Here is a 55,180-nt window from a genome sequence, read left to right as displayed (position 1 = left end):
AAATTACTTGGGGATAAGAAAAAGGTTGGCGAGAGCCAACCTTATTTGATATAGAGTTCTTGATTTTTTAGGACAATTTCACGAACACTTGCGAATTTCTTGAGTTTTTTAAGTTCTTCAGGATGGGTTACGAGAGTGATAACATAGCCCTCTTTACCCATGCGACCTGTACGGCCAGAGCGGTGAGTGTAAGTTTCGATATCTCTAGGAACATCAAAGTTTACGACACATTCTAGGCTATCGATATCAATTCCACGAGCCAGAAGGTCAGTTGCAAGGAGCAGGGTTAGCTGCTTGTCTTTAAACTTTTCTAAGATGACTTTTCGAAATTTAACATTGACATCGCTAGCGAGGGAAACGGCCAAGACATCGCGATACTGTAGCTTTTCTTCTGCACTTCCAAGGTCAGATAAGCCATTAAAGAAAACTAGTCCGCGGAAATCCTCTACATGAGCCAATTTTCGTAGCATATCCACTCGGTGACGTTGGTCTACCTGCATGTAGAAGTGTTGGATGTTGTCCAGTTTTTGATCTGAGAGATCAATGGTGCGCGTGTTTGGTGCAATCTTTTCTTGGTCAAACTTGGTCGTCGCACTCATGTAGATGAGTTGGTGGTCACGAGGTGCGTAGTGGGTGATTTTCTCAACAAAGTGAATCTGAGAATCATCGAGCAATTGGTCAAATTCATCCAGGATGATGGTTTCCACATTCATCATCTTGATTTTTTTCAATTTAATCAACTCAAAGATACGGCCAGGTGTTCCAATCAGAATTTCTGGTCCTTTTTTGAGGCGTTCAATCTGGCGTTTCTGACTTGAACCTGACAAGAAGAGCTGAGCAGTTAAGCCGATGGCTTCAGCCCACGTTTTACACACGTCAAAAATCTGTCCAGCTAATTCTGTATTTGGTGCTAGGATCAAGAGCTGCTGGGCTTTTTTCTTTTGTAGTCTGAGAAGACTTGGCAAGAGGTAAGCGAGGGTCTTACCAGTTCCTGTTGGGCTTGCTCCTAGAAGATTTTCTCCTGCAAGAATGGGCTCAAATAGTTGGGTTTGAATGGGCGTGAATTCTTGGAAGCCGAGCTGGTCGCTCAATTTCTGCCATTCAGTCGGTAGTTTGGTTTTCATTTTTCTGCCTCAAATCTAATGCCAGCAGTCTGGCGCATGGTATAGAGTAGCTCATGAATAGAACTTGCATCATCCAGCCAAGTCTGGTAGAGCGTCTGGTCTGGTTGCTGGATCATCTGTGCAAATGCAGCAACTTCCTCAGTCATTGTATGGGGAGCTTGTTGGATAGGGAGCTGGACTTGATTTCCTTGGTGGTTAGTAAAAATAGCTGAGCGGACATGCTCAATCGTGTTGAGGGTCAAGGTTCCATCTGCTGTGTAAATCTCACAAGGAAGAGTGGAAGTGATATTTTTCCCAGCTTTGATATGAACTTGAAAGTTAGGGTAGAAGAGGATACCGTCTCCATTTAGGTCAATGCTATTGTCAAGCTGTTGAGCTTGATAAGTCGCGTCTTGAGCCTTTCCAAAGAGGCGAACGGCAGCGTAGAGAGGATAAATCCCCAAGTCCATAAGGGTTCCACCAGCAAAACGATCTGAAAAGACATTTGGCGTCTGTCCAGCCAATAAGTCCGGCATCTTGGATGAATACTTAGCATAATTGAAATCAGCTCCCAACACTTGCTTGTCTGCCAAAAAATTCTTGATAGTGGTAAAAGCTTCCTCGTGGTAATTACGAGCAGCTTCAAAGATAAAACAGTGATTTTTCTCAGCTGTTTGCCTTAAATCTAGCCATTCTTGTGGCTGAGTGACAGCTGGCTTTTCAAGAATGACGTGCTTACCAGCAGACAAGGCAGCCTTGGCTTGAACAAAATGCAAGGAGTTTGGACTAGCAATATAGACTACATCAAAGGAAGACTTAAAGAAGTCTTCTAATTGATCAAAGAGTTGGACATTTTGATAGCGGGAAGCAAAGGTTGCGGCAGTTTCTCGTTTTCTAGAATAGACTGCGACCAGTTGGTATTCTCCGCTAGCATGGGCTGCTTCTATGAAATGATGGCTGATAGCACCTGTTCCGATGACACCTAATTTTAGCATAAATACTCCTTTTCCGATTTTAAAACCTTCCTTCATTATAACACAGAAAAGAAGGACTATCCAACAGATGGTAAAAATTTTCAAATGGACTACGCATTTCTTGGAGAAAGTGGTACAATATTTAGATAAGTAGATGGAATGAGAAGAGGGAGAAAATGAGATTATTACCAATAAGAAAAATATCACGTCAGTCTAAGAGGCTAGCGCTTTTTTTGACATTTTGCGCAGGATATGTAGATGCCTATACCTTTATCGTGCGAGGAAATACCCTTGTGGCAGGACAGACTGGGAATGTGGTTTTTCTATCAGTAGGACTCATTCAACACAATGTGTCAGATGCCAGTGCTAAAGTAATGACCTTGCTAGCTTTTATGATGGGGGTCCTTTTATTAACTATTTATAAGGAAAAATTGAGAATTGTTAAAAAGCCAATTTTGTCCGTAATTCCACTTGCAGTCCTGTCCCTAATTATTGGCTTTGTGCCGCAAACTGTAGAGAATATCTATCTCGTACCGCCATTGGCCTTCTGTATGGGACTGGTGACAACTGCTTTTGGAGAAGTATCAGGGATTGCCTATAATAATGCTTTTATGACTGGGAATATCAAACGAACCATGTTGGCTTTTGGAGATTATTTTCGGACCAAGCATACGCCTTTCCTACGAGAGGGCTTGATTTTTGTTAGCTTGCTTAGCAGTTTTGTCTTCGGGGTTGTTTTTTCAGCTTATTTGACGATTTATTGTCAGGAAAAGACAATTCTAGGTATTCCTCTTATGATGGGTATCTTTTACTTTAGCATGCTTTTTGCTTCTTGGAGAAAAAAAGAAGAGAAAAAACTTAATTTTAATTGATTTTACTTGTAAGAAAAAAGAAGATATGCTATAATCGAAGAGTTGACTATGCACAGTCCTGTGCAACCGCACGAACATCGTTGCTCATCGTATACAAAATTTAAACTTTGTTATACTTAGAGCCTTTCTTTTAAGTGGTTCGTCCCACGATGCTAGGCGAGTCTTCACAAAAATACGGGGAAACCCTAAAAATCATAGGAGGTGCATAATGAGCACATACGCAATTATCAAAACTGGCGGAAAACAAGTTAAAGTTGAAGTTGGTCAAGCAGTTTACGTTGAAAAATTGAACGTTGAAGCTGGTCAAGAAGTTACTTTTAACGAAGTTGTTCTTGTTGGTGGTGAAAACACTGTTGTCGGAACTCCACTTGTTGCTGGAGCTACTGTAGTTGGAACTGTTGAAAAACAAGGAAAACAAAAGAAAGTTGTTACTTACAAGTACAAACCTAAAAAAGGTAGCCACCGTAAACAAGGTCACCGTCAACCATATACAAAAGTTGTCATCAACGCGATCAACGCTTAATTTTAAGGAGAACACATGATACAAGCAGTCTTTGAGAGAGCCGAAGATGGCGAGCTGAGGAGTGCGGAAATTACTGGACACGCCGAAAGTGGCGAATACGGCTTAGATGTCGTGTGTGCATCGGTTTCTACGCTTGCCATTAACTTTATCAATTCCATTGAGAAATTTGCAGGCTATGAACCAATCTTAGAATTAAACGAAGATGAAGGTGGCTATCTAAAGGTTGAAATACCAGCGGATCTTCCTTCACACCAGAGAGAAATGACCCAGTTATTCTTCGAATCATTTTTCTTAGGTATGGCAAACTTATCGGAGAACTCTTCTGAGTTCGTCCAAACCAGAGTTATCACAGAAAACTAACACGGAGGAAAACATTATGTTAAAAATGACTCTTAACAACTTGCAACTTTTCGCCCACAAAAAAGGTGGAGGTTCTACATCAAACGGACGTGATTCACAAGCGAAACGTCTTGGAGCTAAAGCAGCTGACGGACAAACTGTAACAGGTGGATCAATCCTTTACCGTCAACGTGGTACACATATCTATCCAGGTGTAAACGTTGGACGTGGTGGAGACGATACTTTGTTCGCCAAAGTTGAAGGCGTAGTACGCTTTGAACGTAAAGGACGCGATAAAAAACAAGTTTCTGTTTACCCAATCGCAAAATAAAAAGGTTCAGTGAACCTTTTTATCCCGAGCCTTGAAATGAAAAGGCGAGGAAGCTAGAACTGGCATAAAATAAGGCTTTCCAAGTTTTCGGAGAGCCTATTTTTTTGTTTTGATACCCATTTTGAATTTAATAGAGAATAGTTAGATTTAAACTTGCGATGGGTACTTTTTTCTTTTTTGGAAAAATTCTGAAATATGGTATAATGAACAGATAGAGAAGTTGGGGGTAAAAGATGAACATTCAACAATTACGCTATGTTGTGGCCATTGCCAATAGTGGTACTTTCCGTGAAGCTGCTGAAAAGATGTATGTTAGTCAGCCAAGTCTGTCTATTTCTGTGCGCGATTTGGAAAAAGAGCTGGGTTTTAAGATTTTCCGTCGGACCAGCTCAGGGACTTTCTTGACCCGTCGTGGGATGGAATTTTATGAAAAAGCGCAAGAATTAGTCAAAGGATTTGATATTTTTCAAAATCAGTATGCCAATCCTGAAGAAGAAAAAGATGAATTTTCCATTGCCAGTCAACACTATGACTTCTTGCCACCAACCATTACGGCCTTTTCAGAACGTTATCCTGATTATAAGAACTTTCGTATTTTTGAGTCTACTACAGTTCAAATCTTAGATGAAGTGGCCCAAGGACACAGTGAGATTGGGATTATCTACCTCAACAACCAAAATAAAAAGGGAATTATGCAACGGGTTGAAAAGCTTGGTTTAGAAGTTATTGAACTAATTCCTTTCCAGACTCACATTTATCTTCGTGAAGGGCATCCTTTAGCACAGAAAGAGGAATTGGTCATGGAGGACCTAGCGGATTTACCAACAGTTCGTTTCACCCAGGAAAAGGATGAGTATCTATACTATTCAGAGAACTTTGTCGACACCAGCGCGAGCTCACAGATGTTCAATGTGACCGACCGTGCTACTTTGAATGGTATTTTGGAGCGGACGGATGCCTATGCGACAGGTTCAGGATTTTTAGATAGTGACAGTGTCAATGGAATCACAGTCATTCGTCTCAAGGATAATCTAGATAACCGCATGGTCTACGTCAAACGTGAGGAAGTGGAGCTTAGCCAAGCTGGGACTCTCTTCGTAGAAGTCATGCAAGAATATTTTGATCAAAAGAGGAAATCATGAAAAAAAGAGGAATAGTAGCAGTCATTATACTGCTTTTGATTGGGTTGGATCAGTTGGTCAAAAATTATGTTGTCCAGCAGATTCCACTGGGTGAAGTGCGTTCGTGGATCCCCAATCTCGTTAGCTTGACCTACCTGCAAAATCGTGGGGCAGCCTTTTCGATGCTGCAAGATCAGCAGTGGTTATTTGCTGTCATTACACTGGTCGTCATGGTAGGAGCCATTTGGTATCTACATAAACATATGGAGGATTCTCTCTGGATGGTTTTTGGACTGACTTTGATAATCGCGGGAGGTCTGGGCAACTTTATCGACAGAATGAGTCAAGGTTTTGTGGTGGATATGTTTCACCTAGACTTTATCAACTTTGCGATTTTCAATGTTGCTGACGGTTATTTGACAGTTGGTGTCATTGTTCTATTGATTGCAATGCTTAAAGAGGAAGTAAATGGAAATAAAAATTGAAACTGGTGGGCAACGTTTAGACAAGGCTCTGTCTGACCTGACAGAATTGTCACGCAGTCTCGCTAATGAACAAATCAAGGCTGGACAAGTCTTGGTTAATGGGCAAGCCAAGAAAGCAAAATACACTGTCCAAGAGGGGGATATCGTCACCTACCATGTGCCAGAACCAGAGGTTTTAGAGTATGTGGCTGAGAATCTGCCGCTCGAGATTATCTACCAAGATGAGGATGTAGCCGTTGTTAATAAACCTCAAGGCATGGTGGCCCATCCGAGCGCCGGTCATACAAGTGGAACCTTGGTCAATGCCCTCATGTACCATATCAAGGACTTGTCAGGTATCAATGGTGTTCTTCGACCAGGTATCGTTCACCGCATTGACAAGGACACGTCTGGTCTCCTTATGATTGCTAAGAATGATGAGGCCCACTTAGCACTCGCTCAAGAACTCAAGGATAAGAAGTCTCTCCGCAAATATTGGGCGATTGTTCATGGCAATCTTCCCAATGATCGTGGTGTGATTGAAGCTCCGATTGGTCGGAGTGAAAAAGACCGTAAGAAACAGGCTGTGACTGCTAAAGGGAAGCCGGCAGTGACACGTTTCCACGTTTTGGAACGTTTTGGTGATTATAGCTTAGTGGAGTTGCAACTGGAAACAGGACGTACCCACCAAATTCGTGTTCATATGGCTTATATTGGCCATCCAGTCGCTGGTGATGAAGTCTATGGTCCTCGTAAAACCCTGAAAGGACATGGACAATTTCTCCATGCCAAGACTCTAGGTTTTACTCATCCGAGAACAGGTGAAACCTTGGAATTTACAGCAGATATTCCAGAGATATTTAAGGAAACGCTGGAAAGATTGCGTAAAACTGAGAATAGATAAAAGAGTTGAGATGACTGTCTCAACCTTTTTCATTTCAAGTCTTTTCTATTTTAAAGCATTCATGTTATAATGGATAAATATGAAGAATCGGAGTGAGAATATGAAGTACAAACGAATCGTCTTTAAGGTGGGGACCTCCTCCTTGACAAATGAAGACGGGAGTTTATCAAGGAGTAAAGTAAAGGCAATTACCCAGCAATTGGCTATGCTGCATGAGGCGGGACATGAGTTGATTTTAGTGTCATCTGGAGCAGTTGCCGCTGGATTTGGAGCTTTGGGTTTTAAAAAACGTCCGACCAAGATTGCAGATAAACAAGCTTCAGCTGCAGTTGGTCAGGGACTTTTGTTGGAGGAATACACAACCAACCTCCTCATGCGTCAAATCGTTTCTGCACAAATCTTACTGACACAGGACGACTTTGTGGATAAGCGCCGTTATAAAAATGCCCATCAGGCTTTGTCAGTTCTACTTAGCCGTGGTGCAATTCCCATCATCAACGAGAATGACAGTGTCGTCATTGACGAACTCAAGGTGGGTGATAATGACACTCTGAGTGCCCAGGTAGCGGCGATGGTTCAAGCAGACCTTTTAGTTCTCTTGACTGATGTGGACGGTCTCTATACTGGAAATCCCAACTCAGATCCAACAGCTAAACGCTTGGACAAAATTGAGACTATCAATCGTGAGATTATTGATATGGCTGGTGGGGCAGGTTCGTCAAACGGTACTGGGGGTATGCTGACAAAAATCAAAGCTGCAACTATTGCGACGGAGTCAGGTGTGCCAGTCTATATTTGCTCCTCCTTGAAATCGGATGCACTGATTGAGGCAGCGGAAGAGACTAAGGATGGTTCCTTCTTTGTTGCGCAAGAGAAGGGACTTCGTACCCAGAAACAATGGCTGGCCTTCTATGCTCAAAGTCAGGGAACGATTTGGGTAGATGGTGGAGCTGCAGAGGCACTTTCAAAAAACGGGAAAAGTCTCCTTTTATCGGGTGTGGTAGAAGTGGAAGGAAACTTCTCCTACCACGATATTGTCACAGTAGCAGATAAAGAAACAGGTCAATCTCTTGGAAAGGGACGTGTCCAATTTGGCGTCTCAGCCCTAGAAGATATGCTCCGTTCTCAAAAAGCTAAGGGAGTCTTGATTCACCGTGATGACTGGATTTCCATCACTCCTGAAATCCAGCTGCTCTTTACAGAATTTTAGAGGTGAACGATGGTAAGTACACAAGAACAATTTGAACAGGTACAGGCTGTTAAAAAGTCAATCAATACTGCCAGCGAAGCAGTGAAAAACCAAGCCTTGCTAGCTATGGCTGATCATTTATTGGCGGCTACTGAGGAGATTTTAGTGGCAAATGCCCTCGATATGGCAGTGGCCAAGGGGAAAATCTCAGATGTTATGCTAGACCGTCTTTATTTGGATGAGGGACGTATAGAAGCGATGGCAAGAGGGATTCGTGAAGTGGTTGCTTTACCAGATCCTATTGGTGAAGTTTTAGAAACCAATCATCTTGAAAATGGCTTGGTTATTACTAAGAAGCGTGTGGCCATGGGGGTTATTGGGATTATCTATGAAAGCCGTCCAAATGTGACGTCTGACGCGGCTGCTTTGGCTCTTAAAAGTGGCAATGCGGTCGTTCTTCGTAGTGGTAAGGACGCCTATCAAACAGCTCATGCTATTGTCACAGCTTTAAAGAAGGGCTTGGAGACGACTACCATTCATCCAGAGGTGATTCAACAGGTGGAAGATACTAGCCGTGAAAGTAGCTATGCCATGATGAAGGCCAAGGGTTATCTAGACCTTCTCATTCCTCGTGGAGGCGCTGGCTTGATCAATGCTGTGGTTGAAAATGCTATCGTACCTGTTATCGAGACAGGAACTGGGATTGTCCATGTCTATGTAGATAAGGATGCTGATGAAGACAAGGCTCTAGCTATCATCAACAATGCTAAAACTAGTCGCCCTTCTGTCTGCAATGCCATGGAGGTTTTGCTGGTTCATGAAGACAAGGCAGCAAGCTTCCTTCCTCGCTTGGAACAAGTTCTGGTTGCAGAGCGTAAGGAAGCTGGACTGGAACCAATTCAATTTCGTTTGGATAGCACAGCAAGTCAGTTTGTTTCAGGTCGAGCAGCTGAGGCACAAGACTTTGACACCGAGTTTTTAGACTATATCCTAGCGGTTAAGGTTGTGAGCAGTTTAGAAGAAGCGGTTGCGCATATTGAAGATCACAGTACCCATCATTCGGATGCCATTGTGACGGAAAATGCTGAAGCTGCAGTTTACTTTACAGATCAAGTGGACTCAGCAGCGGTTTATGTCAATGCCTCGACTCGTTTCACTGATGGTGGGCAATTTGGTCTTGGATGTGAGATGGGGATTTCTACTCAGAAACTACATGCGCGTGGTCCAATGGGCTTGAAAGAGTTGACTAGCTACAAGTATGTGGTTACTGGTGACGGACAGATAAGGGAGTAAGAGATGAAGATTGGATTTATCGGTTTGGGGAATATGGGTTCTAGCTTGGCGAAAGCTGTCTTGCAGGCCAAAACGGGTGCTCAGATTCTCCTTGCCAATCGTAGTCAAGCGAAAGTAGATGCTTTCATTGCCAACTTTGGTGGTCAGGCTTCCAGCAATGACGAAATCTTCGCAGAAGCAGATGTGATTTTTCTAGGAGTTAAGCCTGCTCAGTTCTCAGACTTGCTTTCTCAATACCAGACCATCCTTGAAAAGAGAGAGAGTCTTCTTTTGATTTCCATGGCGGCTGGATTGACTTTGGAAAAACTGGCAAGTCTTCTGTCAAGTCAACACCGAATTATTCGCATCATGCCCAATACACCAGTGGCTATCGGCCAAGGAGTGATTAGTTACGCTTTATCAGAAAACTGTTGTGCTGAGGACAGGGAGCTCTTTTGTCAGCTTTTAGCCAAGGCTGGTCTCTTGGTTGAGCTGGGGGATGGCTTAATCGATGCTGCGACAGGTCTTGCAGGTTGTGGACCAGCCTTTGTCTACCTTTTTATCGAGGCTTTAGCAGATGCGGGTGTGCAGACAGGATTGCCCCGAGAAAGGGCCTTGAAAATGGCAGCCCAAACAGTAGTCGGCGCTGGGCAAATGGTTCTCGAAAGCCAGCAACATCCTGGAGTTTTGAAAGACCAAGTTTGTAGTCCAGGTGGTTCGACTATCGCTGGTGTAGCAAGTCTGGAAGAACATGCCTTTAGAGGTACAGTCATGGACGCAGTTCATCAAGCCTACAAACGAACGCAAGAACTAGGTGAATAAGAGGTGGCTTTGTCTACCTCTTTTATGGTCGATTGAAGGGAGAAGACACAAAAAGATTGTCACAAAAACCTATTTTTTTGATAGAATAGAAGTAGTAAAAAAGAAATGAGTTAGACATGTCAAAAGGATTTTTAGTCTCTCTTGAGGGACCAGAGGGAGCAGGCAAGACCAGTGTTTTAGAGGCTCTGCTCCCAATTTTAGAGGAAAAAGGAGTAGAGGTGCTGACGACCCGTGAGCCAGGTGGAGTCTTGATTGGAGAGAAAATTCGGGAAGTGATTTTGGACCCAAGTCATACTCAGATGGATCCTAAAACGGAACTCCTTCTCTATATTGCCAGTCGTAGACAGCACTTGGTGGAAAAAGTTCTCCCTGCTCTTGAAGCTGGCAAGTTGGTCATTATGGACCGTTTCATCGATAGTTCCCTTGCTTATCAGGGATTTGGTCGTGGCTTGGATATTGATGCCATTGATTGGCTCAATCACTTTGTGACAGATGGCCTCAAACCTGATTTGACACTCTATTTTGACATCGAGGTGGAAGAGGGGCTGGCTCGCATTGCTGCTAATAGTGATCGCGAGGTCAATCGTTTGGACTTGGAAGGCTTAGACTTGCACAAGAAAGTTCGTCAAGGTTATCTTTCTCTTCTGGACAAAGAAGGAAATCGCATTGTCAAGATTGATGCGAGTCTTCCTTTGGAGCAAGTTGTGGAAACGACCAAGGCTGTCTTGTTTGACAGAATGGGCTTGGCTAAATGAAACAAGAACAACTAAAGGCCTGGCAACCAGACCAGTTTGACCGCTTTGTCCGTATCTTAGAACAAGACCAGCTCAATCACGCCTATCTCTTTTCAGGTTTCTTTGGAAGCTTGGAAATGGCGCAGTTTTTGGCTAAGAGCCTCTTTTGTACGGATAAAGTAGGCGTTTTGCCGTGTGAGAAATGCCGAAACTGCAAGCTGATTGAGATGGAAGAATTTCCCGATGTTACTTTGATTAAGCCAGTCAATCAGGTCATTAAGACAGAACGCATTCGGGAATTGGTGGGCCAGTTTTCTCAAGCAGGGATTGAAAGTCAGCAACAGGTTTTTATTATTGAGCAGGCGGAGAAAATGCATCCTAACGCGGCTAATTCTCTGCTCAAGGTCATCGAAGAACCCCAGAGTGAGGTTTACATTTTCTTCTTGACCAGCGATGAGGAAAAGATGTTGCCAACTATCCGAAGTCGGACCCAAATTTTTCACTTTAAAAAGCAAGAAGAAAAGCTCATCTATCAATTAGAGCAAGCAGGTCTGGTTAAGAAAAAAGCGACTCTTTTAGCCCAGTTTTGTCAATCACGAGCTGAAGCTGAAAAGTTGGCCAATCAGGCAAGTTTTTGGATCTTGGTCGATGAGAGTGAACGCCTGCTGACCTGTTTATTAGCTAAGAAAAAAGAAAGTTATCTCCAAGTTGCGAAATTAGCCAGCTTGGCAGATGACAAGGAAAAACAAGATCAGGTCTTGCGAATCCTCGAAGTCCTCTGTGGGCAGGATCTCTTGCAAGCAAGGATTCGACAGATTTTACAAGATTTGCTAGAAGCTAGAAAAATGTGGCAGGCTAATGTCAGCTTTCAAAATGCCATGGAATATCTGGTCTTGAAAGAAATATAAACTCAAAAAAGGATAAAGAAAGGAAAGGGCTGTTTTATGGACAAAAAAGAATTATTTGACGCGCTAGACGATTTTTCCCAACAGTTATTGGTGACCTTGGCCGATGTGGAAGCTATCAAGAAAAATCTCAAGAGCCTGGTAGAGGAAAATACAGCTCTTCGCTTGGAAAATAGTAAGTTGCGCGAACGCTTAGGCGAGGTGGAAGCAGATACTCCCGTCAAGGCTAAGCATGTTCGTGAAAGCGTCCGTCGGATCTATAAAGACGGGTTTCACGTTTGTAATGATTTTTATGGACAACGCCGAGAACAGGACGAGGAATGTATGTTCTGTGACGAGTTGTTGTACAGGGAGTAGGCATGCAGATTCAAAAAAGTTTTAAGGGACAATCTCCCTATGGCAAGCTTTACCTAGTAGCAACGCCGATTGGCAATCTAGATGATATGACCTTTCGTGCCATACAGACCTTGAAAGAGGTGGACTGGATTGCTGCTGAGGACACGCGCAATACTGGTTTTTTGCTCAAGCATTTTGATATTTCTACTAAGCAGATCAGTTTTCATGAGCACAATGCCAAGGAAAAGATTCCTGATTTGATTGAGTTCTTGAAAGCGGGGCAAAGTATTGCTCAGGTATCCGATGCGGGTCTGCCTAGTATCTCAGATCCTGGGCATGATTTGGTCAAGGCAGCTATTGAGGAAGAAATCGCAGTTGTTACCGTTCCAGGTGCCTCTGCAGGGATTTCTGCTTTGATTGCCAGTGGTTTGTCGCCACAACCACATATTTTTTACGGTTTCTTACCGAGAAAATCAGGCCAGCAAAAGCAATTTTTCGACTTAAAAAAAGATTACCCAGAAACTCAGATTTTCTATGAATCACCCCACCGTGTAGCGGATACGTTAGAAAATATGCTAGAAGTCTACGGTGACCGCTCGGTAGTCTTGGTCAGGGAATTGACTAAAATCTATGAAGAATACCAACGAGGTAACATTTCTGAGTTATTAGAAAGCATAGCTGAAACTCCACTCAAGGGCGAATGCCTTCTCATCGTTGAAGGTGCCAGTCAGGATGTGGAGGAAAAGGACGAGGAGGACTTGTTTTCAGAAATCCAAGCTCGTATCCAGCATGGCATGAAGAAAAATCAAGCCATTAAGGAAGTTGCGAAACTCTACCAGTGGAATAAAAGCCAGCTCTACGCTGCCTACCACGAATGGGAAGAAAATCAAGAAAATGACTAAACAGGGAAGTTTGCCTTCTTCCCTTTTTTTGTTATACTAGTAGAAGAAAAATTAGAAAGATTTGTGGGTGTCAAACAGTCTAGTAGCTTGTTTTGATATGAACTTAGGTTCCACCCAAAGAGGTATTAGTGTCATGTCTCAATCTTATATCAATGTTATCGGAGCAGGTTTGGCAGGGTCTGAAGCAGCTTACCAAATCGCAGAACGTGGTATTCCAGTTAAACTCTATGAAATGCGTGGTGTCAAATCAACTCCTCAGCACAAAACAGACAATTTTGCTGAGTTGGTTTGTTCCAATTCCTTGCGTGGGGATGCTTTGACAAATGCCGTTGGACTCCTTAAGGAAGAAATGCGTCGCTTGGGTTCTGTTATCTTGGAATCAGCAGAAGCTACACGTGTTCCTGCGGGCGGAGCCCTTGCGGTGGACCGCGAAGGGTTCTCACAGATGGTGACTGAGAAAGTGGCCAACCACCCCTTGATTGAGGTGGTTCGTGATGAAATTACAGAATTGCCGACGGATGTTATTACGGTTGTAGCGACTGGTCCTTTGACCAGCGATGCCCTAGCTGAGAAGATTCATGCCCTTAATGATGGGGATGGATTCTATTTCTATGACGCGGCGGCGCCGATTATTGACGTTAACACCATCGATATGAGCAAGGTCTATCTCAAGTCTCGTTATGACAAGGGAGAAGCAGCCTACCTCAATGCCCCTATGACCAAGCAAGAATTTATGGATTTCCATGAAGCCTTGGTCAATGCGGAAGAAGCACCGCTCAATTCGTTTGAAAAAGAAAAGTACTTTGAAGGTTGTATGCCTATCGAAGTCATGGCTAAACGTGGCATTAAAACCATGCTTTATGGTCCTATGAAACCAGTTGGTCTGGAGTATCCAGACGATTATACAGGCCCTCGTGACGGGGAGTTCAAAACACCGTATGCAGTTGTCCAGCTTCGTCAGGACAATGCGGCTGGTAGCCTCTACAATATCGTCGGTTTCCAGACCCACCTCAAATGGGGAGAACAAAAGCGTGTCTTCCAAATGATTCCAGGTCTTGAAAATGCTGAGTTTGTCCGTTATGGGGTCATGCACCGCAATTCTTACATGGATTCGCCAAATCTTCTTGAGCAAACCTATCGTTCTAAGAAACAACCCAACCTCTTCTTTGCTGGTCAGATGACGGGTGTGGAAGGCTATGTTGAGTCAGCAGCGTCAGGCTTAGTTGCAGGTATTAACGCGGCTCGACTCTTCAAGGGTGAAAGTGAAGCTATCTTCCCAGAGACCACAGCGATCGGAAGTCTAGCTCATTACATCACTCACGCTGATAGCAAACATTTCCAACCAATGAATGTCAATTTTGGGATTATCAAGGAATTGGATGGCGAGCGTATACGTGATAAGAAGGCTCGTTATGAAAAAATTGCAGAGCGTGCTCTTACCGACTTAGAGGAATTTTTAACGGTCTAATTTTTTTCAAAGAATTGCCCATGATACTATAAAAATCTTAGAAATTGTGATAAAATAGGTAAGATAAAAAAAGGAGAGTAAAAATGGCGAATCCCAAGTATAAACGTATTTTAATCAAGTTATCAGGTGAAGCCCTTGCCGGTGAACGTGGCGTAGGGATTGATATCCAGACAGTTCAAACAATCGCAAAAGAGATTCAAGAAGTTCATAGCTTAGGTATCGAAATTGCCCTTGTTATTGGTGGAGGAAATCTCTGGCGTGGGGAACCTGCTGCAGAAGCAGGAATGGACCGTGTTCAGGCAGATTACACTGGAATGCTTGGGACCGTGATGAATGCTCTTGTGATGGCAGATTCATTGCAACAAGTTGGTGTCGATACGCGTGTGCAAACTGCCATTGCGATGCAACAAGTGGCAGAACCTTATGTACGTGGACGTGCCCTTCGCCACCTTGAAAAGGGTCGTATCGTTATCTTTGGTGCTGGGATTGGTTCACCTTACTTCTCAACAGATACAACAGCAGCCCTTCGTGCAGCTGAAATCGAAGCGGATGCCATCCTTATGGCTAAAAATGGTGTAGACGGTGTTTACAATGCCGATCCTAAGAAAGACAAAACTGCCGTTAAGTTTGAAGAATTGACCCACCGTGATGTTATCAATAAAGGTCTTCGTATCATGGACTCAACTGCTTCAACCCTCTCTATGGACAACGACATTGACTTGGTTGTCTTCAATATGAACCAACCAGGCAACATCAAACGTGTCGTATTTGGTGAAAATATCGGAACAACAGTTTCAAACAATATCGAAGAAAAGGAATAAGAAAATTATGGCTAATGCAATTGTAGAAAAAGCAAAAGAGAGAATGACCCAGTCTCACCAATCACTTGCTCGTGAATTTGGTGGTATCCGTGCCGGTCGTGCCAACGCAAGCTTGCTAGACCGTATCCATGTAGAATACTATGGAGTCGAAACTCCTCTTAACCAAATCGCTTCAATTACGATTCCAGAAGCGCGTGTTTTGTTGGTAACACCATTTGACAAGTCTTCATTGAAAGACATCGAACGTGCCTTGAACGCTTCTGATCTTGGTATTACACCAGCTAATGACGGTTCTGTGATCCGCTTGGTTATCCCTGCTCTTACAGAAGAGACTCGTCGTGACCTTGCCAAAGAAGTGAAGAAGGTCGGTGAAAATGCTAAAGTGGCTGTCCGCAATATCCGCCGCGACGCTATGGACGAAGCTAAAAAGCAAGAAAAAGCAAAAGAAATCACTGAAGACGAATTGAAGACTCTTGAAAAAGATATTCAAAAAGTAACAGACGATGCTGTTAAACACATCGACGACATGACTGCCAATAAAGAAAAAGAACTTTTGGAAGTCTAAAAATAAACAGAAAAACTCAGTTGGCATTGCTGGCTGAGTTTTATTCGAAAGAAGGAAATATGAATACAAATCTTGCAAGTTTTATCGTTGGACTTATCATCGATGAAAATGACCGTTTTTACTTTGTGCAAAAGGATGGTCAAACCTATGCACTTTCCAAGGAAGAAGGGCAACATACAGTAGGGGATACGGTCAAAGGTTTTGCCTACACGGATATGAAGCAAAAACTCCGCTTGACCACTCTAGAAGTGACTGCGACTCAGGACCAATTTGGTTGGGGAACCGTAACAGAAGTTCGTAAAGACTTGGGTGTCTTTGTGGATACAGGTCTGCCCGATAAGGAAGTCGTAGTATCACTAGATATTCTCCCTGAGCTCAAGGAACTCTGGCCAAAGAAGGGGGATAAACTCTACATTCGTCTCGAAGTGGACAAGAAAGACCGTATCTGGGGACTCTTGGCTTATCAAGAAGACTTCCAACGTCTGGCTCGTCCTGCCTATAACAACATGCAGAACCAAAACTGGCCAGCTATCGTTTACCGCCTCAAGCTGTCAGGAACTTTTGTTTACCTGCCAGAGAATAACATGCTTGGTTTTATCCATCCTAGTGAGCGCTACGCAGAGCCACGTTTGGGACAAGTTTTAGATGCGCGTGTCATTGGTTTCCGCGAGGTTGACCGCACTCTGAACCTCTCCCTTAAACCGCGTTCTTTTGAGATGTTGGAAAATGATGCCCAGATGATTTTGACCTACTTGGAAAGCAATGGCGGTTTTATGACCTTGAATGATAAGTCATCCCCTGAGGATATCAAGGCAACCTTTGGCATTTCTAAAGGTCAGTTCAAGAAAGCACTCGGAGGCTTGATGAAGGCTGGTAAAATCAAGCAAGACCAGTTTGGGACAGAGTTGATTTAAACCTTATAGACATGATAAAGAAACTTGAAGAAATGAGTTTAGAGGAACTCTGGCAACTTTTTCCTATTTTTCTAGTAGAGCACAAGTCAGAGTGGAAAGACTGGTATGAATCGGAAAAAACAAGTCTGAAAAAAATATTGGGTGCAAATGTTATTAAAAGAATAGAACATATCGGTAGCACTGCTATCCCTAATATTTGGGCCAAAAATATCGTTGATATTCTGCTAGAAGTAGGTAAAATAGAGGATTTAGCAAGAGTTAGGGATTTATTGGTGAAGAATGGTTGGCTAGTGATGTCGGAGAGTCCTACCAGGATTTCGCTAAATAAAGGATATACAGAGCAGGGATTTGCTGAGAAAGTTTTTCATTTACATTTGCGAATGGCGGGAGATCATGACGAGATTTATTTTAGAGATTATCTCTGCCAGCATCCAGATATTGCCCAAGCGTATCAGGAATTAAAACTAAGTTTGTGGAAAAAATTTGAACACGATCGAGACGCCTATACAGATGCGAAAACAGATTTTATAAACCACTACGTTTCAGAGGCTAAGTCCAGTAATTTTCAAGAATCAGAAAAGTGTCATTAAAAAACTCTTGATAGGAGAAAGAATTGAGAAAATCATTTTACAGTTGGCTCATGACTGAGCGCAATCCTAAAAGTAACAGTCCTAAAGCTATCTTGGCAGACCTCGCTTTTGAAGAGTCAGCCTTCCCAAAACACACGGATGATTTTGATGAGGTAAGTCGCTTTTTGGAGGAGCATGCCAGTTTCTCTTTTAACCTAGGAGACTTTGACGCCATCTGGCAAGAATACTTAGAACACTAGAGACAATGAGATGAGGCTAGTATTTTATTGTTCTCTTTGCTATAATAAAAAGAAATAAACGGATTAGAGAGGTTCTTTATTTGAAGGAACATTCAATAGACATTCAACTGAGTCATCCAGATGACTTGTTTCATCTTTTTGGATCCAACGAGCGCCATCTTCGTTTGATGGAAGAAGAGCTCGATGTGGTGATTCATGCCCGTACGGAGATTGTCCAGGTTTTGGGAGAAGAAGCTGCATGCGAGGAAGCCCGTCAGGTTATCCAAGCCTTGATGGTCTTGGTGAATCGAGGAATGACGGTTGGCACGCCAGATGTGGTGACGGCTATTACCATGGTCAAAAATGATGAAATTGATAAGTTTGTCGCCCTTTACGAAGAAGAAATTATCAAGGACAATACTGGGAAACCGATCCGTGTCAAAACCTTAGGTCAAAAACTTTATGTGGACAGTGTCAAACAGCATGATGTGACCTTTGGAATCGGACCAGCAGGGACAGGGAAGACCTTTCTTGCAGTGACTTTGGCAGTAACTGCCCTTAAACGTGGGCAGGTCAAGCGAATTATCCTAACTCGTCCAGCAGTGGAAGCTGGTGAGAGTCTTGGATTTCTTCCGGGTGATCTCAAGGAAAAGGTGGACCCTTACCTTCGACCTGTTTACGATGCCTTGTATCAGATTTTAGGAAAAGACCAGACGACTCGTCTTATGGAGCGTGAAATTATCGAGATTGCGCCCCTTGCCTACATGCGTGGACGGACCTTGGACGATGCTTTTGTTATTCTCGATGAGGCACAAAATACGACCATCATGCAGATGAAGATGTTCCTGACTCGTTTAGGATTTAATTCTAAGATGATTGTCAATGGAGATATCAGTCAGATTGACCTGCCGCGTAATGTCAAGTCCGGTTTGATTGATGCCCAAGAAAAGCTTAAGAATATTCACCAAATCGACTTTGTTCATTTTTCAGCTAAGGATGTGGTTCGTCATCCAGTTGTCTCTCAGATTATCCGAGCTTATGAACCAGCTCCACTTAAAAATGAAGAAAAGAAGGAAGAGACAGAATAACAAAAGAAGAGCAGTTCCATTTGAACTGCTCTTCTTCTTTTTAATGAGTGTCTAGATTTAAACAAGTTCGTCGATAGACGTATGATCTTTATCGAGGCCTTGAGCAACTGGGAGGCTGGTCAAGTAACCTTGATAAGTGGTCACACCTTGACGCAAGCCCTCATCTTCAGCAATTGCTTGTGCGAATCCTTTGCCAGCCAGAGCTTCGATATAAGGAAGAGTGACATTTGTTAGGGCGATAGTAGAAGTACGGGCAACCGCACCAGGGATATTGGCAACGGCATAGTGGAGAACACCGTGTTTCTCATAGACAGGTTCATCGTGCGTTGTCACACGGTCAGCTGTCTCGATAACGCCACCTTGGTCAACGGCAACGTCAACGATGACAGAGCCTGGACGCATTTGTTTGACCATCTCATCTGTCACTAATTTCGGAGCCTTGGCACCAGGGATGAGAACTGCACCAATCACCACATCAGCATCTCTCACACTTGCTTCGATGTTGAATGAATTGGACATAAGAGTTTGGATTTGGTTTCCAAAGACTTCTTCTAGAACTGAGAGTCGTTTGGCACTGATATCTAAAATAGTCACTTGAGCACCGAGTCCAAGGGCAATGCGGGCAGCATGTGTACCGACGACACCACCACCGATGATGGTTACTTTTCCTTTTGAAACACCTGGTACACCACCTAGTAGGACACCAGAGCCACCAGCTTGCTTAGTAAGGAAGTGAGCTCCGATTTGAACGGCCATACGACCTGCAACTTCACTCATAGGAACGAGGAGTGGTAGTTGTCCTTGATTGTCACGGACCGTTTCATAGGCAATTCCTGTTGTTTTGGCTGCTAGCATAGCATCTGCCAATTCTGGAGCAGCGGCCATGTGCAAGTAAGTGAAGAGGAGAAGATCATCACGCAAATAACCGTATTCAGAAGCTAGTGGTTCTTTTACTTTCACGACTAATTCGGCAGCCCAGGCTTCAGCAGCAGTAGCGACAATCTCAGCTCCTTGCTTTTGATAGTCCGCATCAGTAAATCCTGAACCGAGACCAGCATTTGTTTCGATGAGAACACGATGTCCACGACTGACTAAACTGTGGACGCCAGCAGGAGTGAGGGCAACACGGTTTTCATTATTTTTAATTTCTTTTGGGATTCCGATTAACATAGAGATAACCTACCTTTCAATTGACGGGATTATTATAGTTGTCACATTCCATTTCATAAATCAAAAATGTGATGGTTATATTTTATATGAAACCGCTTCAAAAATCAAGAAAAACTTGTTATCAAAATTTATTTATGCTAGACTAGTGGGAATCAAGTTTTAATGGAGGGAAAAGTATGGAATCAATATTTGTGAAATTTGCCCAGTATCCGTCTATAGAAACAGAGCGTTTGTTGCTCCGACCTGTAACCTTGGATGATGCGGATGCTATGTTTCAGTATGCCTCAGACAGAGAAAATACGCGCTACACTTTTCCAACCAATCAAAGCTTGGAAGAAACCAAGAATAACATCGCTCAGTTCTACTTGGCCAATCCCTTGGGACGATGGGGAATCGAACTAAAAAGCAATGGTCAGTTTATCGGTACCATTGACCTGCACAAGATTGATCCTGTTCTTAAGAAAGCAGCTATTGGCTACATTATCAATAAAAAATATTGGAATCAAGGATTGACGACAGAAGCCAATCGAGCCGTGATTGAGCTGGCTTTTGAGAAGATTGGGATGAACAAGTTAGTTGCTTTATACGATAAGGATAATCCGGCGTCAGGAAAGGTCATGGAGAAATCAGGCATGCGCTTTTCCCACGAAGAAGCTTATGCTTGTATGGACCAGCATGAAAAAGGACGCATCGTTACAAGGGTTCATTATGTCTTGACTAAGGAAGACTATTTTACAAATAAATAAGCAGTTGAAAAGAAATTTTCGACTGTTTTTTTATTTCTCTTGCGAATAACTTAAGAGAGGAGAAAATATGGAAGCAATTATCGAGAAAATCAAAGAGTATAAAATCATTGTCATCTGTGCTGTTTTAGGCTTGGCCTTGGGCGCATTTTTCCTACTAAAGCCAACTACACAGACACCCGTCACAGAAACAAATTTGCAGACTGAAGTCGCAGCTGTTTCAAAGGATTCATCGTCTGAAAAAGAAGTGAAAAAGGAGGAAAGGGACGAACCCCTTGAACAAGATTTGATTACAGTGGATGTCAAAGGTGCCGTTAAATCGCCAGGGATTTATGATTTGCCAGTAGGCAGTCGTGTTCATGATGCCGTTCAGAAAGCTGGTGGCTTGACAGAGGAGGCAGATAGTAAGTCGCTCAATCTCGCTCAGAAAGTCAGTGACGAGGCTCTTGTATATGTTCCAACTAAGGGGGAAGAATCAGCTAGTCAGCAGACTGCCTCTGGAACGACTCCTTCGTCAAGTAAAGAAAAGAAGGTCAACCTCAATAAAGCTAGTCTGGAAGAACTCAAGCAGGTCAAAGGCTTGGGAGGAAAACGAGCCCAGGATATTATCGACCATCGTGAGACGAATGGCAAATTCAAGTCGGTAGATGAATTAAAGAGGGTCTCTGGCATTGGCGCTAAGACCATAGAAAAGCTAAAAGATTATGTCACAGTGGATTAAGAATTTTCCTATCCCCCTAATCTATCTGAGTTTTCTGTTACTCTGGCTTTACTATGCAATTTTTGGAGCGTCCTATCTCGCACTGCTAGGTTTTGTTTTTTTGCTTGTCTGTCTCTTTTTCCAATTTCCTTGGAAATCGGCTGGTAAAGTTCTAGCGATTTGTGGAGTTTTTGGATTTTGGTTTCTGTTTCAAACTTGGCAACAGGCACAAGCTAGTCAGAACCTAGTGGGTTCTGTTGAGAGGATACGGATTTTGCCTGATACTATCAAAGTCAATGGAGATAGTCTGTCCTTTCGGGGCAAGTCTGATGGACGCATTTTCCAAGTTTATTATAAACTCCAGTCTGAGGAGGAGAAAGAGCATTTTCAGGCCTTGGCAGACCTTTATGAGATAGAGCTAGAAGGAAAACTTTCCGAGCCAGAAGGTCAAAGGAATTTTGGTGGATTTGACTACCAAGCCTATCTAAAGACCCAGGGGATTTACCAGACACTGACTATCAAGAACATCCAGTCACTTAAACAGGTTAGCAGTTGGGATATAGGAGAAAATTTGTCCAGCTTACGTCGAAAGGCTGTAGTTTGGATCAAGACGCACTTTCCAGATCCTATGCGCAATTATATGACAGGTCTTCTTTTAGGACATTTGGACACAGACTTTGAGGAGATGAATGAGCTCTATTCTAGTCTTGGAATTATCCATCTCTTTGCCTTGTCGGGTATGCAGGTGGGCTTCTTTATGGATGCCTTTAAGAAACTCCTCTTACGATTGGGCTTGAGCCAAGAAAAGTTGAAGTGGCTGACCTATCCTTTTTCCCTTATCTATGCCGGTCTGACAGGATTTTCAGCATCGGTCATTCGCAGTCTCTTGCAAAAGTTACTGGCCCAACATGGTCTTAAGGGCTTGGATAATTTTGCCTTGACAGTCCTTGTCCTCTTTATCATCATGCCCAACTTTTTCATGACAGCTGGAGGGGTCTTGTCCTGCGCCTATGCTTTTATCTTGACCATGACCAGCAAAGAAGGCGATGGGTTCAAGGCTGTTGCCAGAGAAAGTCTGGTCATTTCCTTGGGAATATTGCCCATTCTATCCTTCTATTTTGCGGAATTTCAGTCTTGGTCTATCCTTTTGACTTTTGCCTTTTCCTTTCTGTTTGATGTGGTCTTCTTACCGCTTTTGTCTATTTTATTTGCCTTTTCATTTCTCTACCCAGTCATTCAGTTTAACTTTGTCTTTGAGTGGTTGGAGAATATCATTCGCTTGGTATCGCAACTGGCAAGCAGGCCCCTGGTCTTCGGACAACCCAACGCATGGCTTTTGATTCTTCTCTTAGTTTCATTAGCCTTAGTCTATGACATGAGGAAAAACATTAAAAGACTAGTAGGATTCAGTCTCTTTATTGTGGGTCTCTTTTTCCTGACCAAGCATCCGCTGGAAAATGAAATCACCATGCTGGATGTTGGGCAAGGGGAGAATATTTTCCTACGGGATGTAACTGGGAAAACCATTCTCATAGATGTAGGTGGTAAGGAAGAGTCTACTAAGAAAATCGAGGCTTGGCAAGAAAAGGTGACAACCAGCAATGCTCAGCGAAACTTGATTCCCTATCTAAAAAGTCGAGGAGTAGATAAGATTGATCAGCTGGTTTTGACAAATACAGACAAGGAGCATGTTGGTGATTTACTGGAGGTGACTAAGGCTTTCCATGTTGGGGAGATTTTAGTATCAAAAGGAAGTCTGACACAGAAGGAATTTGTAGCGGAACTAGAAGCAAGTCAAAACAAGGTACGTAGTGTGGCAGCTGGGGAGAATTTCCCGATTTTTGGCAGTTACTTAGAAGTCCTATCTCCAAGGAAGATTGGAGATGGGAATCGTGATGATTCTCTGGTTCTTTATGGAAAACTCTTGGATAAGTATTTTCTCTTTACTGGAAACTTGGAGGAAAAAGGAGAGAAGGATCTTCTAAAGCAATACCCTGACTTAGAGGTGGATGTCCTGAAAGCAGGCCAACATGGTGCTAAAACCTCATCAAATCCAGCTTTCCTAGAAAAAATCAAACCACAAATTACTCTCATTTCAGTCGGAAAGAGCAATCGTACGAAACTTCCCCATCAGGAAACCTTGACACGACTGGAAAGTATCAAGAGTAAGATTTACCGAACTGACCAGCAAGGGGCTATCCGCTTTACAGGGTGGAATAGTTGGAGAATTGAAACGGTTCGATAAAATAGACAAACTTTTCGAAAAATTGACTTTTTATCTTGACAAGGGATAGAAAACTTGGTATCATATAAAAGTTGAGAAAAGCAGAAGTGAGAGCTTCTCGCCTTGTGACATCAAGTTGCCTGGCCCTACGGATGAAAAGTTTCTAAGAAACGCTATCATAACGTGCGGGCTTGTATTATTACGAGTCCGCTATTGTTTTTCTCTAATAATAAAAAAGAGGTGAAAACCATAGCAAAGCAAGACTTATTCATCAATGATGAAATTCGTGTACGTGAAGTTCGCTTGATCGGTCTTGAGGGAGAACAGCTAGGCATTAAGCCACTCAGCGAAGCGCAAGCATTGGCTGATAGTGCAAATGTTGACTTAGTATTGATTCAACCCCAAGCAAAACCGCCTGTTGCTAAAATTATGGACTACGGTAAGTTCAAATTTGAGTATCAGAAAAAGCAAAAAGAACAACGTAAAAAACAAAGTGTTGTTACTGTGAAAGAAGTTCGTCTGAGTCCAACTATTGACAAGGGTGACTTTGACACAAAACTTCGCAATGCACGCAAGTTCCTTGAAAAAGGAAATAAAGTTAAGGTATCCATTCGCTTTAAAGGGCGTATGATCACCCATAAAGAGATTGGTGCAAAAGTTTTAGCCGAGTTTGCTGAAGCAACACAAGATATTGCGATCATCGAACAACGAGCTAAGATGGATGGACGCCAAATGTTCATGCAGTTGGCGCCAGCAACTGACAAAAAATAAGTGTCAGAAAGTTAAATAAAGGAGAAAAAATCATGCCAAAACAAAAAACACACCGCGCATCAGCTAAACGTTTCAAACGTACAGGTTCTGGTGGACTTAAACGTTTCCGTGCTTACACTTCTCACCGTTTCCACGGAAAAACTAAGAAACAACGTCGTCATCTTCGTAAAGCATCTATGGTGCATTCAGGAGATTTCAAACGTATCAAAGCAATGCTTACTCGCTTGAAATAATAGCCTAACAGTAAGTAAACAATTCTAGGAAATATTTGGAGGAAATAAAACATGGCACGTGTTAAAGGTGGCGTTGTATCACGCAAACGTCGTAAACGTATTCTTAAATTAGCAAAAGGTTACTATGGAGCTAAACACATCTTGTTCCGTACTGCAAAAGAACAAGTAATGAACTCTTACTACTATGCATACCGTGACCGTCGTCAAAAGAAACGTGACTTCCGCAAATTGTGGATCACTCGTATCAACGCGGCAGCTCGTATGAACGGACTTTCATACTCACAATTGATGCATGGTTTGAAATTGGCTGAGATCGAAGTAAACCGTAAAATGCTTGCTGACTTGGCTGTTAACGATGCAGCAGCTTTCACAGCTCTTGCAGATGCAGCTAAAGCAAAACTTGGTAAATAATAATTGATAAGACTGGAACAGGATTGTCCCAGTCTTTTTAAAAATAAGAGAGAATATATGGCTTCAAAAATGCTACACACTTGTTTGCGAGTAGAAAATCTTGAAAAATCAATCGCATTTTATCAAGATGCTTTTGGTTTTAAAGAATTGCGTCGCAGGGATTTTCCAGACCATGCCTTCACGATTGTCTATCTAGGACTTGATGGTGATGACTACGAGTTGGAGTTGACCTATAACTATGATCACGGTCCTTACGTGGTAGGAGACGGCTTTGCCCATATCGCCCTCAGTACACCTGACCTTGAGGCCCTACATCAAGAACATAGCGCTAAAGGCTATGAGGTGACAGCCCCTAATGGACTTCCAGGAACCCCACCAAACTATTATTTTGTCAAGGACCCTGATGGCTACAAGGTCGAAGTCATTCGTGAAAAATAATCCAGTACAGTCAAGTAGAATGTTCGTTTTCTACTTGACTTTTTTTCTTTGAAAGAGTATACTAATACAAATTTAACCTTTAAGGGGAGTCCAGAGAGACTCACAAGGTGTCAGATAAAAGGGATAGGGGACTCTCTGTGGAGACTTTTTAAGTGTGCGCATGAGTTCTAGCCTAACCTAACTGAGGCCTTGCATTAGCAAGGCCTTTTCTTTATCTGGTCCCCTTAAATTTAAGGAGGAAAATCATGAATCCCACATGTAAGAAGCGTTTGGGTGCCATTCGTTTAGAAACCATGAAGGTTGTTGCACAGGAGGAAATCGCTCCAGCAATTTTTGAATTAGTCCTAGAAGGGAAAATGGTTGAAGCTATGCGAGCAGGCCAATTTCTCCATCTGCGCGTGCCTGATGATTCCCATCTCTTGCGTCGCCCTATTTCAATCTCATCTATTGACAAAGCAAACAAGCAGTGTCGCCTCATTTATCGGATTGAAGGTGCTGGGACAGCTATTTTTTCAACATTAAACCAGGGAGATACTCTTGATGTAATGGGACCTCAGGGGAATGGTTTTGACTTGTCTGATCTGAACGACCAGAGCCAAGTTCTCCTCGTTGGTGGTGGGATTGGTGTTCCACCCTTGCTTGAGGTGGCTAAGGAATTGCATGCGAGTGGAGTGACAGTAGTGACAGTCCTCGGTTTTGCGACTAAGGATGCTGTTATTCTCGAAACCGAATTGGCCCAATATGGTCAGGTATTTGTAACGACAGATGATGGTTCTTATAGCATCAAGGGAAATGTTTCTGTTGTCATCAATGATTTAGACAGTCAATTTGATGCTGTTTACTCATGTGGGGCACCTGGAATGATGAAGTACATCAATCAAACCTTTTATGACCACCCAAGAGCCTACCTATCTCTGGAATCTCGTATGGCTTGTGGGATGGGGGCTTGCTATGCCTGTGTCCTAAAAGTGCCAGATAGTGAGACCGTCAGCCAACGCGTCTGTGAAGATGGCCCTGTTTTCCGCACAGGAACAGTTGTATTATAAGGAGAAAGTCATGACTACAAATCGTTTACAAGTTTCTCTCCCTGGTTTAGATTTGAAAAATCCGATTATACCAGCATCAGGCTGTTTTGGTTTTGGTCAAGAGTATGCCAAGTACTATGATTTAGACCTTTTAGGCTCCATTATGATCAAGGCGACGACACTTGAACCCCGTTTTGGCAATCCTACTCCGAGAGTAGCTGAGACACCTGCTGGTATGCTCAATGCAATCGGTTTACAAAATCCTGGTTTAGAAGCTGTTTTGGCTGAAAAACTTCCTTGGTTGGAAAGAGAATATCCAAATCTTCCTATCATCGCTAATGTAGCTGGCTTTTCAAAACAAGAGTACGCTGCCGTTTCTCGAGGAATTTCCAAGGCAGCAAATGTAAAAGCTATCGAGCTTAATATCTCCTGCCCGAATGTAGATCACGGCAATCATGGACTTCTGATTGGGCAAGATCCTGACTTGGCTTATGAAGTGGTAAAAGCGGCTGTGGAAGCCTCTGATGTGCCAGTCTATGTCAAGCTTACTCCTAGTGTAACGGATGTTGTCACTATTGCTAAAGCAGCAGAAGATGCAGGAGCAAGTGGCCTAACCATGATCAATACTCTAGTCGGTATGCGCTTTGACCTCAAAACTAGAAAGCCAATCCTAGCCAATGGAACAGGTGGAATGTCAGGTCCAGCAGTCTTTCCAGTAGCCCTCAAACTCATCCGCCAAGTCGCCCAAACAACCGACCTTCCCATTATTGGAATGGGGGGAGTGGATTCTGCTGAAGCAGCGCTAGAAATGTATCTGGCTGGTGCCTCTGCCATCGGAGTTGGAACAGCCAACTTTACCAATCCTTATGCCTGTCCTGATATCATCGAACATCTACCAAAAGTTATGGATAAATATGGCATTAGCAGTTTGGAAGATCTCCGTCAGGAAGTCAAAGCCAGTCTGAGATAAGCTAGGTCTTCCTTATCGTCAACAAGAAATAGAATCTTCATCAATTTGTAATATTTCCGTCGATTAACTATGTTACAATAGGGTTTAGAAAACGTTATTGGAGCATTTAAATGAAACGATGGAAAGTGGCCCTAGTAAGTGCTGGCTTATTGGGGTGTTTTTTTACTGTAGTGGAGACAGCAAAAGCAGAAGAGGGAACTTGGCAAGGAAAGACCTACCTCAAAGCAGACGGGAAACCAGCAACCAACCAATGGATTTATGACCAAACGCATCAGAACTGGTTTTATCTTAAAGATGATGGTCAACGTGCAGAAAATGGTTGGTTTACTGTTGGTGGTAAAGATTACTATTTTAACGAAGCTGGAAAATTAGCTACGAAAACGTGGGTTGGCCAGTATTATGTGACTGAAAGTGGTGCTAAAGCCAAGGAACAGTGGGTATTTAATCAGGAACAAGAATCCTGGTATTATCTCAAGTCTGATGGTCAGAAAGCTCAAAACGAATGGATTCAACAAGGTCAGGAAAAATATTACCTTAAAGAAGACGGGAAAATGGCCAAAGATGAGTGGATCACTCAAGGGGAGAATCAATACTACATCAATTCACAAGGTAAAATGCTGAAAAATGCTTGGCTTGGTAAGAGCTATATATCAGAAAATGGTCATAAGGTTAAACAAGCCTGGATTTATGATGACAACTATAGCAGTTGGTTCTACCTTCAACAAGATGGTACCTATGCTGAAAATGGCTGGTTAACCATAGATGGAAAGGATTACCATTTTAAATCAGGCGGTTATCTTTCAACTGAGCGCTGGATTGATCGCTTCTATGTTGCGAAGAGTGGAGCTAAATTGAAATCGGAATGGCTTTTTGATAAGAATTATGATGCTTGGTTTTACTTGAAAGCTGACGGAACCTATGCCGAAAAAGGCTGGGAAACGATTAAAGAAAAAGATTACCATTTCAAATCAGGTGGCTATCTTTCTACCGAGCGCTGGATTGACCGTTTCTATGTTGCGAAGAGTGGAGCCAAACTGAAATCGGAATGGCTCTTTGACAAGAATTATAACTCTTGGTTTTACTTGAAAGCTGACGGAACCTATGCTGAAAAAGGTTGGCAAACCATCAAAGGCAAGGATTACCATTTCAAATCAGGCGGCTACCTCTCTACGGAAACTTGGATTGACCGCAGTTATGTGACGAGCAGTGGTGCAAAAGCTGGCAAAGGGTGGCTCTTTGACAAGAATTATAACTCTTGGTTCTATATTAACGCTGATGGAAATTATGCTAATAAAGAATGGCTCTGGGATAATGGTTACTACTATCTCAAATCTGGTGGTTATATGGCTGCGAGTGAGTGGGTATGGTACAAGAACAATTGGTTCTACCTCAAGTCAAATGGAAAGATGGCTGAGAAAGAATTAATCTACGATTCATCCGACCAATCATGGTATTACCTTAAATCCGGCGGTTATATGGCAAAAAATGAAACTGTGGATGGTCATACCTTGGATGCTTCTGGTAGATGGCATGTTGCGGATAAAACCAAGTATTACAAAGTTAAACCAATCACAGCCTATGTCTATAGTGCATCTGGAGAAATCTTAAGTTACATTAACCAAGGAAGCATTGTTTCACTGGATAGCTCGACGCGAAAAGGCGGCCGACTTGCAGTTTCGATTTCTGGCTTGTCTGGCTATATGAATCAAAGTGATTTGACAGCAGTAGATGAAGGAAGCGAGTTTATCCCTCATTATACTAGTGATGGGAAATTCCTCTACCATGAACTCTCTCCTTATACGAGTATCAAAGTAGCTCCACACACATCTGCCATGGTTATTGGTAAGAAGTACTACTCAACTGATGGAGAGCATTTTGATGGCTTTACCATTAAAAATCCTTTTCTCTATAAAAACTTGAGAGAACCAAGTAATTATAGTGCAGCTGAATTGGATAAACTGTATTCGATGATGAACTTGCAGGATAGTCCTCTCGCAGGTAAAGGAGCGACTTTCAAAGAAGCTGAAGAACGCTACGGTGTCAATGCCCTTTACTTGATGGCACATAGCGCCCTTGAAAGTGCGTGGGGTCGTAGCCAAATTGCCAGAGATAAGAACAACTTCTTTGGTATTGCTGCTTATGATACGAGCCCATATCTCTCAGCCAAGAGCTTTGATAATGTGGATAAAGGAATCCTTGGAGCCGCCAAGTGGATCCGTGAGAACTACATCGACTATGGCAGAGACCACCTTGGAAATAAAGCAACCGGAATGAATGTTCGCTATGCTTCTGATCCATACTGGGGTGAGAAAATAGCCAGCATCATGATGACCATCAATAGTAGACTTGGTGGGAAAGACTAATCAAAAGAAATCAACGGTAACTACTGAAAAAGTGGTTATCGTTTTTGTTTTGAACATTGGAGGATAAATAGTATAATAATAGTCTCTTTATTCTTGAATAATTAACAAAATGATAGTAGAATGAAAGAGGAGATATTAATCTAATCATTATATAAAAATAAAGGAGATTTTTATGAAAAAGCTACTATCCTTCTCAATTGCCTTACTTTCAATCACAACACTAGTTGCTTGTTCTGGACATAAGGCGGAATCAAAGGTCCCAGAAGAAAAAATTGAACAGAAACAAATCAAGTTTGATGAGAAGTTGTTTAAAGAAGCTGGACTCTTGCCTTTTAAAAATGAGAAGCAACTAGAACTTGGGGAATTAGATTCTAAATCACGCGCAACGGGTGCTCATATTCAACTTAAGGACAGTGATGAGCCAACTGAGAAGAGAGAGTCCAAGTTGACTTATGATCCAGTTGGATGGCACAATTATAAATTCTTTTACGGTGATGGCTCTAAAAAGGCTTGGTTGATGAATCGTGGTCATTTGGTTGGGTACCAGTTTAGCGGATTGAACGATGAAAAGAAAAACTTGGTTCCTATGACTAACTGGCTCAATGCTGGAAATTATTCTGGAACAGATGACCAAAACCAAAGTAGCATGCTTTACTATGAAAATCGATTGGACTCCTGGTTGGCCAATCATCCAAACTACTATCTTGATTATAAGGTGACCCCAATCTATCAAAAGGACGAATTGATCCCGAGACAGATTGAATTGCAGTATGTGGGAATAGATGAAAATGGCAAACTCTTGGAAATCAAGGTGGGTGGTAGTAAAGAAAAGGTTGATCAGTATTCAGTGACGCATGTCGTTTTAGACAATGTTTCAGCTAATGCTGAAATCAATTATTTGGACGGTACGGCTAAAAATACAGTTGAAGATGCAAAGATAAAAGAAGAAAAAGAAAAGGCTAAGAAGGAAGCTGAGGAAAAAGCCAAGAAAGAGGCTGAAGAAAAAGAAGCAGCTGAAAAGAAAGCAAAAGAAGAAGAGCAGGAAAAAGCTCGTCAAGCCGCACAAGAAAAGGAAGAAAGCTGGGAATCAAACTCGCAATCAACAAATTCAGGTGGCTACTTTAGAGATAGAAACGGAAGATGGCACAGACCAAATGGTAAATTCGCTTCCAAGAAAGAAATAAGAGAAGCCGGATTGCAGTGGTAGTAAGAATTTAGTAGATATACAGTCAAAAAGCCGTTGGAAAACGGTTTTTTGTTATAATTAATTGAAGAATGTAGAATTAAAGGAGAAAAATTTGATGAGATACATAACTCTTGGTCAAGATGACAAAGAATTATCAGAAATTGTTCTCGGAATGATGAGAATAAAAGATAAGTCTGTAAAAGAAGTTGAAGAGCTTGTAGAAACAGCACTTTCTGTTGGAATCAATGCTTTTGACTTGGCTGATATTTATGGTCGTGGTCGTTGTGAAGAACTGTTAGGTATTGTCCTAAAAAATCGTCCAGATTTAAGAGAAAAGATGTGGATTCAGTCCAAATGTGGCATTCGCATTGAAGAATTTACCTATTTTGATTTTTCTAAGGACTATATTATAAAATCAGTCGACGGAATTTTGCAAAGATTGAAGATTGATCATCTAGATAGCTTGCTTCTTCATCGACCAGATGCTTTGATGGAATCTGACCAAGTAGCAGAAGCCTTTGATCTTCTTTATAAACAAGGTAAGGTCCGAGATTTTGGAGTTTCTAATCAAAATCCTATGATGATGGAGTTGCTTAAAAAAGATGTCAAGCAGCCGTTAGCTGTTAATCAGCTACAATTGAGTGCGGCTTTTACTCCAGGATTCGAATCAGGTTTTCATGTTAATATGGAAGATAGTCAAGCAACTATGCGAGATGGCAGCGTTTTTGAATATTGCAAATTACACGATGTGGTCATTCAAGCATGGTCTGTCTTACAATTCGGGTATTTTAAAGGGAACTTTGTTGGTAATGAGAAATTTCAAGCTTTGAATCAAGTACTTGATCGTCTAGCTTTTAAATATGGAGTAACCCCTTCAACTATTGCCATTTCTTGGATATTGCGTTATCCAGCAAAAATGCAGGCAGTCGTAGGTACAACAAATCCTAAGCATTTGAGAGAAGTTAGCCAAGCGGCAAACTTTAGCTTAACAAGAAAAGAATGGTATGAAATTTATCTTGCAGCAGGGAATAATTTGCCGTAAGTAGAAGCAGATTTAAATAAATCACAGTCAAAAAGCCGTTGGAAAACGGTTTTTTGTTATAATTAAATGAAGAATGTAGCATTAAAGGAGAAAAACATGACATTTGAAGAGATCCTGCCTGGGTTAAAAGCCAAGAAAAAATATGTACGAACTGGTTGGGGAGGGGCTGAAAACTATGTCCAACTCTTTGACACTATCGAACAAAACGGGGTTGCACTTGAAGTGACGCCCTATTTCCTAATCAACGTGTCTGGAGAAGGGGAAGGTTTTTCCATGTGGAGTCCGACACCTTGTGATGTTTTGGCGACAGATTGGGTAGAAGTGAATGACTAAATGTGTACTCATTACAGGTGTGAGTTCAGGGATTGGTCTGGCTCAAGCCTGCCTCTTTTTAGAGAAGGGGTATCAAGTATATGGAGTTGACCAAGGTGAAAATCCACTCTTACAGGGTGATTTCCACTTTTTACAGAGAGATTTGACCTTGGACTTGGAGCCAATTTTTGACTGGTGTCCTTATGTGGATGTTTTGTGCAATACTGCTGGAGTTTTGGATGATTTCAAACCACTTTTGGAACAATCAGCCCAGGAAATTCAAGAGATTTTTGAAATCAACTATGTGACTCCTGTTGAGTTGACTCGCTATTATTTGACGCAAATGCTGGAAAATAAAAAAGGAATCATCATCAATATGTGTTCGATTGCTTCAAGTCTAGCTGGCGGAGGTGGTCACGCCTATACCTCGTCTAAGCACGCCTTAGCTGGCCTTACCAAGCAGTTGGCTCTAGACTATGCTGAGGCTGGTATTCAGATTTTTGGGATTGCTCCAGGGGCAGTCAAGACAGCCATGACTGCTGCCGACTTTGAGCCAGGTGGATTGGCTGACTGGGTGGCTAGTGAAACGCCAATCAAGCGCTGGATCGAGCCAGAGGAAGTAGCAGAGATTAGCCTTTTCTTAGCAAGTGGAAAAGCGAGCGCCATGCAAGGACAAATCCTGACCATTGATGGTGGCTGGTCTTTGAAGTAGGAGGAGATAGATGGAAATCAAAAAACACTTTGGAGTCTATGCTGTTTGCTTTGAAAATGGGAAGTTACTCTGCATTGAAAAAACGAGGGGCCCTTATCAACATCGTTATGATCTACCCGGTGGTAGTCAGCAACTTGGTGAAGGATTGACGGAAACGTTGATTAGAGAAGTTATGGAAGAGACAGGATTTACTGTTAGAAGCTACTCAAATCCTCGAATCTACGATGTTTTCGTCAGGGAAGAGTTAACAAATTTTACGGTTCACCATATCATGGCATTTTATGATATTGAGATAAACAAGAAGAAAGCTCAAGTCACGATTTCTGAAGCTGTCTCTGATGGTGCGAATGATTCACTCGGATATGTTTGGATGGATATTCAAGAGATAACAGAAAAAAATGCATCGCCATTAGTCTTGAAGGTCAAAGCAGAGTTATTAGGATTTCCAGAGCTGGACAAGACCTTGTATATGAATTGGAAGGTGAATGTCTATGCAAAACCTACTAGCTCTTAGTGGAGAACAAATTGTTGAAAAAGTTTATCCTCAGTTATTGCACCACGTCGGTATGATTCGTGGAGAATACTTACTGAGAGAGCTTAATCAAAACATCCTATTAGCAAGTTGCCAGCAATTTGTAAAAGGAGTAAGTAAAAAATTACAAAGGAGCAAACTATGACACCGCAAGAAATGTGGAATATTTACAAGCAAATTAACCCCGCGATTGGAGATGAGATAGATGTCTGGGCTTTTGGAGTGGAAGCAGATCTCTTGGCCGACTTGGTTCTAAGAGGCGAAAAGACTGCAACCGCCTCAGCCTACGACCTCTACGCACTAGAAGACGAACCCCTTCCGCAAGAAGGAACCTTTGATGTCATTTTAGACAGTCAAGATCAGGCTGTCTGCATTGTCGAAATTACCAAGGTTTCCGTTCAGCCTTTTCATCAAGTTTCTGCTGACCATGCCTACAAGGAAGGTGAGGGGGATAAATCTTTGGACTATTGGCGCCAGGTTCATGAAGACTGTTTCACGGAGTGGCTGGAGGAAGCGGGCTTGACTTTTACACCTGACAGCAAGGTTGTTTTAGAAGAATTTCGCAAGGTCTACCCACTCTAGACTGCAGAAGGAAGAAAGTTTTGGAAATTACCGTCCAATCCTTTTTTCCTAAGCAAAACATGATATAATAAGTTTGTTTGAAGAAGAGTAAAACTCTTAAACTTAGAATAGGAGAAAACTATGCAAGCAGTAGAACATTTTATTACCCAATTTGTTCCTGAACACTATGATTTATTTTTAGACTTGAGTCGTGAGACCAAGACCTTTTCTGGGAAGGTGACCATCACTGGTCAAGCACAGAGTGACCGTATTTCCCTTCACCAAAAAGACTTGGAAATCGCTTCTGTAGAAGTTGCGGGTCAAGCTCGTCCATTTACAGTTGACCATGACAATGAAGCCCTTCATATCGAATTGGCTGAGGCTGGCAAAGTTGAATTGGTCATCGCCTTTTCAGGAAAAATCACAGACAATATGACAGGGATTTACCCTTCTTACTACACAGTTGATGGTATCAAGAAGGAAGTCTTGTCTACTCAATTCGAGAGCCATTTTGCGCGTGAAGCCTTCCCATGTGTGGATGAGCCTGAAGCCAAAGCAACTTTTGACCTTTCTCTTCGTTTTGACCAAGCAGAAGGTGAATTGGCCTTGTCAAACATGCCAGAAATTAATGTTGAAAACCGTAAGGAAACAGGCATCTGGAAGTTTGAGACAACACCTCGCATGTCTTCTTACTTGTTGGCCTTTGTTGCTGGTGATTTGCAAGGGGTAACGGCTAAAACTAAAAACGGTACCCTCGTCGGTGTCTACTCAACGAAAGCCCACCCACTATCTAACCTTGATTTCTCACTAGACATCGCCGTTCGCTCGATCGAGTTTTACGAAGATTACTATGGAGTTAAGTATCCAATCCCTCAATCACTTCACATCGCCCTTCCTGACTTCTCAGCTGGTGCTATGGAAAACTGGGGTCTTGTGACTTATCGTGAAGTTTACTTGGTTGTGGATGAGAACTCAACCTTTGCTAGTCGACAACAAGTTGCCCTTGTTGTGGCACATGAGTTGGCTCACCAATGGTTTGGTAACCTCGTGACTATGAAATGGTGGGATGATCTTTGGCTTAATGAAAGCTTCGCAAACATGATGGAATACGTCTGTGTGGATGCCATCGAACCAAGTTGGAATATCTTTGAAGATTTCCAAACAGGTGGGGTTCCAGCTGCGCTTAAACGCGATGCGACGGATGGCGTGCAGTCTGTTCACGTCGAAGTCAAACACCCAGATGAAATTAATACGCTCTTTGATGGCGCTATCGTCTATGCCAAAGGAAGCCGTCTCATGCACATGCTTCGTCGCTGGCTTGGCGATGCGTATTTTGCTAAAGGCTTGCATGCTTACTTTGAAAAGCACCAGTACAGCAACACCATCGGTCGTGACCTTTGGAATGCCCTTGGTCAAGCATCAGGACGTGATGTTGCAGCCTTCATGGATTCTTGGTTGGAACAGCCTGGTTATCCAGTTCTCACTGTCAAAGTTGAAAATGATGTTTTGAAGATTTCACAAAAACAATTCTTTATCGGTGAGCACGAAGACAAGAACCGCCTCTGGGTAGTGCCACTCAACAGCAACTGGAAAGGCCTACCAGATACACTTGAAACTGAAAGCATCGAAATCCCTGGCTACGCCGCTCTTCTTGCTGAAAACGAAGGAGCACTTCGTCTCAACACTGAAAATACAGCCCACTACATTACAGACTATCAAGGAGACTTGTTAGAAGCTGTTCTTGCTGAGCTAGAGACACTTGATAATACAAGCAAACTACAAATCGTTCAAGAACGTCGTCTGCTTGCTGAAGCAGGGCACATTTCTTATGCGGACTTGCTCCCAGTCCTTGATAAACTTTCTAAGGAAGAGTCTTACCTTGTGGTTTCAGCTATTTCTCAAGTGATTTCTGCCCTTGAGCGCTTTATCGATGAAGGAACAGAAACTGAGAAAGCATTTAACAGTCTGGTTGCTAAATTGGCTCGTCATAACTATGACCGTCTTGGTTTTGAAGCCAAAGATGGAGAATCAGATGAGGATGAATTGGTTCGTCAGTTGGCCGTTTCTATGATGATTCGCTCAAATGATGCAGAAGCTAGTCAAGTCGCTAGCCAAATCTTTGTAGCTCACAAGGAAAATCTTGTAGGACTTCCAGCAGCCATCCGTGCTCAAGTTCTCATCAATGAAATGAAACACCATGAGACCAAGGACTTGGTCGCAACTTATCTGGATCTCTACACTCATGCGACGGATGCGGTCTTCAAACGCCAGTTGGCAGGAGCTCTTGCCTATAGTACAGATGCTGACAATATCCAAACTTTGATTAGCTCATGGAAGGATAAATTTGTGGTAAAACCACAAGACCTTTCTTCATGGTACCTCCAATTCCTCGGACACCAAGCAACTCAAGAAACTGTCTGGGTATGGGCGCGTGAAAACTGGGCTTGGATCAAGGCGGCTCTTGGTGGCGACATGAGTTTTGATAGCTTTGTCATCTTCCCATCGCACATCTTTAAAACTGAGCAACGCTTGGCGGAGTACAAGGAATTCTTTGAGCCACAACTTTCTGACCTAGCTCTTAGCCGTAACATCCGTATGGGGATCAAGGATATCGCAGCGCGTGTTGATTTGATTAAGCGTGAAAAAGCAGCAGTCGAAGCTGTTGTAGCCCAATATGCCAAAGCGTAATTCATTCAAAATGTAAACAAAAACTCAACTTTCTATCTGAAAACCAGAGAGAGTTGAGTTTTTTTTAAGGCAATTTTGGTATAATAATCATAACAAGGAGGAGTTTCTGATGATAAAAATCTTATTAGTAGAAGATGACCTGGGTCTATCAAACTCAGTATTTGACTTTTTAGATGATTTTGCAGATGTCATGCAGGTCTTTGATGGAGAAGAAGGTCTCTACGAAGCTGAAAGTGGCGTCTATGACTTGATTTTGCTTGACCTGATGTTGCCTGAAAAAAATGGCTTCCAAGTCTTGAAAGAGTTGCGCGAAAAAGGAATTACGACACCAGTCCTTATCATGACTGCTAAGGAAAGTTTGGATGATAAGGGACATGGTTTTGAGTTGGGAGCGGATGACTACCTCACCAAACCTTTCTACTTAGAAGAACTTAAAATGCGGATTCAAGCCCTTCTCAAACGTTCAGGCAAGTTTAACGAAAATACCTTGACCTATGGGGATGTAGTCGTCAACCTTTCAACGAATGAGGTTAAGGTGGAAGACACACCTGTGGAACTACTCGGAAAAGAGTTTGAGTTATTGGTTTACTTCCTTCAAAATCAAAATGTCATTCTTCCCAAAACACAGATTTTTGACCGCCTATGGGGATTTGATAGTGATACGACTATTTCCGTTGTAGAAGTCTATGTTTCAAAAGTTCGTAAGAAACTGAAGGGGACAGCCTTTGCTGAAAATCTTCAAACCTTGCGTAGTGTCGGGTATATTTTAAAAGATGTTCAATAAACTAAAAAAAACATGGTATGCGGATGATTTCAGCTATTTCATTCGAAACTTCGGAGTGTTCACCCTGATTTTCTCTGCTATGACCTTGATTATCCTTCAGGTCATGCACTCGAGTCTCTATACTTCTGTAGATGAAAAACTACAAGCCCTTAGCACTAGCCCTCAAGCTGTTATCCAATTAGCCCTTAATCGGGCAACTGAAGAAGTCAAAGATATTCAACCAGCAACAGCGGATGCCAGCAAGGCTGAAATCAAACCAAATGTCAGCTCCAATACGGAAGTCTTGCTCTTTGATAAGGATTTTAACCAACTCTTACTGGGCAATCGCTTTTTAGGTTTGGACAAGATCAGGCTGGACAAGAAAGAGTTGAATCACATTCGGCAAATTCAAGTTGTCAATAGCTACGGTCAGGAAGAAACCTACCGGATGATCTTGATGGAAACCAATTCATCCACTGTTTCAAGTAATGTCAAATATGCGGCGGTTTTAATCAATACTAGCCAGCTTGAGCAAATTAGCCAAAACCACGAGCATTTAATTGTTGTAGTCATGGCTAGTTTCTGGCTTCTGTCTTTAATTGCCAGTGTTTACTTGGCACGTGTCAGTGTCAAACCCTTACTGGAAAGTATGCAAAAGCAGAAGTCCTTTGTAGAAAATGCGAGTCACGAACTGAGAACGCCTTTGGCTGTTTTACAAAATCGTTTAGAGACTCTCTTTCGAAAACCAGAAGCGACGATTATGGAATCCAGCGAAAGCATTGCTTCTAGTCTTGAAGAAGTTCGCAACATGCGTTTCCTCACGACAAATCTTCTCAATCTTGCACGTCGAGATGATGGAATCAAACCTGAAGTAGCAGAAGTTTCTCCGCAATTCTTTAAAACAACCTTTGCTAACTATGAGTTGATTGCTTCTGAAAATGATCGTGTTTTTGAATATGAAAATCGGATTTATCGTTCCTTCATGACCGATCAGTTGCTCCTAAAACAGCTCATGACTATCTTGTTTGATAATGCTATCAAGTATACTGAAGAAGATGGAAAAATTGAGTTTGTGGTCCATGCTACGGATCGCCACCTCTATCTATCAGTAACGGATAACGGAATTGGGATTTCAGCTGCCGATAAGAAGAAAATCTTTGACCGCTTTTATCGTGTAGACAAGGCGAGAACCCGTCAGAAAGGTGGTTTTGGTCTAGGACTATCTTTGGCCAAGCAGATCGTAGATGCCTTACGAGGAACGATTACCGTTAAAGATAACAAACCTAGAGGAACGATTTTTGAAGTTAAAATTGCTATCCAATCTCCTCCTAAACGTAAGAATAAATAAAAAGACAGTTTTAAAACTGTCTTTTTTGTTAACTAGAAAAGAGGTTGGTAGTGCTACCAACCTTTATTTTGAAATTTTTCGTTTAATAATCTTTCGTTGGAGTTGGAGGAGTGTCAAGCTTGCCCCCATAGCAGCAACAAATGATAAAGCTGTGTTCAATTTTAAGGCTAAAAAGATAAAACTAAAAAACACCATAAAAATACAAAAACAAGCAATATTTACAAAAAATAAAATCTCTTTTAAATTGGAGCTAACAGGTGCTTCCAGTGTATAGTCTTGATAAAGCGGAGTTTGATTCGATTTGGGAGTTTGTTCAAACTCATAAGCTTCTAATTTTCTTGCGGGCATGATTCTCTCCTTAACAGCACATAACTATTTTATCATTTTTTATGCAGAGAATTATTACAGAATTGTTACAAAACTACTAAAGTCTCTTATCATCTTCTAAGTCGCTCTTCTTGACACCCATTAGGGAAAGTGATAGCATGGATGTTACACTTAAAACAGATGACCTGACCTTCTCTATTATAAATATACTGAGTAAGGAAGGGATAACTTATATAAATTGATAGCAAGCTGAGGCTTTTTCCTAAGATGATTTGTTGAGTTGCTACCTGGATACTTTTGAAGAGTATTGGTAGGAGTTGTTTTGAATGGATGATAAGACAGAAATTCTGTCTATTGGACTGGGTGGATTTTAAACTACCTCTGGGGAAAGTTAAAGGAGATAAGCATGTATCTTGCTATCAAAGAAATAGTACGAAACAAACTTCGATATAGTTTGATTCTAACTACCATTTTTCTTATCGCTTTTATGGTCTTTTTTATGACCAGTCTAGCTCTTGGTCTCGTGCGAAACAACCGAGCAGCTATTGATAATTGGCAAGCAACGGGTGTCGTTTTATCCGACTACGCAAATGATAATTTGACGGCATCTTTTATTCCTGAAAAGGACTACAAGGAAAAGAGTTCTGAAGAGGCTGCTCCATTGGGCTATATGTTTGCTGTAACCAATCTAGTCGATGGTAGTGAAAAGGTCAATGTTTCCATCTTTGCTCAAAACTGGGACTCTTTTATCGCTCCTAGTTTGACGGAGGGTCGTTATCCTGAAGGAGATGATGAGGTTGTCGTGGATCAGTCTTTTGAGAACTATGGGATGAAGCTAGGCGATGCCATTCAGCTTAATGGAAGCGAGGCAAGTTACAAGATTGTAGGCCTGACTCAAGGAAATAAATTTTTTACCGAGCCTGTTGTCTTTACGAGTCTGACAACTTATTGGACCTTACAAGGAACCTTGAAGGCCAATCGTTCCATCTCTGCCTTGGTATTGAAAAATGATATAGAGGTGGTCGGGGATGGACTGAAACAGATTTCCATTCCAAAAATGATATCGAAAATTCCTGGTTACACACCTCAGGTTAATGTATTTTCAGGAATGATTCTTGCTATGATTGTCATTACAGGCTTGATTGTGGGTATTTTTGTTTATATCATTACCATCCAAAAACTAGGTCTTTATGGAATAATGCGAGCTCAAGGAATACAGATCAAAACCATTGTATGGTCTCTATTCTGTCAAATCTTCCTCCTAGCTGGTATGGGGATTGCTTTAGCCTTGCTAGCAATCGGAGGTGTAATTTTAGTCTTACCAGCTACCTTCTTTTTCTATCCAAGTTGGATAGCCTACTCTGTCCTAAGCTTGGTAATTTCCTTGATGGCCCTTCTAGGTGGTGTCATTTCACTTCCACGCTTGCTAAAGGTGGACCCGATTACTGCGATTGCAGAATGATAAGGAGAATAGTATGACAGCATTGATTGAAATGAATCAAGTGACAAAAACCTACGGGGAAGGAAAGATGAAAGTCGTAGCCCTGCATGAGACGAATTTTCAGCTAAATGCGGGAGAGTTCGTAGCTATCGTTGGACCCTCTGGCTCTGGAAAGACGACCTTTCTAACAACTCTAGGACAACTTCAGGAAGCATCGAGTGGAAAGATTCTAGTCAAAGGGAAGGAAACAGGCAGTTTGACGGAGAAGGAAAAAACAGATCTCCGTTTTAGAGAGTTTGGTTTCATTCTCCAGGCTTCAAACTTAATTCCTTTTCTAACGGTCAAGGAACAGCTGGATTTGATTGACAGACTGGATAAGGGAAAAAATAGCAAAAGTGACCGAAAAGAGCTGTTTGACTTGTTGGATTTGGAAAAAGTTCAAAATCATTATCCCAAAGCTCTATCGGGTGGCGAACGTCAGCGTGCCGCGATTGCTAGAGCGCTCTATAACAATCCAAGCATTGTGCTTGCAGATGAGCCGACAGCCAGTCTTGACACTGAGCGTGCCTACCAAGTAACGGAGATGCTGGCTGCCATTGCCCATGAACAAGGTAGAGGAGTTGTTATGATTACGCATGATACTCGCCTTCTTGATAAGGTTGATCGTATTTATGTCATGAATGATGGCCATCTAGTTGAAGAAACACATGCATAAAATAGAGTGAATGGTACAAGTTACTGTTCACTTTTTGATTGGGAAAGATAGAAACAAGTTTAACTTTTTGTGAAACTTTCGGTACCTATAGCTGTTTTTTGAGAAATGTGGTATAATTTTTCTTATGAAAAAGATTATCATTACAGCAACTGCTGAAAGTATTGAACAAGTTGAACAACTACTCGAAGCTGGCGTAGATCGTATCTATGTTGGTGAGAAAGATTTTGGCCTTCGTCTTCCAACGACTTTTAATCATGACCAATTGCGTGAGATTGCTAAGTTGGTTCATGAAGCAGGCAAGGAATTGATTGTCGCAGTTAATGCCCTCATGCACCAAGATATGATGGACCGTATCAAGCCTTTCCTAGACTTCTTGGAAGAAATCAAGACAGACTATATTACAGTAGGAGATGCAGGTGTCTTTTACGTGGTAAACCGTGATGGCTATTCCTTTAAAACCATTTACGATGCTTCAACCATGGTGACAAGCAGTCGTCAGATTAACTTCTGGGGTCAAAAGGCTGGCGCATCTGAGGCTGTCTTGGCCCGTGAAATTCCATCTGCGGAACTCTTCAAGATGCCAGAGATTTTGGAAATTCCTGCTGAAGTGTTGGTTTACGGAGCTAGCGTCATCCACCATTCTAAGCGTCCGCTCTTACAAAACTACTATAACTTTACACATATCGATGATGAAAAAACGCGTAAACGTGACCTCTTCTTGGCTGAACCAAGTGATCCAGAGAGCCATTATTCCATCTTTGAAGATAATCATGGTACCCACATCTTTGCAAATAACGACCTTGATTTGATGACCAAATTGACAGAATTGGTGGATCACGGCTTCACTCACTGGAAGCTAGAGGGACTCTACACACCAGGTCAGAACTTTGTGGAGATTGCTAAACTCTTTATTCAGGCGCGTGGCTTGATTCAAGAGGGTAACTTTAGCCATGACCAAGCCTTCTTGTTAGATGAGGAAGTGCGCAAGTTACACCCTAAAAACCGTTTCCTCGACACAGGATTCTATGATTACGATCCTGATATGGTTAAATAGGACACCAAAACCCGAAATAAAAATGTTCGGGTTTTTCCAGTGTATTCATGAAATAAAAACGGATACATGTTATAATAAAAGTAGCTCTTTAATGGAGGTGTTTAAGTGGAGAATCTGAAAAAGATGGCAGGTATCAAGGCTGCTGAGTTTGTCAAGGATGGTATGGTTGTTGGACTCGGTACTGGATCAACTGCCTACTATTTCGTAGAAGAAGTAGGTCGTCGGATCAAGGAAGAAGGTTTGCAGATTACTGCTGTGACAACTTCCAGTGTGACCAGTAAACAGGCTGAAGGACTAAACATCCCACTCAAGTCGATTGATCAAGTGGATTTTGTCGATGTGACAGTTGACGGGGCGGATGAAGTAGATAGCCAGTTTAACGGAATCAAAGGCGGTGGTGGTGCCCTTCTGATGGAGAAGGTTGTCGCAACGCCCTCAAAAGAATACATTTGGGTGGTCGATGAAAGCAAACTAGTCAAGAAACTAGGTGCTTTTAAATTGCCAGTAGAAGTGGTTCAGTATGGTGCAGAACAGGTCTTTCGTCGGTTTGAGCGAGCTGGCTATAAACCAAGTTTCCGTGAAAAAGACGGCCAACGTTTTGTGACCGATATGCAGAACTTTATCATTGACCTAGCCTTGGATGTCATTGAAGATCCAATTACTTTCGGGCAAGAATTGGACCATATCGTTGGTGTCGTAGAGCACGGCTTGTTCAACCAAATGGTGGATAAGGTCATCGTAGCGGGACGAGATGGTGTTCAGATTTTAACTTCAACAAAAGCAAACTAATCAAAAAAATAAGGAGATACACTATGTCAAAATTTAATCGTATTCACTTGGTGGTACTGGATTCTGTGGGAATCGGTGCTGCACCAGATGCCAATAACTTTGTCAATGCAGGAGTTCCAGACGGAGCTTCTGACACACTGGGACACATTTCAAAAACAGTTGGTTTGAATGTGCCAAACATGGCTAAAATCGGTCTAGGAAATATTCCTCGCGAAACGCCTCTGAAGACTGTACCAGCTGAAAGCAATCCAACAGGTTATGCAACAAAATTGGAAGAAGTATCTTTAGGTAAGGATACCATGACTGGTCACTGGGAAATCATGGGACTCAACATTACCGAGCCTTTCGATACTTTCTGGAACGGATTCCCAGAAGAAATCCTGACAAAAATCGAAGAATTTTCAGGACGTAAGGTTATTCGTGAAGCCAACAAACCTTACTCAGGTACGGCTGTTATCGATGATTTCGGACCACGTCAAATGGAAACTGGAGAGTTGATTATCTATACTTCAGCTGACCCTGTTTTGCAAATTGCTGCCCACGAAGACATCATTCCTTTGGATGAATTGTACCGTATCTGTGAATACGCTCGTTCAATTACCCTTGAGCGTCCTGCCCTTCTAGGTCGTATCATTGCCCGTCCATATGTTGGTGAACCAGGTAACTTCACTCGTACGGCAAATCGTCGTGACTTGGCCGTTTCTCCATTTGCACCAACTGTTTTGGATAAATTGAACGAAGCAGGTATCGATACGTACGCTGTTGGTAAAATCAACGATATCTTTAACGGCGCTGGTATCAACCATGACATGGGCCACAACAAGTCAAACAGCCACGGAATTGATACACTATTGAAAACCATGGGACTTGCTGAGTTTGAAAAAGGATTCTCCTTCACAAATTTGGTTGACTTTGATGCCCTTTACGGCCACCGCCGCAATGCTCATGGCTACCGTGATTGCTTGCATGAGTTTGATGAACGCTTGCCTGAAATTATCGCAGCGATGAGAGAGAATGATCTTCTCTTGATTACTGCGGACCATGGAAATGACCCAACCTATGCAGGAACAGACCATACTCGTGAATATATTCCACTTTTAGCTTACAGCCCTGCCTTTAAGGGAAATGGTGTTATTCCAGTTGGACATTTTGCAGATATCTCAGCGACAGTTGCGGATAACTTTGGTGTGGAAACTGCCATGATTGGGGAAAGTTTCTTAGATAAATTGGTATAAGATGACACGCTATGCTTTACTGGTTAGGGGCATTAATGTCGGTGGGAAGAATAAGGTTGTCATGGCGCAACTTCGTCAAGAACTGACAGAGTTGGGAATGGAAAAGGTTGAAACCTACATCAACAGTGGCAATATTTTCTTTACTTCGACAGTTCCCAAAGCCCAATTGGTTGAAAAGTTAGAGACTTTCTTTGCAGTCCATTATCCATTTATTCAGAGCTTTTCGTTACTGAGTCTTGAGGATTTTGAAACGGAACTTGAAAATCTACCTGAATGGTGGACCAAAGATTTGGCACGAAAGGACGTCCTCTTTTACACGGAGGGCTTGGATGTTGCTCAAGTCATTGAGAAAGTTGAAAGTTTGGAACTGAAAGATGAAGTGGTTCATTTTGGAAGACTTGGGATTTTCTGGGGGAAATTCTCTGAAAAATCCTACTATGCAACTGCCTATCACAAGTACTTGCTCAAGATGCCTTTTTATCGCAACATCACCATTCGCAACGCAAAAACCTTTGACAAAATCGGTCAAATGCTAAAAAATAATAAAGGAGACACAGAATGACATTTTTAGATAAGATCAAGGAAACAGCTGCTTTCCTGAAAGACAAGGGAATCCAAGCGCCTGAGTTCGGTCTAATCCTTGGATCAGGACTTGGAGAATTGGCAGAAGAAATCGAAAATCCAGTTGTAGTAGACTATGCAGATATTCCAAACTGGGGGCGCTCTACAGTAGTCGGACACGCTGGTAAATTGGTATATGGTGACCTTGCAGGTCGAAAAGTCTTAGCTCTTCAAGGTCGTTTCCATTTCTACGAGGGAAATCCTCTTGAAGTCGTGACTTTCCCAGTTCGTGTGATGAAAGTCCTCGGTTGTGAAGGTGTCATTGTAACCAATGCGGCTGGTGGTATTGGCTATGGTCCTGGTACTTTGATGGCTATCTCAGACCATATCAATATGACGGGGCAAAATCCATTGATGGGTGAAAACTTGGATGACTTTGGTCCACGTTTCCCAGATATGTCTAAAGCCTACACACCAGAATACCGTGCTACTGCCCATGAAGTGGCTAAAAAACTCGGTATCAAGCTTGATGAAGGTGTCTATATCGGTGTAACCGGTCCGACTTATGAAACACCTGCAGAGATTCGTGCCTATAAGACATTGGGAGCAGATGCAGTTGGTATGTCCACTGTTCCTGAAGTGATTGTGGCCGCTCACTCAGGCTTGAAAGTTCTCGGTATTTCATGTATTACTAACCATGCTGCAGGTTTCCAAGAAGAACTCAACCACGAGGAAGTTGTGGAAGTAACAGAACGTGTCAAAGGTGACTTCAAAGGTTTGCTTAAAGCGATTCTTGCAGAATTGTAATCCTATGAAAGCACGACTCCAAAGTCTGCCCTACGGAGTAAGATTACTTCTAGCCACTTTATCATTGGGAATAGGGGCTGGGCTAGTCGGCATTGCCTGCCATTATCTACTAGAAGGTGTGCAATGGCTGGCCTTTGGCCAAGCTAGTTCGGATTTGCTCAAGCAATTCCAAGAAGCTGGGGCTCTCCGTAGATTCCTAGTCTTGTGTATGACAGGATGCTTGGCAGCTGTCTTCTGGTATATCCTGCAAAGGCGTCATAAGATCTTCTCCATTCGCCAGCAAATTGACCTAGCTGGAGCTAGGAATCCAGCACCCTTAGCCCACCTCCTTCATGCAGGTATGCAGGTTGCGATTGTCGGAGCAGGTGCATCGGTCGGAAAAGAAGGAGCACCACGCGAGGTTGGGGCTCTTCTAGCTGGTCGCTTGTCAAAGGGGTTCTCTCTAGCCCTTAAAGAACGGAAGGTGTTGGTTGCCTGTGGGGCAGGAACTGGTCTAGCTGCAGTCTATCAGGTTCCCTTTGCTAGTAGCTTGTTTGTCTTTGAGACCTTAGGACTTACCTATAGTTGGCAGAACTTTTTGCTGGTTTTGGCTAGTACTTATCTGGCAACCTGGGTGGCTCAGCCCATTGTTGGTCAGGATGCTATTTATCACCTATCTGCGATCTCATGGTCGGTCAGCGGTTTCTTACAAGCTATTCTGATTGCGTTATTGGTCACTCCTCTAGCACTAGTTTTTCGATCCTTAGCCAAGCAAGCTAATCGTAAACGGCGCAAGGATGAGACGATCCTTTGGGCTCTTCCTCTAGCCTTTCTAGTGTTGGGGAGCCTTGTATCCTTTTTCCCTATCTTTATGGGAAATGGTCAGGTACTAGCGCAAGCCTTGTTATCTCGCCAGCCGGTTCCCTATCTTCCACTGGCTCTTGTAATGAAGGTGCTTCTGGTTTATCTCCTCTTACGCAATGGCGCCTATGGGGGAACCTTGACACCATCATTTGCCTTGGGGATTGGATCTGGTTACTTAGTGACCTTGCTTTTGACAGTAGTTGGCATCCATCTGGATCCAGCTCTAGGAATGCTACTAGGAGCAACAGTCTTTTTAGGGACGACCTTACACGCTCCTCTAACGGCTATTGCCCTAAGCCTTGGATTTACAGGTCAGGATTGGAGTTTGACAATACCGCTTGTACTAGCGGCAGGAATGTCTTACATGGTTCGAAAGAGATGGGAGAGAGGACAATGAAGGTACATTTTGTACTGCATGAAACATTTGAAGTACCGGGTGCTTATCTAAAATGGGCTCTGGCACGAGGGCATCACATTACATCAACAAAGGTTTATGAAAAAGAACCTCTTCCTGAAACAATTGACGGGATTGATTTTCTGATTGTTATGGGTGGTCCTCAATCACCTGATGAGGATAGAGAAAACTTCCCATACTATGACCCTAAGGCTGAGCTTGCTTTTATGAAAGAAGCAATTGCCGCAGATATCTATATCGTTGGTGTCTGTCTTGGTGCTCAGCTCTTGTCTGTTGCCTATGGTGCGAAGTATGAACATAGTCCAGAGCGCGAGATCGGCGTTTATCCTGTGACATTGACGATGGAAGGTCTAACAGATCCTCATGTCAGCTTGTTCGGAGAAACCTTAGAAACCGGCCACTGGCACGGTGATATGCCAGGGCTGACAGAGAATGCTGTTGTTCTTGCGACGAGTCAAGGTTGTCCACGTCAGATTATTCGCTTCAGTCCGAAACATTATGCCTTTCAGGCCCATTTGGAATTTGGTGCAGAAACAATAGAACTCTTAATTACTGCGGATGGTGAGGAGCAATTAAGAGAGCAAAGTGAAAAGTTCACTTTCGTTCAAACACCAGAAGAATTACGTGGAAACGATTATTCTGAAATGAATGCAAAACTGTATGCATTTTTAGATTCATTGGTAAACTAGGAACTACAGAAAGGCACAGTATCTGAGTTATAGTCAAACTCGGGCTAACTATTCTGCGAAATATTTAAATTTAAAATCAAGAAAGAAAGGATGGGTAAACCGTATTTGTTGAACTGAATACGGGCGGAGAACTGCGTGAAAAAGATAAACTGTCTAGCATCAACGATGCTTCGTCAGTTTCCTATTTATAGTTTGTTCTCCGTCGCTATCCTAAATATACAAAAAGAAAGGTAGAGTAAAGTGTTCTAATTTGAACACGAGCGGAAAACTTGGAAAATAGATAATCTGACTGAGAAATCAGGATTTCTCGTCAGATTCCTAATTTTCAGTCGTTTTCTTCTCGCTCTTTGTATCATAAATTATGTCTATCCATATTGCTGCTAAGCAGGGTGAAATTGCTGATAAAATTCTTCTTCCGGGGGATCCTCTTCGTGCGAAATTTATTGCGGAGAACTTCCTTGAAGATGCTGTTTGTTTTAACGAAGTGCGTAACATGTTTGGTTACACTGGTACTTACAAGGGTCACCGTGTATCTGTCATGGGAACTGGGATGGGGATGCCATCAATCTCTATCTATGCGCGTGAGTTGATTGTGGACTACGGTGTGAAGAAATTGATTCGTGTGGGAACTGCTGGTTCTTTGAATGAAGATGTCCACGTTCGTGAATTGGTTTTGGCACAGGCTGCTGCAACTAACTCAAACATCATCCGCAACGACTGGCCACAGTATGATTTTCCACAAATTGCAAGTTTTGACTTGCTAGACAAGGCCTACCATATCGCCAAAGAACTTGGTATGACAACCCACGTTGGGAACGTCTTGTCATCAGATGTCTTTTACTCAAACTACTTTGAAAAGAACATCGAGCTTGGTAAATGGGGAGTCAAGGCTGTGGAAATGGAAGCAGCAGCTCTTTACTATCTTGCTACCCAACACCACGTTGATGCACTTGCTATCATGACCATTTCTGATAGCTTGGTCAATCCAGATGAAGACACCACTGCAGAAGAACGCCAAAATACCTTCACTGATATGATGAAGGTCGGCTTGGAAACCTTGATTGCAGAGTAATCAGAGAATAGCTTTTCAATTACATTAGTTACAAGAACTGTTGTAAGTGATCTATTTTCAATATCTAAGCAATGATAAAGGAAGAGTTGAAAATCAGATTGCTGGAGCAATGGATTTTCAACTTTTTTAGAACCCAGCTTAAGGAGAAATGTGATGGATAAAATTGAACAATTACAAGATTTGATAGATCAAAGCCAACGGATTGTTTTCTTTGGAGGGGCAGGAGTGTCAACCGAGTCTAATATCCCAGATTTTCGTAGTTCAGATGGTGTTTATAGTCATCAGTTAGGCCGTCATTTTACGGCAGAGCAACTCGTTTCTCGAACCATGTTTGAGTGCTATCCAGAAGATTTTTTTGACTTCTATAAAAAATACCTGATTTATCCAGAAGCAAAGCCTAATGCTGCTCACACTTATCTGGCTACTTTGGAAAAGACAGGTAAGCTAAAGGCTGTTGTGACACAAAATATCGATAGTCTTCATGAAATGGCTGGCTCCCAAAAGATCTTTAAATTGCATGGGAGTGCGGACCGGAATTACTGCCTAGGTTGTCAACGTTTCTATGACTTAACTGCTTTTCTTGCCCTCGAGGGACCGGTTCCCCACTGCTTAGACTGTGGCAAGGTGGTTAAGCCTGACGTGACCTTGTATGAAGAATCACTTGACATGGATGTTTTTAGCCAAGCTGCACAAGCTATTCGGCAAGCTGACTTGCTGATAATTGGTGGGACTTCCTTGGTTGTTTATCCTGCAGCTAGCCTAGTAAACTATTTTTCTGGAACAAATCTGGTCCTTATCAATAAAACCAGTATTCCACAAGACAGCCAAGCTACATTGGTCATTGAAGGCAAGATTGGGGAAGTCTTTTCGAAATTGAGACAATAAAAGAATTTTAGAAGATAGCAACAAAACCTTGTTACTTGAAAGAGAAAACTATCTCATTTATTGACCACTATCTCGCTCTTTTAGAGTTATTAAAAACTGGCTGAGAAAATCAAAACACCTTCACTGATATGATGAAGGTTGGTTTGGAAACCTTGATTGCAGAGTAAATTGTAAACGAAAATCCTGATTTCAATTGGAATCAGGATTTTTTCATAGATGCGATTTTTTCTGGGTCTGGTGTAACGCGGAGGGTCTTTTGCCCTGTGTAGGTTACAAAGCCAGGTTTGCCACCAGTTGGTTTATTGAGTTTTTTCACTTCAATCATATCTACCTGAACTAGATTTGACAAGCGCCCTTTGGAAAAGTAGGCTGCTAGTTCGGCCGCATCTGTCTTAACTTCGTCAGAAGGATTGAGATTTCCTGAGATGACGACGTGGCTTCCAGGGATGTCCTTGGCATGGAACCAAAGTTCCTCCTTGCGGGCCATTTTAAATGTTAGTTCTTCATTTTGCAAGTTGTTTCGACCGACATAGATGATGGTTTTGCCATCGCTCGCTAGATACTGTTCTGGTTTTTTGCGTTTCTGAATTTTTTCACGTTGGCGTCTTCTAATGAAGCCTGTTTGGATCAATTCTTCACGGATTTCAGCGATTTCTTCCAGTCCAGCTTGGTTGAGCACAGTCTCCACACTTTCCAGATAGAGAATAGTTGCCTTGGTTTCTTCGATCAACTCAGTTAAGTATTTGACAGCTTCTTTGAGTTTCTGGTAACGTTTAAAATAGCGTTGAGCATTCTGGCTGGGTGTTAGGGCCTTATCCAGCGCAATGGTGATAGGTTGATTGGTGTAGTAGTTGTCTAGGATAACCTGGTCTTGGTCATTAGGCACTTGGTGGAGGAAGGTTGTCAACAATTCCCCTTTTTGGCGAAATTCCTCAGCATTGTCTGTCGCTAGTAACTCTTTTTCTTGTTTTTTTAGTTTATGGCGATTTTTCTGAAGTTCATTTTCAACACGACGAATCAGTTCACTGGCTTGCTGTTTAACGCGGTCGCGCTCGGCTTTATCCTTATAATAGGTATCTAAGAGATCCGAAAGACTGGCAAAAGGCTCTCCTACACTGTTCGTAAAAGGAACTGGACTGAAGGAAGTCTCCGTTAGGAAAGGCTTGGTTTCTTGGCCGAAAAAGTTTCGGAAAGTGGACAGTTTGTCACTGACCAAGAGCCTTTCCAGTTCGTTTGCCGTATCACGACCTAAACCTTGAAAGAGACTTTGAAGATTTTTTGCTGTTAGTTCTTGGGTTTGCAGAATTTCAAAGAGCTTTTCATCCTTGACAGTATAAGGATTGAGAGATTCGGTACTAGGCGGAGCAATATAGGTTGAACCTGGAAGTAAGGTGCGGTAGCTATTTTGTGAAAAGCCAACGTGTTTAATGACTTCGAGGATTTTATGGCTGCTTTTATCAACTAGTAGAATATTGCTGTGTTTGCCCATAATCTCGATAATCAAGGTAGCCTGAATATGGTCCCCAATCTCATTTTTATTGGAAACGGTGATTTCCACAATACGGTCGTTTTCCACTTGCTCAATCGACTCAATCACGGCACCCTGCAAATACTTTCTCAAAACCATGATAAAAGTCGAAGGTTGGGCTGGATTTTCAAAAGTCGTTTGGGTTAGCTGGATGCGCCCAAAAACAGGATGGGTAGAGAGGAGCAGGCGATGGCTTTGGCGATTGCTGCGGATTTGCAAGACCAACTCTTGTTCAAAAGGTTGATTGATTTTCTGGATGCGACCATTGACCAACTCGCTTCGCAATTCCTCAATCATGTGGTGTAAAAAAAATCCGTCAAATGACATCGTTCTCTCCTTGTGATTGTGTTCCATAGTATTATATCAAAAAGGTAGAATAAAATCATGGAAATGTGGTATAATAAAGCCAAGTAAAGAGAATCGAGAAGTACATGTATATTGAAATGGTAGATGAAACTGGTCAAGTTTCACAAGAAATCTTACAACAAACCCAAGAAATTTTGGAATTTGCAGCCCAAAAAATAGGAAAAGAAGACAAGGAGATGGCAGTCACTTTTGTGACCAACGAGCGTAGCCACGAACTCAATCTCGAGTACCGTGATACCGATCGTCCGACGGATGTCATCAGCCTTGAGTATAAGCCAGAGTTGGACATTGCCTTTGACGAAGAGGATTTGCTGGAAAATCCAGAATTGGCAGAAATGATGTCTGAGTTTGATGCCTACATTGGGGAGCTTTTTATCTCTATCGATAAAGCGCATGAGCAGGCTGAGGAATACGGTCACAGCTTTGAGCGTGAGATGGGCTTCTTGGCAGTACACGGCTTTTTACACATTAACGGCTATGATCACTACACTCCGGAAGAAGAAGCGGAGATGTTCGGTTTACAAGAAGAAATTTTGACAGCCTATGGACTCACAAGACAATAAACGAAAATGGAAAAATCGTGACCTGGTATCTAGTTTAGAATTTGCTTTGACAGGTATTTTTACCGCTATCAAGGACGAACGTAATATGCGCAAACATGCAGTGACGGCACTAGTAGTCGTCCTTGCAGGTTTTGTTTTTCAGGTGTCACGGATCGAATGGCTCTTTCTCCTAATGAGCATTTTCTTGGTAGTAGCATTTGAGATTATTAACTCTGCTATTGAAAATGTAGTGGATTTAGCCAGTCACTATCACTTTTCTATGTTGGCAAAGAAAGCCAAGGACATGGCAGCAGGTGCCGTGCTGATGGTCTCTCTTTTTGCTGCAGTGACAGGTGCACTTATCTTTCTCCCACGCATTTGGGATATACTATTTTAAACTATAAGAGGAAATTATGACATTTAAATCAGGCTTTGTAGCCATTTTAGGACGTCCCAATGTTGGGAAGTCAACCTTTTTAAATCACGTCATGGGGCAAAAGATTGCCATTATGAGTGACAAGGCGCAAACAACGCGCAATAAAATCATGGGGATTTACACCACGGATAAGGAGCAAATCGTCTTTATTGACACACCAGGAATTCACAAGCCTAAAACAGCCCTTGGCGATTTTATGGTGGAATCTGCCTACAGCACCCTTCGTGAAGTGGATACTGTTCTCTTCATGGTGCCAGCTGATGAGCCACGTGGTAAGGGCGACGACATGATTATCGAGCGTCTCAAGGCTGCCAAGGTTCCTGTGATTCTGGTGGTGAATAAGATTGACAAGGTCCACCCAGATCAGCTCTTGGCTCAGATTGATGATTTCCGTAACCAGATGGACTTTAAGGAAATTGTTCCTATTTCAGCCCTTCAGGGAAATAACGTATCTCGTCTGGTGGATATTTTGAGTGAAAATCTGGAGGAAGGTTTCCAGTATTTCCCAGCTGATCAAATCACTGACCACCCTGAGCGTTTCTTGGTTTCAGAAATGATTCGTGAGAAAGTCTTGCACCTAACTCGAGAAGAGATTCCTCATTCAGTTGCTGTAGTGGTTGACTCTATGAAGCGGGACGAAGAGACAGACAAGGTTCATATCCGTGCAACCATCATGGTCGAGCGCGATAGTCAAAAAGGGATTATCATCGGAAAAGGTGGCGCTATGCTTAAGAAAATTGGGACTATGGCTCGTCGTGATATCGAACTCATGCTAGGGGACAAGGTTTTCCTAGAAACCTGGGTCAAGGTTAAGAAAAACTGGCGTGATAAAAAGCTAGATTTGGCTGACTTTGGCTATAATGAAAAAGAATACTAAGTAGAGGTGGGCTCATGCCTGCTTCTTGTTTTTACAGAAGGAGGACTTATGCCTGAATTACCAGAGGTTGAAACGGTTCGTCGTGGCTTAGAAAAATTGATTTTGGGAAAGAAGATTTCGAGTATAGAAATTCGTTATCCCAAGATGATTAAGACAGATTTGGAAGAGTTTCAAAGGGAATTGCCTGGTCAGATTATCGAGTCAATGGGACGCCGTGGAAAATATCTACTTTTTTACCTAACAGACAAAGTCTTGATTTCCCATCTGCGGATGGAGGGCAAGTATTTTTACTATCCGGATCAGATTCCTGAACGCAAGCATGCTCATATTTTCTTTCAGTTTGAGGATGGCGGCACTCTTGTATATGAGGATGTGCGCAAGTTTGGTACCATGGAACTCTTGGCACCCGACCTTTTGGATGCCTACTTTGTATCTAAAAAACTAGGGCCTGAGCCAAGAGAGCAGGACTTTGATTTGCAGGTCTTTCAAGCTGCTCTATCCAAGTCTAAAAAGCCTATCAAATCTCACCTCCTAGATCAGACCTTGGTAGCTGGTCTTGGCAATATCTATGTGGATGAGGTTCTTTGGCGAGCTCAGGTTCATCCAGCAAGACCTTCCCAGACTTTGACAGCAGAAGAAGCGACAGCCATTCATGACCAGACCATTGCTGTTTTGGGGCAGGCAGTTGAAAAGGGCGGCTCCACCATTCGGACCTATACCAATGCCTTTGGGGAAGACGGAACCATGCAGGATTTTCATCAGGTCTATGATAAGACTGGACAAGCATGTTCGCGCTGTGGGACAGTGATTGAGAAATTCCAGCTCGGTGGACGGGGAACTCATTTTTGTCCTCAGTGTCAAAGGAGGAGCTGATGGGAAAAATCATCGGAATCACAGGAGGAATTGCCTCAGGTAAGTCAACTGTGACAAATTTCCTAAGAGAGCAAGGTTTTCAAGTGGTTGATGCTGACGCAGTCGTCCACCAGCTACAAAAACCTGGTGGTCGTCTTTATCAGCTCTTAGTTCAGCACTTTGGACAAAAAATAATCCTTGAAAATGGAGAACTCAATCGCCCTCTCCTGGCTAGTCTCATCTTTTCAAACCCTGAAGAACGAGAATGGTCTAAACAAACCCAAGGAGAGATTATTCGTGAGGAATTGGCTGCACTGAGAGACCAGTTGGCTCAGACAGAAGCGATTTTTTTCATGGATATTCCCCTACTTTTTGAACAGGACTACAGTGCTTGGTTTGATGAAACGTGGCTGGTCTATGTGGACCGAGATGTTCAGGTGGAACGTTTCATGAAACGGGATCAACTTTCTAAGGAAGTAGCAGAGTCGCGTTTGGCCGCCCAATGGTCTTTAGAGAAAAAGAAAGATTTGGCCAGTCATGTTCTAGACAACAATGGCAGTCGTGATCAGCTTGTGACTCAAGTAGTGAAGTTACTTGAAGGAGGCGATAGCTGTGCAAGAGATTAGTTGGAAAGAGAATCTTCGTGTCGCCTGGTTCGGTAGTTTTCTAACGGGCGCCAGCATTTCCTTGGTCGTTCCTTTCATGCCTATCTTTGTAGAACAGTTGGGAATTGAAGGGGACCAAGTTGCTTTTTATGCTGGATTAGCCATCTCAGTTTCCGCTGTTTCAGCAGCTCTAGTTTCTCCCATCTGGGGTATTCTTGCTGATAAGTACGGTCGAAAACCCATGATGATTCGAGCAGGTCTTGCCATGACCATCACTATGGGAGGTTTGGCCTTCGTGCCAAATATCTATTGGCTACTCTTTTTGCGCTTGCTCAATGGTGTATTTACTGGTTTTGTCCCCAATGCAACAGCCTTGATTGCTAGTCAGGTACCGAAAGATAAGTCGGGAGCGGCTCTGGGAACTCTATCTACAGGTGTTGTTGCAGGAACACTGACGGGTCCCTTTGTTGGAGGCTTTATTGCTGAAATTTTTG

The 55,180-nt window shown here is 42.5% G+C and carries 64 protein-coding genes, 1 pseudogene and 2 other annotated features (2 of these 67 only partly in view); of the genes and pseudogenes, 59 read left to right on the top strand and 6 right to left on the bottom strand.

Going from position 1 to position 55,180, the window contains the following annotated elements; all coding sequences use genetic code 11:
• Positions 1-17: the final stretch of a DUF1934 domain-containing protein gene (locus tag HMPREF1149_RS04190; protein WP_002879045.1), read on the top strand. Its footprint begins 361 nt before the window's first position; the window shows 17 of its 378 coding nt (coding positions 362-378); its start codon lies beyond the left edge, outside the window; the stop codon is at positions 15-17.
• Between the two features lie 24 nt (positions 18-41).
• Here HMPREF1149_RS04190 and HMPREF1149_RS04185 read toward each other — a convergent pair whose 3' ends face one another.
• Both HMPREF1149_RS04185 and HMPREF1149_RS04180 read right to left on the bottom strand, forming a co-directional pair.
• On the bottom strand, positions 42-1,124 hold the full coding sequence (locus tag HMPREF1149_RS04185) for a DEAD/DEAH box helicase (protein WP_000850597.1): 1,083 nt from the start codon (positions 1,122-1,124) through the stop codon (positions 42-44).
• The gene (locus HMPREF1149_RS04180) at positions 1,121-2,098 is read right to left on the bottom strand and encodes a Gfo/Idh/MocA family protein (RefSeq protein ID WP_000915876.1); all 978 of its coding nucleotides are present in this window, start codon (positions 2,096-2,098) and stop codon (positions 1,121-1,123) included. The genes HMPREF1149_RS04185 and HMPREF1149_RS04180 overlap by 4 nt, the downstream gene beginning before the upstream one ends.
• A 155-nt stretch (positions 2,099-2,253) precedes the next feature.
• Here HMPREF1149_RS04180 and HMPREF1149_RS04175 point away from each other — a divergent pair, with 155 nt between their 5' ends.
• The 4 genes from HMPREF1149_RS04175 to rpmA all read left to right on the top strand — a co-directional run bounded on the left by HMPREF1149_RS04175 (position 2,254) and on the right by rpmA (position 4,142).
• Positions 2,254-2,949 (top strand): YoaK family protein, encoded by a 696-nt coding sequence (locus HMPREF1149_RS04175; RefSeq protein ID WP_002878952.1) that lies wholly within the window; start codon positions 2,254-2,256, stop codon positions 2,947-2,949.
• Positions 2,950-3,003: 54 nt separating this feature from the next.
• Positions 3,004-3,123, top strand: a sequence feature (ribosomal protein L21 leader region).
• A 34-nt stretch (positions 3,124-3,157) separates the two neighbouring features.
• Positions 3,158-3,472, top strand: a complete 315-nt coding sequence (gene rplU, locus HMPREF1149_RS04170; protein ID WP_000109141.1) for a 50S ribosomal protein L21 — start codon at positions 3,158-3,160, stop codon at positions 3,470-3,472.
• Positions 3,473-3,487: 15 nt separating this feature from the next.
• A complete protein-coding gene (locus HMPREF1149_RS04165; protein WP_000613697.1) occupies positions 3,488-3,832 on the top strand; it encodes a ribosomal-processing cysteine protease Prp in 345 nt (114 codons plus the stop codon).
• Positions 3,833-3,848: 16 nt separating this feature from the next.
• Entirely contained in the window at positions 3,849-4,142 is a 294-nt protein-coding gene (rpmA, locus tag HMPREF1149_RS04160; protein WP_000916509.1) for a 50S ribosomal protein L27, read from the top strand.
• Between the two features lie 166 nt (positions 4,143-4,308).
• On the opposite strand, the pseudogene HMPREF1149_RS11525 reads toward rpmA, so the two are convergent.
• Positions 4,309-4,383 (bottom strand): annotated as a pseudogene (locus HMPREF1149_RS11525) (AraC family transcriptional regulator); the annotation flags it as partial.
• On the opposite strand from HMPREF1149_RS11525, the gene HMPREF1149_RS04155 reads away from it, so the two are divergent.
• The 17 genes from HMPREF1149_RS04155 (at position 4,376) to HMPREF1149_RS04075 (ending at position 18,455) form a co-directional block, all read left to right on the top strand.
• A complete protein-coding gene (locus HMPREF1149_RS04155) occupies positions 4,376-5,284 on the top strand; it encodes a LysR family transcriptional regulator (RefSeq protein ID WP_001025695.1) in 909 nt (302 codons plus the stop codon). The pseudogene HMPREF1149_RS11525 and the gene HMPREF1149_RS04155 overlap by 8 nt on opposite strands.
• Complete coding sequence (gene lspA / locus HMPREF1149_RS04150; protein ID WP_000745669.1) at positions 5,281-5,748, top strand: signal peptidase II; 468 nt, start codon at positions 5,281-5,283, stop codon at positions 5,746-5,748. Before HMPREF1149_RS04155 ends, lspA begins: the two co-directional genes overlap by 4 nt.
• On the top strand, positions 5,732-6,631 hold the full coding sequence (locus tag HMPREF1149_RS04145) for an RluA family pseudouridine synthase (protein ID WP_000403224.1): 900 nt from the start codon (positions 5,732-5,734) through the stop codon (positions 6,629-6,631). Before lspA ends, HMPREF1149_RS04145 begins: the two co-directional genes overlap by 17 nt.
• A gap of 100 nt (positions 6,632-6,731) precedes the next feature.
• Positions 6,732-7,841 carry a glutamate 5-kinase gene (proB, locus tag HMPREF1149_RS04140; protein ID WP_000875733.1) on the top strand — a complete coding sequence of 370 codons (1,110 nt, stop codon included), beginning with the start codon at positions 6,732-6,734 and terminating at the stop codon, positions 7,839-7,841.
• A 9-nt stretch (positions 7,842-7,850) separates the two neighbouring features.
• Complete coding sequence (locus HMPREF1149_RS04135; protein ID WP_000255268.1) at positions 7,851-9,113, top strand: glutamate-5-semialdehyde dehydrogenase; 1,263 nt, start codon at positions 7,851-7,853, stop codon at positions 9,111-9,113.
• A 3-nt stretch (positions 9,114-9,116) separates the two neighbouring features.
• Complete coding sequence (gene proC / locus HMPREF1149_RS04130; protein WP_000689718.1) at positions 9,117-9,914, top strand: pyrroline-5-carboxylate reductase; 798 nt, start codon at positions 9,117-9,119, stop codon at positions 9,912-9,914.
• Positions 9,915-10,030: 116 nt separating this feature from the next.
• The gene (gene tmk, locus HMPREF1149_RS04125) at positions 10,031-10,669 is read left to right on the top strand and encodes a dTMP kinase (protein WP_000033366.1); all 639 of its coding nucleotides are present in this window, start codon (positions 10,031-10,033) and stop codon (positions 10,667-10,669) included.
• Entirely contained in the window at positions 10,666-11,556 is an 891-nt protein-coding gene (locus tag HMPREF1149_RS04120) for a DNA polymerase III subunit delta' (protein WP_000808199.1), read from the top strand. The genes tmk and HMPREF1149_RS04120 overlap by 4 nt, the downstream gene beginning before the upstream one ends.
• 36 nt (positions 11,557-11,592) lie before the next feature.
• The gene (gene yabA / locus HMPREF1149_RS04115) at positions 11,593-11,910 is read left to right on the top strand and encodes a DNA replication initiation control protein YabA (protein WP_000358229.1); all 318 of its coding nucleotides are present in this window, start codon (positions 11,593-11,595) and stop codon (positions 11,908-11,910) included.
• A gap of 2 nt (positions 11,911-11,912) precedes the next feature.
• The gene (gene rsmI / locus HMPREF1149_RS04110) at positions 11,913-12,791 is read left to right on the top strand and encodes a 16S rRNA (cytidine(1402)-2'-O)-methyltransferase (RefSeq protein ID WP_001166861.1); all 879 of its coding nucleotides are present in this window, start codon (positions 11,913-11,915) and stop codon (positions 12,789-12,791) included.
• A 133-nt stretch (positions 12,792-12,924) separates the two neighbouring features.
• Positions 12,925-14,259 carry a methylenetetrahydrofolate--tRNA-(uracil(54)-C(5))-methyltransferase (FADH(2)-oxidizing) TrmFO gene (trmFO, locus tag HMPREF1149_RS04105; protein WP_000083739.1) on the top strand — a complete coding sequence of 445 codons (1,335 nt, stop codon included), beginning with the start codon at positions 12,925-12,927 and terminating at the stop codon, positions 14,257-14,259.
• 83 nt (positions 14,260-14,342) lie between these two features.
• On the top strand, positions 14,343-15,080 hold the full coding sequence (pyrH, locus tag HMPREF1149_RS04100) for a UMP kinase (RefSeq protein WP_000002996.1): 738 nt from the start codon (positions 14,343-14,345) through the stop codon (positions 15,078-15,080).
• Between the two features lie 7 nt (positions 15,081-15,087).
• The gene (gene frr, locus HMPREF1149_RS04095) at positions 15,088-15,645 is read left to right on the top strand and encodes a ribosome recycling factor (RefSeq protein WP_001262236.1); all 558 of its coding nucleotides are present in this window, start codon (positions 15,088-15,090) and stop codon (positions 15,643-15,645) included.
• A gap of 59 nt (positions 15,646-15,704) precedes the next feature.
• Positions 15,705-16,559, top strand: coding sequence for an RNA-binding virulence regulatory protein CvfB (cvfB, locus tag HMPREF1149_RS04090; protein ID WP_001095470.1), 855 nt, complete (start codon positions 15,705-15,707; stop codon positions 16,557-16,559).
• 11 nt (positions 16,560-16,570) lie between these two features.
• Entirely contained in the window at positions 16,571-17,149 is a 579-nt protein-coding gene (locus HMPREF1149_RS04085; protein ID WP_029710828.1) for a GrpB family protein, read from the top strand.
• Between the two features lie 23 nt (positions 17,150-17,172).
• Complete coding sequence (locus HMPREF1149_RS04080; protein WP_009066924.1) at positions 17,173-17,388, top strand: YozE family protein; 216 nt, start codon at positions 17,173-17,175, stop codon at positions 17,386-17,388.
• 80 nt (positions 17,389-17,468) lie between these two features.
• Positions 17,469-18,455: a PhoH family protein gene (locus HMPREF1149_RS04075; protein ID WP_000658175.1), complete on the top strand. Its 987-nt coding sequence runs from the start codon at positions 17,469-17,471 to the stop codon at positions 18,453-18,455.
• Positions 18,456-18,512: 57 nt separating this feature from the next.
• Here the strand turns inward: HMPREF1149_RS04075 and ald are convergent, their stop codons facing one another.
• Positions 18,513-19,625 (bottom strand): alanine dehydrogenase, encoded by a 1,113-nt coding sequence (ald, locus tag HMPREF1149_RS04070; protein WP_000904698.1) that lies wholly within the window; start codon positions 19,623-19,625, stop codon positions 18,513-18,515.
• 176 nt (positions 19,626-19,801) lie between these two features.
• Between ald and HMPREF1149_RS04065 the strand changes: the two genes are divergently transcribed.
• From HMPREF1149_RS04065 to HMPREF1149_RS03970, 20 genes are all read left to right on the top strand, one after another.
• Positions 19,802-20,371, top strand: a complete 570-nt coding sequence (locus tag HMPREF1149_RS04065; protein ID WP_000443742.1) for a GNAT family N-acetyltransferase — start codon at positions 19,802-19,804, stop codon at positions 20,369-20,371.
• Between the two features lie 67 nt (positions 20,372-20,438).
• Positions 20,439-21,089, top strand: a complete 651-nt coding sequence (locus HMPREF1149_RS04060; RefSeq protein WP_000387318.1) for a helix-hairpin-helix domain-containing protein — start codon at positions 20,439-20,441, stop codon at positions 21,087-21,089.
• Positions 21,073-23,313, top strand: a complete 2,241-nt coding sequence (locus tag HMPREF1149_RS04055; RefSeq protein WP_000084751.1) for a DNA internalization-related competence protein ComEC/Rec2 — start codon at positions 21,073-21,075, stop codon at positions 23,311-23,313. Before HMPREF1149_RS04060 ends, HMPREF1149_RS04055 begins: the two co-directional genes overlap by 17 nt.
• 72 nt (positions 23,314-23,385) lie before the next feature.
• Positions 23,386-23,517 (top strand) — a sequence feature (ribosomal protein L20 leader region).
• Positions 23,518-23,532: 15 nt separating this feature from the next.
• The gene (gene infC / locus HMPREF1149_RS04050) at positions 23,533-24,063 is read left to right on the top strand and encodes a translation initiation factor IF-3 (protein ID WP_000848184.1); all 531 of its coding nucleotides are present in this window, start codon (positions 23,533-23,535) and stop codon (positions 24,061-24,063) included.
• A 32-nt stretch (positions 24,064-24,095) separates the two neighbouring features.
• Positions 24,096-24,296 (top strand): 50S ribosomal protein L35, encoded by a 201-nt coding sequence (gene rpmI, locus HMPREF1149_RS04045; RefSeq protein ID WP_001125942.1) that lies wholly within the window; start codon positions 24,096-24,098, stop codon positions 24,294-24,296.
• Between the two features lie 51 nt (positions 24,297-24,347).
• Positions 24,348-24,707, top strand: a complete 360-nt coding sequence (gene rplT / locus HMPREF1149_RS04040) for a 50S ribosomal protein L20 (RefSeq protein ID WP_000124834.1) — start codon at positions 24,348-24,350, stop codon at positions 24,705-24,707.
• A 57-nt stretch (positions 24,708-24,764) separates the two neighbouring features.
• Positions 24,765-25,145: a lactoylglutathione lyase gene (gene gloA, locus HMPREF1149_RS04035; protein WP_000157146.1), complete on the top strand. Its 381-nt coding sequence runs from the start codon at positions 24,765-24,767 to the stop codon at positions 25,143-25,145.
• A 245-nt stretch (positions 25,146-25,390) separates the two neighbouring features.
• Positions 25,391-26,191 (top strand): dihydroorotate dehydrogenase electron transfer subunit, encoded by an 801-nt coding sequence (locus tag HMPREF1149_RS04030; protein ID WP_001070091.1) that lies wholly within the window; start codon positions 25,391-25,393, stop codon positions 26,189-26,191.
• Positions 26,154-27,140 carry a dihydroorotate dehydrogenase gene (locus tag HMPREF1149_RS04025; protein ID WP_195327888.1) on the top strand — a complete coding sequence of 329 codons (987 nt, stop codon included), beginning with the start codon at positions 26,154-26,156 and terminating at the stop codon, positions 27,138-27,140. Before HMPREF1149_RS04030 ends, HMPREF1149_RS04025 begins: the two co-directional genes overlap by 38 nt.
• A gap of 110 nt (positions 27,141-27,250) precedes the next feature.
• Positions 27,251-29,503: a glucosaminidase domain-containing protein gene (locus HMPREF1149_RS04020; RefSeq protein ID WP_000832907.1), complete on the top strand. Its 2,253-nt coding sequence runs from the start codon at positions 27,251-27,253 to the stop codon at positions 29,501-29,503.
• A gap of 172 nt (positions 29,504-29,675) precedes the next feature.
• The gene (locus HMPREF1149_RS04015) at positions 29,676-30,710 is read left to right on the top strand and encodes a DNA/RNA non-specific endonuclease (protein WP_000735448.1); all 1,035 of its coding nucleotides are present in this window, start codon (positions 29,676-29,678) and stop codon (positions 30,708-30,710) included.
• Positions 30,711-30,804: 94 nt separating this feature from the next.
• Complete coding sequence (locus HMPREF1149_RS04010) at positions 30,805-31,731, top strand: aldo/keto reductase (RefSeq protein WP_001269449.1); 927 nt, start codon at positions 30,805-30,807, stop codon at positions 31,729-31,731.
• A 96-nt stretch (positions 31,732-31,827) separates the two neighbouring features.
• Complete coding sequence (locus tag HMPREF1149_RS04005) at positions 31,828-32,064, top strand: DUF2829 domain-containing protein (protein WP_000141914.1); 237 nt, start codon at positions 31,828-31,830, stop codon at positions 32,062-32,064.
• Complete coding sequence (locus tag HMPREF1149_RS04000; protein ID WP_000158831.1) at positions 32,057-32,755, top strand: 3-oxoacyl-ACP reductase; 699 nt, start codon at positions 32,057-32,059, stop codon at positions 32,753-32,755. The genes HMPREF1149_RS04005 and HMPREF1149_RS04000 overlap by 8 nt, the downstream gene beginning before the upstream one ends.
• A 10-nt stretch (positions 32,756-32,765) precedes the next feature.
• On the top strand, positions 32,766-33,269 hold the full coding sequence (locus tag HMPREF1149_RS03995) for an NUDIX hydrolase (RefSeq protein ID WP_000403329.1): 504 nt from the start codon (positions 32,766-32,768) through the stop codon (positions 33,267-33,269).
• Positions 33,247-33,432 carry a hypothetical protein gene (locus HMPREF1149_RS03990; RefSeq protein WP_001180455.1) on the top strand — a complete coding sequence of 62 codons (186 nt, stop codon included), beginning with the start codon at positions 33,247-33,249 and terminating at the stop codon, positions 33,430-33,432. Before HMPREF1149_RS03995 ends, HMPREF1149_RS03990 begins: the two co-directional genes overlap by 23 nt.
• Positions 33,429-33,869: an ASCH domain-containing protein gene (locus HMPREF1149_RS03985; RefSeq protein ID WP_000188824.1), complete on the top strand. Its 441-nt coding sequence runs from the start codon at positions 33,429-33,431 to the stop codon at positions 33,867-33,869. Before HMPREF1149_RS03990 ends, HMPREF1149_RS03985 begins: the two co-directional genes overlap by 4 nt.
• Before the next feature lie 120 nt (positions 33,870-33,989).
• Entirely contained in the window at positions 33,990-36,536 is a 2,547-nt protein-coding gene (locus tag HMPREF1149_RS03980; protein ID WP_001149140.1) for a M1 family metallopeptidase, read from the top strand.
• Positions 36,537-36,645: 109 nt separating this feature from the next.
• Entirely contained in the window at positions 36,646-37,320 is a 675-nt protein-coding gene (ciaR, locus tag HMPREF1149_RS03975; protein ID WP_000590635.1) for a two-component system response regulator CiaR, read from the top strand.
• Complete coding sequence (locus HMPREF1149_RS03970) at positions 37,310-38,647, top strand: sensor histidine kinase (protein ID WP_000482353.1); 1,338 nt, start codon at positions 37,310-37,312, stop codon at positions 38,645-38,647. The genes ciaR and HMPREF1149_RS03970 overlap by 11 nt, the downstream gene beginning before the upstream one ends.
• 63 nt (positions 38,648-38,710) lie before the next feature.
• Here the strand turns inward: HMPREF1149_RS03970 and HMPREF1149_RS03965 are convergent, their stop codons facing one another.
• Entirely contained in the window at positions 38,711-38,995 is a 285-nt protein-coding gene (locus HMPREF1149_RS03965; protein WP_001111514.1) for a DUF3270 domain-containing protein, read from the bottom strand.
• A 385-nt stretch (positions 38,996-39,380) separates the two neighbouring features.
• Between HMPREF1149_RS03965 and HMPREF1149_RS03960 the strand changes: the two genes are divergently transcribed.
• From HMPREF1149_RS03960 to HMPREF1149_RS03910, 11 genes are all read left to right on the top strand, one after another.
• Entirely contained in the window at positions 39,381-40,436 is a 1,056-nt protein-coding gene (locus HMPREF1149_RS03960) for an ABC transporter permease (protein ID WP_000280289.1), read from the top strand.
• A 13-nt stretch (positions 40,437-40,449) separates the two neighbouring features.
• A complete protein-coding gene (locus HMPREF1149_RS03955; protein WP_000125730.1) occupies positions 40,450-41,130 on the top strand; it encodes an ABC transporter ATP-binding protein in 681 nt (226 codons plus the stop codon).
• A 124-nt stretch (positions 41,131-41,254) separates the two neighbouring features.
• Positions 41,255-42,184, top strand: coding sequence for a peptidase U32 family protein (locus HMPREF1149_RS03950; protein WP_000720264.1), 930 nt, complete (start codon positions 41,255-41,257; stop codon positions 42,182-42,184).
• A 105-nt stretch (positions 42,185-42,289) separates the two neighbouring features.
• Complete coding sequence (rpiA, locus tag HMPREF1149_RS03945; RefSeq protein ID WP_000429281.1) at positions 42,290-42,973, top strand: ribose-5-phosphate isomerase RpiA; 684 nt, start codon at positions 42,290-42,292, stop codon at positions 42,971-42,973.
• A gap of 23 nt (positions 42,974-42,996) precedes the next feature.
• Positions 42,997-44,208 carry a phosphopentomutase gene (locus HMPREF1149_RS03940; RefSeq protein WP_000033118.1) on the top strand — a complete coding sequence of 404 codons (1,212 nt, stop codon included), beginning with the start codon at positions 42,997-42,999 and terminating at the stop codon, positions 44,206-44,208.
• A 1-nt stretch (position 44,209) separates the two neighbouring features.
• On the top strand, positions 44,210-44,770 hold the full coding sequence (locus HMPREF1149_RS03935; RefSeq protein WP_009066813.1) for a DUF1697 domain-containing protein: 561 nt from the start codon (positions 44,210-44,212) through the stop codon (positions 44,768-44,770).
• Positions 44,767-45,576, top strand: coding sequence for a purine-nucleoside phosphorylase (locus tag HMPREF1149_RS03930; RefSeq protein WP_000143354.1), 810 nt, complete (start codon positions 44,767-44,769; stop codon positions 45,574-45,576). Before HMPREF1149_RS03935 ends, HMPREF1149_RS03930 begins: the two co-directional genes overlap by 4 nt.
• Positions 45,577-45,580: 4 nt before the next feature.
• On the top strand, positions 45,581-46,816 hold the full coding sequence (locus tag HMPREF1149_RS03925) for a chloride channel protein (RefSeq protein ID WP_009066807.1): 1,236 nt from the start codon (positions 45,581-45,583) through the stop codon (positions 46,814-46,816).
• Positions 46,813-47,523, top strand: coding sequence for a type 1 glutamine amidotransferase (locus HMPREF1149_RS03920; RefSeq protein ID WP_000862853.1), 711 nt, complete (start codon positions 46,813-46,815; stop codon positions 47,521-47,523). Before HMPREF1149_RS03925 ends, HMPREF1149_RS03920 begins: the two co-directional genes overlap by 4 nt.
• A gap of 361 nt (positions 47,524-47,884) precedes the next feature.
• Positions 47,885-48,595 (top strand): purine-nucleoside phosphorylase, encoded by a 711-nt coding sequence (deoD, locus tag HMPREF1149_RS03915; RefSeq protein ID WP_000022081.1) that lies wholly within the window; start codon positions 47,885-47,887, stop codon positions 48,593-48,595.
• A 153-nt stretch (positions 48,596-48,748) separates the two neighbouring features.
• Positions 48,749-49,480, top strand: a complete 732-nt coding sequence (locus HMPREF1149_RS03910; protein WP_000357681.1) for an NAD-dependent protein deacylase — start codon at positions 48,749-48,751, stop codon at positions 49,478-49,480.
• 199 nt (positions 49,481-49,679) lie between these two features.
• On the opposite strand, the gene pavA is transcribed toward HMPREF1149_RS03910, so the two are convergent.
• On the bottom strand, positions 49,680-51,335 hold the full coding sequence (pavA, locus tag HMPREF1149_RS03905) for an Rqc2 family fibronectin-binding protein PavA (protein ID WP_000006738.1): 1,656 nt from the start codon (positions 51,333-51,335) through the stop codon (positions 49,680-49,682).
• Positions 51,336-51,439: 104 nt separating this feature from the next.
• Here pavA and ybeY point away from each other — a divergent pair, with 104 nt between their 5' ends.
• The 6 genes in view from ybeY to HMPREF1149_RS03875 are tightly spaced (at most 48 nt apart) and all read left to right on the top strand, a layout consistent with a single transcriptional unit that may run on beyond the window.
• Positions 51,440-51,937, top strand: coding sequence for an rRNA maturation RNase YbeY (gene ybeY / locus HMPREF1149_RS03900; protein WP_000275169.1), 498 nt, complete (start codon positions 51,440-51,442; stop codon positions 51,935-51,937).
• On the top strand, positions 51,918-52,313 hold the full coding sequence (locus tag HMPREF1149_RS03895; RefSeq protein WP_000378176.1) for a diacylglycerol kinase family protein: 396 nt from the start codon (positions 51,918-51,920) through the stop codon (positions 52,311-52,313). Before ybeY ends, HMPREF1149_RS03895 begins: the two co-directional genes overlap by 20 nt.
• A 16-nt stretch (positions 52,314-52,329) precedes the next feature.
• A complete protein-coding gene (gene era, locus HMPREF1149_RS03890; protein ID WP_000143278.1) occupies positions 52,330-53,229 on the top strand; it encodes a GTPase Era in 900 nt (299 codons plus the stop codon).
• A gap of 48 nt (positions 53,230-53,277) precedes the next feature.
• Positions 53,278-54,102, top strand: a complete 825-nt coding sequence (gene mutM, locus HMPREF1149_RS03885; protein WP_001114619.1) for a DNA-formamidopyrimidine glycosylase — start codon at positions 53,278-53,280, stop codon at positions 54,100-54,102.
• On the top strand, positions 54,102-54,707 hold the full coding sequence (gene coaE, locus HMPREF1149_RS03880; RefSeq protein WP_000516174.1) for a dephospho-CoA kinase: 606 nt from the start codon (positions 54,102-54,104) through the stop codon (positions 54,705-54,707). The genes mutM and coaE overlap by 1 nt, the downstream gene beginning before the upstream one ends.
• Positions 54,694-55,180: the 5' portion of a multidrug efflux MFS transporter gene (locus HMPREF1149_RS03875; protein WP_001156302.1), read on the top strand. It continues 713 nt past the right edge of the window; the window shows 487 of its 1,200 coding nt (coding positions 1-487); its start codon is at positions 54,694-54,696; its stop codon lies off the right edge, out of view. Before coaE ends, HMPREF1149_RS03875 begins: the two co-directional genes overlap by 14 nt.

It is taken from the genome of Streptococcus sp. BS35b (assembly GCF_000286475.1).
GTDB lineage: Bacteria > Bacillota > Bacilli > Lactobacillales > Streptococcaceae > Streptococcus > Streptococcus oralis_W.
This window is presented reverse-complemented; position numbering and strand designations above follow the sequence as displayed.

Excerpts from the sequence above, each read along its gene's own strand:
- HMPREF1149_RS04165 (WP_000613697.1), top strand. The coding sequence starts at position 3,488 with ATGATACAAGCAGTCTTTGAGAGAGCCGAAGATGGCGAGCTGAGGAGT.
- rpmI (WP_001125942.1), top strand. The coding sequence starts at position 24,096 with ATGCCAAAACAAAAAACACACCGCGCATCAGCTAAACGTTTCAAACGT.
- HMPREF1149_RS03995 (WP_000403329.1), top strand. The coding sequence starts at position 32,766 with ATGGAAATCAAAAAACACTTTGGAGTCTATGCTGTTTGCTTTGAAAAT.
- HMPREF1149_RS04175 (WP_002878952.1), top strand. The coding sequence starts at position 2,254 with ATGAGATTATTACCAATAAGAAAAATATCACGTCAGTCTAAGAGGCTA.
- HMPREF1149_RS04025 (WP_195327888.1), top strand. The coding sequence starts at position 26,154 with ATGGCCCTGTTTTCCGCACAGGAACAGTTGTATTATAAGGAGAAAGTC.
- lspA (WP_000745669.1), top strand. The coding sequence starts at position 5,281 with ATGAAAAAAAGAGGAATAGTAGCAGTCATTATACTGCTTTTGATTGGG.
- HMPREF1149_RS03940 (WP_000033118.1), top strand. The coding sequence starts at position 42,997 with ATGTCAAAATTTAATCGTATTCACTTGGTGGTACTGGATTCTGTGGGA.
- HMPREF1149_RS04145 (WP_000403224.1), top strand. The coding sequence starts at position 5,732 with ATGGAAATAAAAATTGAAACTGGTGGGCAACGTTTAGACAAGGCTCTG.
- HMPREF1149_RS04000 (WP_000158831.1), top strand. The coding sequence starts at position 32,057 with ATGACTAAATGTGTACTCATTACAGGTGTGAGTTCAGGGATTGGTCTG.
- deoD (WP_000022081.1), top strand. The coding sequence starts at position 47,885 with ATGTCTATCCATATTGCTGCTAAGCAGGGTGAAATTGCTGATAAAATT.
- HMPREF1149_RS04120 (WP_000808199.1), top strand. The coding sequence starts at position 10,666 with ATGAAACAAGAACAACTAAAGGCCTGGCAACCAGACCAGTTTGACCGC.
- rpmA (WP_000916509.1), top strand. The coding sequence starts at position 3,849 with ATGTTAAAAATGACTCTTAACAACTTGCAACTTTTCGCCCACAAAAAA.
- pavA (WP_000006738.1), bottom strand. The coding sequence starts at position 51,335 with ATGTCATTTGACGGATTTTTTTTACACCACATGATTGAGGAATTGCGA.
- HMPREF1149_RS04135 (WP_000255268.1), top strand. The coding sequence starts at position 7,851 with ATGGTAAGTACACAAGAACAATTTGAACAGGTACAGGCTGTTAAAAAG.
- HMPREF1149_RS03950 (WP_000720264.1), top strand. The coding sequence starts at position 41,255 with ATGAAAAAGATTATCATTACAGCAACTGCTGAAAGTATTGAACAAGTT.
- ybeY (WP_000275169.1), top strand. The coding sequence starts at position 51,440 with ATGTATATTGAAATGGTAGATGAAACTGGTCAAGTTTCACAAGAAATC.
- tmk (WP_000033366.1), top strand. The coding sequence starts at position 10,031 with ATGTCAAAAGGATTTTTAGTCTCTCTTGAGGGACCAGAGGGAGCAGGC.
- HMPREF1149_RS04155 (WP_001025695.1), top strand. The coding sequence starts at position 4,376 with ATGAACATTCAACAATTACGCTATGTTGTGGCCATTGCCAATAGTGGT.
- HMPREF1149_RS04060 (WP_000387318.1), top strand. The coding sequence starts at position 20,439 with ATGGAAGCAATTATCGAGAAAATCAAAGAGTATAAAATCATTGTCATC.
- HMPREF1149_RS04185 (WP_000850597.1), bottom strand. The coding sequence starts at position 1,124 with ATGAAAACCAAACTACCGACTGAATGGCAGAAATTGAGCGACCAGCTC.
- HMPREF1149_RS04010 (WP_001269449.1), top strand. The coding sequence starts at position 30,805 with ATGAGATACATAACTCTTGGTCAAGATGACAAAGAATTATCAGAAATT.
- HMPREF1149_RS04180 (WP_000915876.1), bottom strand. The coding sequence starts at position 2,098 with ATGCTAAAATTAGGTGTCATCGGAACAGGTGCTATCAGCCATCATTTC.
- HMPREF1149_RS03910 (WP_000357681.1), top strand. The coding sequence starts at position 48,749 with ATGGATAAAATTGAACAATTACAAGATTTGATAGATCAAAGCCAACGG.
- frr (WP_001262236.1), top strand. The coding sequence starts at position 15,088 with ATGGCTAATGCAATTGTAGAAAAAGCAAAAGAGAGAATGACCCAGTCT.
- HMPREF1149_RS04055 (WP_000084751.1), top strand. The coding sequence starts at position 21,073 with ATGTCACAGTGGATTAAGAATTTTCCTATCCCCCTAATCTATCTGAGT.
- HMPREF1149_RS03970 (WP_000482353.1), top strand. The coding sequence starts at position 37,310 with ATGTTCAATAAACTAAAAAAAACATGGTATGCGGATGATTTCAGCTAT.
- coaE (WP_000516174.1), top strand. The coding sequence starts at position 54,102 with ATGGGAAAAATCATCGGAATCACAGGAGGAATTGCCTCAGGTAAGTCA.
- cvfB (WP_001095470.1), top strand. The coding sequence starts at position 15,705 with ATGAATACAAATCTTGCAAGTTTTATCGTTGGACTTATCATCGATGAA.
- era (WP_000143278.1), top strand. The coding sequence starts at position 52,330 with ATGACATTTAAATCAGGCTTTGTAGCCATTTTAGGACGTCCCAATGTT.
- proB (WP_000875733.1), top strand. The coding sequence starts at position 6,732 with ATGAAGTACAAACGAATCGTCTTTAAGGTGGGGACCTCCTCCTTGACA.
- HMPREF1149_RS03990 (WP_001180455.1), top strand. The coding sequence starts at position 33,247 with ATGCAAAACCTACTAGCTCTTAGTGGAGAACAAATTGTTGAAAAAGTT.
- HMPREF1149_RS03985 (WP_000188824.1), top strand. The coding sequence starts at position 33,429 with ATGACACCGCAAGAAATGTGGAATATTTACAAGCAAATTAACCCCGCG.
- HMPREF1149_RS03965 (WP_001111514.1), bottom strand. The coding sequence starts at position 38,995 with ATGCCCGCAAGAAAATTAGAAGCTTATGAGTTTGAACAAACTCCCAAA.
- HMPREF1149_RS03935 (WP_009066813.1), top strand. The coding sequence starts at position 44,210 with ATGACACGCTATGCTTTACTGGTTAGGGGCATTAATGTCGGTGGGAAG.
- HMPREF1149_RS03960 (WP_000280289.1), top strand. The coding sequence starts at position 39,381 with ATGTATCTTGCTATCAAAGAAATAGTACGAAACAAACTTCGATATAGT.
- HMPREF1149_RS04015 (WP_000735448.1), top strand. The coding sequence starts at position 29,676 with ATGAAAAAGCTACTATCCTTCTCAATTGCCTTACTTTCAATCACAACA.
- HMPREF1149_RS04005 (WP_000141914.1), top strand. The coding sequence starts at position 31,828 with ATGACATTTGAAGAGATCCTGCCTGGGTTAAAAGCCAAGAAAAAATAT.
- HMPREF1149_RS03930 (WP_000143354.1), top strand. The coding sequence starts at position 44,767 with ATGACATTTTTAGATAAGATCAAGGAAACAGCTGCTTTCCTGAAAGAC.
- HMPREF1149_RS03925 (WP_009066807.1), top strand. The coding sequence starts at position 45,581 with ATGAAAGCACGACTCCAAAGTCTGCCCTACGGAGTAAGATTACTTCTA.
- rsmI (WP_001166861.1), top strand. The coding sequence starts at position 11,913 with ATGCAGATTCAAAAAAGTTTTAAGGGACAATCTCCCTATGGCAAGCTT.
- rplT (WP_000124834.1), top strand. The coding sequence starts at position 24,348 with ATGGCACGTGTTAAAGGTGGCGTTGTATCACGCAAACGTCGTAAACGT.
- HMPREF1149_RS03920 (WP_000862853.1), top strand. The coding sequence starts at position 46,813 with ATGAAGGTACATTTTGTACTGCATGAAACATTTGAAGTACCGGGTGCT.
- rplU (WP_000109141.1), top strand. The coding sequence starts at position 3,158 with ATGAGCACATACGCAATTATCAAAACTGGCGGAAAACAAGTTAAAGTT.
- HMPREF1149_RS04020 (WP_000832907.1), top strand. The coding sequence starts at position 27,251 with ATGAAACGATGGAAAGTGGCCCTAGTAAGTGCTGGCTTATTGGGGTGT.
- yabA (WP_000358229.1), top strand. The coding sequence starts at position 11,593 with ATGGACAAAAAAGAATTATTTGACGCGCTAGACGATTTTTCCCAACAG.
- trmFO (WP_000083739.1), top strand. The coding sequence starts at position 12,925 with ATGTCTCAATCTTATATCAATGTTATCGGAGCAGGTTTGGCAGGGTCT.
- pyrH (WP_000002996.1), top strand. The coding sequence starts at position 14,343 with ATGGCGAATCCCAAGTATAAACGTATTTTAATCAAGTTATCAGGTGAA.
- HMPREF1149_RS04065 (WP_000443742.1), top strand. The coding sequence starts at position 19,802 with ATGGAATCAATATTTGTGAAATTTGCCCAGTATCCGTCTATAGAAACA.
- mutM (WP_001114619.1), top strand. The coding sequence starts at position 53,278 with ATGCCTGAATTACCAGAGGTTGAAACGGTTCGTCGTGGCTTAGAAAAA.
- proC (WP_000689718.1), top strand. The coding sequence starts at position 9,117 with ATGAAGATTGGATTTATCGGTTTGGGGAATATGGGTTCTAGCTTGGCG.
- HMPREF1149_RS03980 (WP_001149140.1), top strand. The coding sequence starts at position 33,990 with ATGCAAGCAGTAGAACATTTTATTACCCAATTTGTTCCTGAACACTAT.
- HMPREF1149_RS04085 (WP_029710828.1), top strand. The coding sequence starts at position 16,571 with ATGATAAAGAAACTTGAAGAAATGAGTTTAGAGGAACTCTGGCAACTT.
- gloA (WP_000157146.1), top strand. The coding sequence starts at position 24,765 with ATGGCTTCAAAAATGCTACACACTTGTTTGCGAGTAGAAAATCTTGAA.
- ciaR (WP_000590635.1), top strand. The coding sequence starts at position 36,646 with ATGATAAAAATCTTATTAGTAGAAGATGACCTGGGTCTATCAAACTCA.
- HMPREF1149_RS04030 (WP_001070091.1), top strand. The coding sequence starts at position 25,391 with ATGAATCCCACATGTAAGAAGCGTTTGGGTGCCATTCGTTTAGAAACC.
- HMPREF1149_RS03895 (WP_000378176.1), top strand. The coding sequence starts at position 51,918 with ATGGACTCACAAGACAATAAACGAAAATGGAAAAATCGTGACCTGGTA.
- ald (WP_000904698.1), bottom strand. The coding sequence starts at position 19,625 with ATGTTAATCGGAATCCCAAAAGAAATTAAAAATAATGAAAACCGTGTT.
- HMPREF1149_RS03955 (WP_000125730.1), top strand. The coding sequence starts at position 40,450 with ATGACAGCATTGATTGAAATGAATCAAGTGACAAAAACCTACGGGGAA.